This window comes from Peptoniphilus sp. SGI.035 (genome assembly GCF_050315115.1).
In the GTDB taxonomy this organism is placed as follows: domain Bacteria; phylum Bacillota; class Clostridia; order Tissierellales; family Peptoniphilaceae; genus Peptoniphilus_A.
In genome coordinates this window covers 1-57,671 of the sequence record NZ_JBNPOJ010000009.1, presented here as the reverse complement: position 1 = coordinate 57,671, position 57,671 = coordinate 1, and the positions used below count along the sequence as shown (strand labels likewise).

Here is a 57,671-nt window from a genome sequence, read left to right as displayed (position 1 = left end):
GGAAACTATAAATACAACTGAAGGTCTTGTTGCAATTTCTCCAAGTGAAATTAATGTTGCATCGTTATTTACAATCATTCCCGAAGATATTAGTCCAACTAAAGTTATAAAAAGTCCTATACCAACTGACACTGCATTTTTTAATGACATGGGTATTGATGTAAATATTGCTTCACGAATATTAAATAAACTCATAATTATGAAAATAACACCTTCCAAAAATACCGCAGTAAGTGCGTAGGACCAATCGTGACCCATGCTTAAAACTACTGTATAAGTGAAGAAAGCATTAAGCCCCATTCCTGCTGAAAGTGCAAAGGGCAAGTTTGCAAATAATCCCATAAAGAGCATTGCAATAATTGACGATAAAATAGTCGCAGTGAAAACTCCACCCTTGTCCATTCCAGTTTCTGATAACATATTTGGATTTACAACTAATATATATGACATTGTCATAAAAGTTGTAAGTCCTGCCAAAAACTCTGTCTTGGCATTTGTCTTTCTCTCAGTAAGAGAAAAAGTCTTTTCTAAAAAACTTGAATTTGTTTCCATTTTTCTTTTTCCTCCTTAATAAATTCAGTTTTTATTCTATCACAAATTAGATTAAATGGCACAAAGATGGTAAACTTTTTATTTTATAAATTTTGAAATTAAAAAGGACTCTTGAAATCAAAAGTCCTTTGAGTCTATTAATATTTAAAAATCTTTTTTCTCCGCTATTATTCTAGCTGCGGCATAAATTATTATAATGAAAATAATTAAAGATAAGGATAAGACTAAGTTGCTGCTTCCTTTAATTATTCCAATAAAAAATCCTGTTGGATTTTTTCCAAACTTATCTAATATAGGAAGAAGCGCAGGCGATGATGTAAACATTGTTCCCACACCACTTGTTTGCCCAAAGTAAAGATAGATTGGAATACTTATAAGGTAATAGGCCATTAAAAATAGCACAATAAAAAATCCTAGGTTAAAGTCCATGCCATTTATTTCAACCTCTTGCATGATGTAAAAAACTAATATTGAATCTATTATAAAAATAATAAGAACCTTTAGAAATTTTACATTTATTAGGTCTCTCCTTGATGCACCAAGTGTCAAAAGGTAAGGCTTGCTCTTGTCCAATATCATTCCTTCGCTGGATATTATATATAGGACATAGTGAATTAGGAGGGCTGACATAAATAATACTGCAAAGGCTTTGTCTGCAAAGAAAGAAAATTCCTCTGAGAAAAGTCCAAGACTTTTTAAAGCAAAAATTATTCCTATAAATATGAAATAAACAATAATAAACTTTTTTCTAATTTTAAAATCATTTAATAAAAGTATTTTCATATTATTTGCCCCTCTCTAATGTTTTTTGTTGAGTATTTATAATCTGCCCATAGGGATAAGACGAAAATTATTACAGAAGCAATTATAAATATTGATTTGTAATCTATTAAATAATCATAATAAGCTCCGTATCCCATTGCGGTAGCTATGCCAAATCCTATTACTAATAGGCCGTAAAATAAAATCACAATTCCTTTTTGGAGTTTTGCGTATAAAATATGACTTAAACTTAGACTCAAAAAGTCTAAAGCAATAAATATATTTAGGTATATATTTAAAATTGATACTTTGACTTCTTGATTGCTAATAATTAATCCAACCCAAAAAATAATAGAGGTAATAGAAAATATTACAAAATTTTTTATTATTTTAGCGATAGAATAGTCTTCTATGGAAACTGGCATAGTAATAAATTTTTCAAAATCATTAAATTTATCCCCAAAGATAATTTGAGTTCTCATGATAAATATCATAGTAAATGCCCACTGAACGAAAATTCTATTAGAAATTTCTCCAGTAGTAAATAAACTTATGGCAAGTATGACTCCAATAAATATTGTAAATGGGATTGCAATTTTCTTTACCAGTTTAAAATCATTATATAAAACTGCTTTCATTTTGCACCTCTTGACAAAAATATCATTATGTCCTCTACATTTACTTTGTCAACAACCTCATTAGGATAAAATTCTTTAAAGACTTCTACATTTTTAATCAAAGCTTCTGTGGAATATTTATTTTTTCTCAATTTCAAAATAAAATCGCCATATTTCTCTAAATTTTCTTCAGAAGTTTTTAAAATTCCATATTTTTCTATAAGAGCATCCTTCTCATCGTATAGAATAATTTTTCCATCGTGAATATAAATTATATAGTCTGCAATTTTTTCAATGTCAGATAAAATGTGTGAAGAAAATAATATTGTCTTATTGCCATCACGCATATAGTTAAATAAAAACTCAATTATCTCGTCACGAATAACTGGGTCAAGACCAGATGTTGGTTCATCAAGAATCAAAAGTTCTGGATTGTGGCAAATTGCAGAAATTATTTTTAATTTCATTAAATTTCCTGTGGAAAGTTCCTTTAATTTTTTGTCCCTTGGCATCTTAAATTTATCTGCAAGCTCATAAAAAAGTTTTTCGTCAAAATTTTTGTAGGCAACTTTTAATATGTCAACTACATCTTTAACTTTAAAACTTTCGTTAAAAAAGGAATTTGACAAAACTACTCCAATTCTTTCAAAAGATTCTTTATGAATTTTTTCGCCAAAAACTTTTATATCGCCACCATATTTATATAAATCTAAAATACATTTTAAAAGAGTTGTCTTACCTGCACCATTTTCGCCAATAAGTCCAATAACTGCACCCTCTGGTATGTCTAAACTGTCAATATCTAGTTCAAAATCCTTAAAATCTTTTTTTAAATTCTTTATTTCTATACTTTTCATAATCAGTCCACCTCGTCTAAGGTCTTTAAAATTTCTTGTAACTCATCTAAACTTATTCCTGCAGCTTTCGCAACAGTCATAGCATCAGTAAAATGTTTTTCAATTTCAGCCATAGCATTTTCTCTAACAACTTCTTCATTTAATTTTTTAACAAAGGAGCCCTTACCTGGCATAGAATAAATATAGCCTTCTTGCTCCAAGTCGTTATAAGCACGTTTTGTAGTTATAACAGAAACCTTTAAATCGCTGGCAAGAGTTCTCATACCAGGAAGCGGTTCATCAGCGTATAAATCTCCTGATACAATTTGAGCCTTGATTTGATTTTTTATTTGTTCATAAATTGGAAGACCACTGTCATTTGAAATAATTATTTTCATATCATCACCAAAATTCTTAATATATACTGTATATATTTTATATTTACAGTATATATCCTATAAATGCCTTTGTCAATAAAAATTGCAAAAAAATAACTGCCCATAAGGACAGTTTTAAAACTAAATTAAATATAAAAATCCCATATACAATGCCGTTCCTAGTGCAATGGACAAAAAAAAGTTTTTAATAAATTTGAAACTTAAAATTATCACTGCAAAGGATGTTGCAACAGGTATTACTTCTGTAGGGTTTAAAAAATTAACTTTTCTAATACAAAATACGAGGAGAAGCCCCATTAATGAGTAGGGAAGTTTTTCTCCAAGATATTCAATAAAAGTTGTTAGTTTTCTCTTTCTAAAAATTATTCCAGGAAGAAATCTCGCCATCGCAGTTATTAAACCTGCGATAAAAATATATTTAAGCATTTATATTTCCTCCCCTTTTTTCTTAAAGTCGATGTATAAAAAGATTAAGATTATAATCATCGCTGGAAGAATAAAATTTTCTCCAAAGATAATTAATGAAAACCCCGAAGCCACAACTCCAATAATAGCAGGAAAGTGGTCAGTCGTTTGATTCCACTGGCTTAAATAGATTACTAAAAATAAAGCCGTAAGTATAAAATCTATTCCTAAAATTTCTGTCTTTACAAAATTTCCAAGAATTCCGCCAAGTGTCGTAGCCAAAAACCAGTATGCTTGAAGTAAAATTATTATGGAAAAATAAAAATCTTCTTCTTTCATATCATCGGGCACAGGAACGCCCATTATCATTGAATAAGCTTCATCACAAAGGGCATAATTTGAATAAATTCTCTTGCCTTCACTCATGTCTCTAAACTTTGTAAGACAAGTAAGTGCATAAAAGAAATGTCTAATATTCATCATTGCAACAATTAAAACAAAAGAAAGTAAATTCATGCCAGCATACATTGCCTCAACTACAACAAATTGAATTGATCCTGAGAAAATCACAACTGAAGTAAGTGGAGCAACCCATGGTGCATATCCCTTTGATGAAGTGAATATCCCAAAAGAAATTCCTATAAATAAAAAAGAAATAAATATTGGAATAGTATAGGGAAAGGTCTTTTTTAAATTTTTAATCATCTTTTCACCCCTTAAAGTTTTTTAGAATTATAACATAAATAAAGGAATTTATGCATAAAAACCCTCGAAATTAATCGTGGCTTTCTAAATTTATTTATTTTCTTCAAAGGTTCCAAATACTATTGGCAATTTATCTCTTAACATAATCCTACCCTTTGCAATTACTGTATCAATATCTAATGTTTCTTCGTCAAGCAAATTAATGTCAGCATCAAATCCTTTGTTTATCTTTCCCTTATTAGTTAATGATAAAATTCTTGCAGGATTTGATGTTACTCCTCGAAGTGCAATTTCAAGTGGTATATCTTCTTTAAATACACATTCTTTTATTGCTTCTAAAAGACAGCTTGATTTTCCCATGCCAAGTCCAATATATTCATTTTTCTCGTTAAACATTGGAAAGCTTCCCTGTCCATCAGATGTAAATGTGAAATTATCTAGGGATATATTTTCTTCTATTATTCTTTTAATTGCCTTTGATATTCTAACTTCTCCATACTCTCTTTCCCACAAATCGGGGTCATCCGCTCCAGTAAAGTCACAATATCCACCGCGTTTCATGTACTTTATACTTTCTTCAAAAAGCTCCTTATTTCTACCACAATGTGTTGGCAAAAATTGTGTAATTGGAAGTTCAGTTTCATCTACTGCTCTGTTTAAATAATCTAAGTTTTTCTTTCCATCACCCATGTGGATATTTATTATTCCAGCTTTTCCTGAAAGCATGCCAGCCACTCTCACATTTGCAGCAAGTCTAATAAATTCTTCGAAGGTTGGTTGTGATGATCTATGATCTGAAAGTGCAATTTCTCCTGCTCCTATTATCTTATCAATTGACATTATATCCTTCATAATATCTCCTGTTAAAGTTGGAGTAGGCACTTGATAGGAACCAGTATAAATATATGATGTTATTCCTTCTTCTTCAAGTCCACGTGCTTTTGCAAGTAGTGACTCTATATCTCTACATACTCCATCTGTTCCAAGTGTTCCAACAACTGTTGTAACACCTGCTGTAGTTAAAGTTGTAAGATTTATTTCAGGAGTTCTTGTCTTAAAACCTCCTTCGCCTCCACCACCTAAAATGTGAACGTGACAGTCAATAAATCCTGGAGTTAAAATTTTGCCCTCTCCCTTTATTTCTTCAACCTCCATTGAGGAAATGTTTATATCAATTTTATCTTCTACTGAAGCAATCTTATCTCCAAGTATTAACACATCTTTTTTGCCAATGTTTTTTGGAGTATAAACTTTTACATTTCTAATTATTTTTATCATATTCCACTTCCTATTGAAAATTAATTGCTACGGCAATAATAAGTATTACTGAGCCTATAATAAAGAAGAAGGTTTGCATTTTTATTTGAAATTTTGCCCATTTAGACCAATCAATTCCTGCAACACCTAGTACTCCAATTAAACTTGCAGATACTGGGGTAAAGGCGTCCATAAATCCTGCACCCATTTGATAAGCAAGTACTGCAATTTGTCTAGAAAGTCCAACAAGGTCTGCAAGTGGAGCCATTATTGGCATTGTAAGAGCAGCTTGTCCAGAATTTGATGTTACTACTAAGTTAAATAGTGATTGGAATAAATACATTCCTATGGCAGCTAAAGTCTTAGGTACACCTGAAAAGGCATTGCCCACAGAATAAAGTATTGTATTTAATGCTGAAAAACTATTTGCATCACTGCCGCCTAGTACAATTAATATTCCTTTTGCCATACCAACTACAACTGCTGTGCCTGCAAGGTCAGCTGCTCCTGATTGAAAACTTGAAGCCATATCATTAATTGTCATGTTGTTTAGCTTAAATATAACTGCTGTTATACCTCCAACAAGACCCATTACGAAGAATTGAGATGCTATTTCTGGAATATAGTAACTCTTTTTCATAACTCCCCAAACAATCCAAATTAAAACTGCAAGCATTTCTAATAATATAATCTTGTGACCAAGTTTAAATTCTTTTGCAGATGTATCTTCTTGTAATTTTAGTCTAAATTTATTGTCATTTTCATAAGTTACAGATTTTCTAGGATCTTTGTAAATTTTTTGTGCATATAACATTGTATAAGCTGCACCAAGTCCTGTAACTACTACCCAACATATAAGTCTAAATCCAGCCCCTGAAAGTACAGGAATACCTGCAATACCTTGTGCAATTGCAACTGAGAATGGACTCATCCATGAAACTGCATTTCCAAGTTGAGATGCAACAAAGGTAACTGTTACAGCGACAATTGAATCGTAACCAAGGGCTATTACAAAGGGAACCATGACCATAGAAAATGGTATAACTTCTTCACTCATTCCAAATGTAGCTCCACCAAGTGAGAATAAATAAAATAAAATGGGAATTGCAAATTTTTCAAGTCCCTTTGTCTTGTCTATTACTGCATAAATACCAGCATCAATTGCTCCAGTATTCATTATAATTCCAAAGGCTCCCCCAACAACAAGTAGTAAAGCAATTATACCAACTGCTGATCCATACTTGTCACCTGATACTAAACCTTCAAATAAAAAGTTTAGAAAACCAAAACCATTGAAGTCCTCTGTACCCCATACAGTTGCAGTTTTATTTAATTTAACTGAAGTGTCATAGAAATCTTCTCCATAAATTTCATATAAAGTATCATCTGTTAATCCAACTTCAGCTAAGCTTTCTACCGTCCAAGAATCTGCTGGCTCTTTTAAAAGTAGAGCAAAACCATCTTCGTCAATTTCATGTTCTTCTAGCGCTTCTTTATCTTCAAATAACTTACTTAAATTTTCAGATAAAAATTTTTTGTCTAGTGGATGCATGTACCTAAATGTTTCAGTTTGCAATACAGTTCTTGAACTAATTTCTCCATTTGCATTTTCATATTCAACTTCATGAGTTGAAAACTTACCAGCAGGAATTAAAAAGGTAAGAATCCAAGATAAAACTACCACGAAAAATATAATCGCATATGTATGTGGAGTTTTAAACTTTGTCAAATCTCTCTTTTTCATAATTATATCTCCTTTCATAATTCAATAATTAACCCCTAAATTTATTATACATTTTTTCTATGCTAAAACTATTTTAATTTATTTTAATTATTATTTAGGTAAAAAAACTAAAAATTAGTCTTCTTTTATGTTTTCAAATACCGATTTCTCCCAAAGGCTTTCATCTTTAACGTGATTAAAAAATATAAAGATTCCAAAAAATATAATTGAACTTATACTTGTAAATAAAAATCCTTTTAAATCATAATGTTGACCAGAAAAAATATCCTTGGAAATATCTGTAATAAATAATAATGCCAAATTGTTGTTTAAGTAGTGTATCATAACAGGAGCCCAAATAGATTTTGTTTTATTATAAGCATAAGTTAAAAATATTCCAAAAAATGTACAAAATACAATTTGCCCAAGTATTGAATAAATCTGTGATGCTAACTGACCATCGGAATAGTAGAAAAGATTAAGTGGTAAATGCCATATCCCCCAAATAAAGCCCGTAATCAGAATAGATTTTTTATATCCATAAATTTCCTTTAGCCTTGGTGCTAAATATGCTCTCCAACCATATTCTTCGCCTATAAAAGGCACGATATTTAAAAAAGAAAAAATAAAAATTGAAACAAGAATTTTTACACTATTAATATTTAAGATTTTTATTATCTCTCTTGTTTCTCCCTGTAATATACCTCCCAAAAATAATCTTAGAAAATAAATAATTATAAAAACTAGACAAATTAACAATGTTGTTTTCTTATTTGGATTGTCTAAACATAATTTTCTTTTAAGATTTTTATCCATAGTTGAAATACATATAATCATTGGAATCGCAGATATCAAGATTATAAAATCTGAAAAGCTTGTATTAAAATTAGAAGAAAAAATATTTATTATTGAAAATGCAAATAAAATAAGACTTGTAATTATATAAATTTTAATTACACTATTCTTCAAAATACTCTTATCCTCACTGTACAATAAGGCTACTACACCAAGAAATGGCATAAACATTTGAAATAGAGGATAAATATTTGTATTTATATTGTTTAATTTGCAGTAATAAATTGCAAATCCCATTATGTATGGAAGAATAAATGAAACTCCAATATAAATTTTTAAATCTTTTTTCATAAATTTCTCAAACTCCTTTTATCTAAAGTGTATATATTTTATATCTACACTTTAACCTCGTGTATTTATTTTGTCAAGATATTTAAAATTTTCAATAAAAAAGGCTAAAAATTTTTAAACATTATAAAAATTCTATTTACAGATTTTAAAATAAAAATGCCGACAAAATTTTAAGTTGACCTCTTAAATTTCAATGTCGGCTTTTCATTATATATTTTATTTAATAATAAATTATTTATTTTTCCTAAATCTTACTTTCTTTTGGATTTCTCCTGCTAAAAGTGGTATTACTGCTGAGCCAAGCACTACTGCAATTTCTCTTGGTCCTAAATCCATTAGTCCAAAGGCATCGTTTAACACTGGCACATAGATTACTACTAGCATCAATAAGAAAGAAAATGCTGTTGCCATTACTAATTTTTTATTTGTGAATACTCCAATTTCAAAAACAGTCTTGTCTATTGATCTTGCCGTATAGGATCTAAGAAGTTCACAAATTATTAGTGATGAAAATGCCATTGTCCTTGCGTGGTGAAGTCCTTCACCTAATCCATACCATTTTAAGCCAATAAAATATGCAAGAAGTGTTGCAACTGTTATTGCAATAGATTGAATTGCAACTGTTATTTTTATTTCTGTGTCTAGGATTGGTTCGTCAGGGTCGCGCGGTTTTTCCTTCATTATGTCAGCTTCTCCTCTTTCAACTCCAAGAGCTAAGGCTGGAAAAGAATCTGTTACAAGATTAAGCCAAAGAAGTTGAATTGGAATAAGCGGCACTGGCAAGTTCATCAATATAGAAATTAAAACTATTAACACTTCTCCCATGTTGCATGAAAGTAAATATGCCACAAATTTTTTTATATTAGAATAAATAATTCGTCCTTCTTCAACTGCATTTACAATAGTTGCAAAGTTGTCATCTGTCAAAATTACTTCCGCTGTGTTTTTAGCGACATCTGTCCCTGTAATTCCCATTGCAATGCCAATGTCTGCCTTTTTAATTGCTGGTGCGTCATTTACACCATCGCCTGTCATAGCTGCTATATGTCCATTTTGTTTCAAGGCGGTTACTATTTGAACTTTGTTTTCTGGAGAAACTCTCGTAAAGACAGATTTTTTCTTTACTATTTCTCGAAGTTCTGCTTCAGACATTTCATTTAATTCTCTACCCATTATTGCTTCATCATCTGATTTTACAATACCAAGGTCCTTTGCAATTGCAAGACCTGTTTCAAGATAATCGCCTGTGATCATAATTGGTCTTATACCTGCGCTTCTACATTCTTTTATTGCATCCTTAACTTCTGGTCTTGATGGGTCAATCATTCCAGTAAGTCCAACGAAGACCATATCCTTTTCAACAACTTCAGATGTAAGTTCACTTGGAAGAGTTTTGTGTTTTCTATAAGCATAACCTAAACATCTAAGAGCGGATCTTGCAAATTCTGAATTTTTATCTAAAACTTCTTTTTTAAGTTTATCGTCTAGTTCAACTTCTTCTCCGCCAATTAAAATTTTACTACATCTATCTAATACTACATCAGGTGCACCCTTTGTAAAAGATGTGATTTCGTCAAAAATTTTGTCATGAAAAGTTGTCATCATCTTTCTATCTGAATCAAAGGGAATTTCTTCCAGCCTATCAAATTTTTTATAAAGATTTTCTAATCCATTTCCTGCTTTTTCTGCAAAAGTAAGGAGCGCCCCTTCAGTTGGATCTCCTGTAATGGATGCTTCGCTGCCCTTCACCTTTAATTTTGCATCATTAGTAAGAGCTGCAATTGATGATAAAATTTTTAAGTTTTCATCATCTTCTATTGTAACTACCTCTTCTTTTTTAGTTACATCTCCTTCTGGTACATAGCCAGTTCCTGAAACATCATAAACATTTCCGTCGGTAAAAACTTTTACAACTGTCATTTCATTTTGCGTTAGAGTACCAGTTTTGTCGGAACAAATTACTGTAGTTGTTCCAAGAGTTTCAACTGCCAAAAGTTTTTTGACAATGGCATTTTTTTCTGCCATCTTGCCCATGCCAATTGAAAGTACAATTGTTACTATGGCAGGTAAGCCTTCAGGCACGGCTGCAACTGCAAGTGAAATTGCTGTCATAAACATATCTAGTGGATCATGTTTATATAAAAGTCCAACAGCCATTACAACTGCACAGATTACTATTACCAAAATGCCAAGAGTTTTTGAAAGTTTTGCAAGTTTTCTTTGCAAGGGTGTTTGTTCTTCTCCTACCGTTGCAATTGAAGTTGCAATCTTGCCAATCTCTGTATTGTGTCCAGTTTCAATAACTACTCCCATTCCTCTACCGTAAGTTACAATTGTTGAAGAATAAGCTAAGTTTTCTCTATCTCCAATTTCCATTTTTCCACTATATATTGCGTCATAGTGTTTCTCCACAGCAACAGATTCTCCAGTAAGTGATGATTCGTCGACTTTTAAATTTGATGATTCTATAAGCCTTAAATCTGCTGGAACAATATCTCCTGTTTCAAGGACAATAATATCTCCTGGAACTAATTTATTTGAATCAACTTCTTCATGTTCGCCATCTCTTATTACCTTTGCCTTTGGCGAAGACATCTTTTGTAGTGCTTCAATGGCTTCTTCTGCTTTTCCCTCTTGATAAATTGAAAGAAAGGCATTTACAATTACAATTGCAATGATAATTCCAGCATCAAGGGCTTCTCCTACAAAAACAGATACAATTGCTGCTGCAATTAAAATAATTATCATTGGGTCTAGGATTTGCTCCTTTAGCTTTTCTCCAAAGGATTTTTTCTTTTCTGCCTCAAGTGCATTTTCTCCATACTCTTGCAATCTGTTTTCAGCTTCTTCATGAGATAGTCCCTTCTCTTTTGTTGTCGAGAGATTTTTCAAGGTCTCATCTGGCGACTTATTATACCAATTTTTTTCCATAATTCCTCCTTATAATTTCATATAAAATAAAAAAAGAGACCGATTGTTACATCGGTCTCACATACTTAATACTAAGCTTTCCAGCCGGGCAATGCCGTAATGACGACTGAAAATTTAAAAGTTACTCCCCTAAGTGAATAAATTATATCAAATTATTTTGCCTAAAACAATCTAAGTTAATATTACCCAAAAATATTCTCTTAAATTATTTTTTTGGAACAATCTTTTCCTTTCCGCCCATATACATTTGAAGTGGTTTTGGAATTTTTACACTGCCATCTTCTTGTAGAAGATTTTCTAAGAAGGCAATTAACATTCTTGGCGGTGCAACAACTGTGTTGTTCAAAGTATGTGCAAGATATGTTCCATTTTTACCACGAAGTTTAATATTAAGTCTTCTTGCTTGTGCATCTCCAAGATTTGAACAAGATCCAACTTCAAAGTATTTATTTTGTCTTGGAGAGAAGGCTTCAACGTCAAGAGATTTTACCTTTAAATCTGCCAAGTCGCCAGAACAACATTCAAGAGTTCTTACAGGAATTTCTAATGAGCGGAAGAAGTCCACTGTATTTTGCCATAATTTTACAAACCAATCCTTTGAATCTTCGGGCTTGCAAATTACAACCATCTCTTGCTTTTCAAATTGGTGAATTCTATAAACTCCTCTTTCTTCTATTCCATGAGCTCCAACTTCTTTTCTAAAACATGGAGAATAAGAAGTTAATGCAAGTGGCATATCTTCTTCTGGAGTAATTGTATTAATAAATTTACCAATCATTGAGTGTTCTGATGTACCAATTAGATAAAGGTCTTCTCCTTCAATCTTATACATCATATTTTCCATTTCAGCAAAACTCATTACACCAGTAACAACATCTGAACGAATCATAAATGGTGGAATGTGATATTCAAATCCACGATCAATCATAAAATCTCTTGCATAGGATAAAATTGCAGAGTGAAGTCTTGCAATATCGCCCTTTAAATAATAAAATCCTGCTCCTGATGTATTTCTAGCTGACTCTAAATCAATTCCATCAAAGGTTTCCATGATATCAACATGATAGGGTACTTCGTAATCCGGTATAACTGGTTCACCAAATCTTTCGATTTCCACATTTTCACTGTCGTCTTTTCCTATTGGCACTGAATCATCAATCATTTGTGGAATAATTTGCATCCTTTTTTTAAGTTCTTCGCCAAGATCTCTTTCGACTGCTTCTAATTCTGTGATTTCCTCATTTATTTCAGCAACTCTTTTTTTAGCTTCTTCGGCTTTATCCTTTTCACCCTTTTGTATAAAGCTTCCTATTTCTTTTGAAGTTTGATTTTTTTCTGCACGAAGATTATCTCCCTTAGTTTTTGCTTCTCTAAGTTCTTCGTCGATTTTTATAACTTCATCAACTAGTGGAAGTTTCTCATCTTGGAATTTCTTTTTGATGTTTTCCTTAACTGCTTCTGGGTTTTCTCTTACAAATTTAATGTCTAACATAAATCCTCCCTTAAAATAAAAAAAGCCCCTCAATCCCTAAAGGGACGAGAGACCCGCGTTGCCACCCTAATTAACCAAATGGTTCACTTAAAAATTCATAGACTATGAGGTGGATTCATTTTAAATGTTTACAGATTTGCACCAACCACCTGCTCTCTAAAAAACTTTTTAAAATTACTATTCTCAATTATCGCCTTTTTTAGTTTTTAATATTATACCACAAGAAAAAATAAGTTCAAGTCTTTAGCGTGTAAAGTAAAGTCAACTAATTAAATAATACTATGTTAAAAGATTATAAATCAAAATATTTCTTTGTTAATAAAAATAATCGTTGATATTTTGAACCTAGTTATAAATCCTAACATTTACAATATCTTACAACCTTGTAAAATTAAATATTTAAAACAACTAATTATCATAAAAAGTTATAGTAAGATTAAAACATTTCCATTGTCATATATGTAATTTTTAGTTCATCTATTGTTTTTTATATATTTTATTAAGGCAATTATTGCCAATATTATAAGAGCAAAAATTGCAACAAAAAATCCAAAACCTATTATTAAACTTATTATAGATTTAGACACACAAGCCATAATAATCCTCCTTTATTGCATTATATCATAGAATAATCTTTCAATTTCTTACAAATTATTATTTAAGATAAAATTTTTTCTTTTTGTTATAATATGCTAGAGGTGATGAAATGAGAAAGTTTTTACTTTCACAAGGCGTTTCAGAAGATCTACTCAATGGAGTAGATGAATTTATAGAAAAACATGAATTAAATGAAGAATATAGATATAGAATTCCAAAAATTAAATATAAATACTATGGCAAAAAAACTTGGGAGAAGGCAATCGCAGCAATTTTATCTGGCGATAACATCCTTTTATCTGGACCAAAGGCAACGGGCAAAAATGTTTTAGCAGAAAATCTTGCCTATCTTTTTAAGAGACCTCTTTGGACGATTTCTCTAAACATTGCATCAGACCCTTCAAGTCTTATTGGTTCTGATACTTTTAAAAATAATGAAGTTATCCTAAAAAAAGGACCAGTCTACGAAGCTGCAGAACAAGGTGGCTTTGCAGTATTTGACGAAATAAATATGGCAAAAAACGAAGCACTCTCTGTTGTGCATTCAACTCTTGATTACAGAAGAGTTATCGATGTTTCTGGTTATGGCAGACTAAATTTAAATGATGCAACGAGATTTATAGCAACAATGAATTACGGTTACATTGGCACTCGTGATTTAAACGAAGCCTTGGTATCAAGATTTTTGGTAATTGATATGCCAACAATATCAGAAAGCGATTTGGAAAAATTGTTTAAAGAAAATACAAATTTAAATAAAAATGCAATAAAAATTTTCACAAAATTATTTTTGGACTTGCAAGAGAAATCTCTTAACTCAGAAATTTCTTCAAAGGCAATTGATCTTCGCGGACTCCTTTCTAGCATTGAACTTATGAATAAAGGATTAGACATTAGAGATTCCCTTGAACTTGGAATTGTAGATAAAACCTTTGACTCCTACGAGAGAGAAATTGTTACAGATGTAATAGACACTCTCTTTGTAAAAAATATTGAAAGAGCTGATTTATTTGAAGGATGAAAATAGACTAAAAAATATATTTTGGACTGTTTCAGATCTTTATAACTTCGATATTTTTAAATTCTCGCTAAAACCAGAGGACTCCTACGAAGCTGCAATCCTTGGCTATGCGTCGAAATATTTTTATTTTTATACAATTGATGACTTTTTCAAAAGATATATAAATAATTTAAACAATAAAAAAGATTTATGGGAAATTTCAAAACTAATTATTGAAAATATTTTTTCACATGAAATGATTTTAGAAAGACCTGGCACTTTGGATTTCAAAAAATCTCACGATGAAGAAATTTTAAAATACTTGAATAGACAAAAAATAATTTTAACAACAGAGTTAAAAATTGGATACATTAGAAAAGAAAGAGGAAAATTCCCAAAGATTCAAAAAGTTTTAGAAGAAATGTTAGATGAAATTTATGCTTTTAAAAGCTTAGACACATTTAAGTACCTAGAATTTTTAAAATATTTATTCAAAAAGTATTTTCACATTAACAAAAATCTTCCCAATGACATTGACGAAAGTTATGAGAAATTTAAAAAGGAAGCAAAGTCCAACTCTTCTTCAGATAACAATCGCCCTTACAAAAGAAAAAAATTTGTGGACAACACTTTTCTCGAAAGGTACAATATTGAATCTGCTGAGTTTACTTTCTTTAACGACGATTATAGAGATATAAATGTAAAAGAAGACAATTTTAAAAATAATTTTGGCGACCAAAATATTTACGACGCACTAGAAAAACACTATGGTATAGAAAAAATCAAAAGGCATACTGCCGATAAAATTGCGTCAAAAATCGCAACAGACATTCATAATGATATTAAAATTTATTTTCCCAGTGGCGAATTTAAAAATAAAAATTCCTACTTTGCCAAAGAAGAAAATAATAATTACCTAGAAAATTTAAAATTTTACGAAGACAACAAAATCCAAAATCAACGTGCAATTCGTGAACTTTCAAGCATAATAAAAAATTCTCTGCTAAAAGAATCTGAAGATGAAATTGCAAAATCAAATGAGGGAAAAATTATTGCCTCTGAAATTTGGAAATCAAAGGAACTTAGCGATTATAAAATTTTTAATAAAATAAATCACAAGGATTCCAACGAAATTTTTGTTGACATTCTGCTAGACTCCTCTGCATCCCAAAACAAAAGAAAAGAAATTGTAGCAACAGAAAGCTACATTATTGCAGAGGCTCTAACAAGCTTAAATATAAAAACTAGGATTTTTTCTTACAATAATTTTTACAATTATCTCGTTATAAAAAAATATAGAGATTACAATGACCCTCAAATTAAAAACATGAACATCTTTAAATATTCACCAAGTGGATCTAATAGAGATGGCCTTGCAATAAAATTTATGCGATATTTAATTTCAAAAAATTACGATGCAAGGCGATTTTTAATAATTTTAACTGACGGACTTCCCTTTGATGAAATCGACATAGGAATTGTAGGCACATCAAAAATTCCCGGTGAAAATTATAAAGATGACGAAGCAGTCATGGACACATCAAAGGAAGTGCTATTGACAAGGTTAATGGGTATAAACACCTTTGGCGTGTTTACTGGCGAAGAATCGGAAAGCTTAAATATCAAAAAAATCTATGGCAATGACTACGCCTATATTACCGATATCGCAAGATTTCACAAAGTTGTCGGCATATTTTTAAAAACTTACGCAAATAAAATAGAGTAGGCTTCATAATGGAACCTACTCCTTTTTTATTCCCTTTGCTACATTAAATCCTGCCATGACTAAAATTATTGAATAAATCAATTTTAATAATAAGCTTTCCTTCGGAATCCTAGAAAGTAAAATTGACATTAATCCAAAGATAATTACATTTAAAATAATAGCAAAAATTCTCTTCACTTTTTTATTTAAAACCTTTCTATTTATTCATAAAATGCTTACAAGCTTTTTCTATTCTGTTTAGGCCTTCAACAATGTCTTCGTAGCTACTTGCATAGGAAAATCTTATAAAGCCTTCTCCTGCAGTTCCAAATACATCGCCTGGAACTACTGCAACACATAATTCATCAAGTAAATAATTGCAAAATTCTTCTGCACTAACTCCAACTCCCTTTATGTTAATAAAGGCATAAAAAGCTCCATCAGGATTATTTAGGCTAAGTCCATCTATGGAATTAACTTTTTCAACAATGTAATCGCGTCTTCTCTTGTATTCATTCAACATTTCTTGTGAGCCTTCTCGTCCTTCTTTTAGAGCAGCAATGCCTGCGTGTTGCACAAAGGATGTTGCACAAGAAGTATTGTGTTGATGAATAATATTTAAAACTCTAATATATTCTTCTGGCGCTGCAATATACGCAAGTCGAAAACCAGTCATAGAATAAGTTTTTGAAAAACCATTAATAGTAATAGTTCTTTCTTTCATTCCATCAAAGGATGCAATAGAATAGTGTTTCTTAGTTCCGTAGACAATTTGTTCATAAATTTCATCAGAAATTACTAAAATATCTTTCTTTTTTGCAAAATCGGCAAGATTTTCTAAAGTTTCCTTTGAAAGCATAGATCCAATTGGGTTTGATGGCGTGATAATTACAATTGCCTTAGTTTTTTCTGTAACAAGTTTTTCTAATTCATCAAAATTAATTTGAAAATCATTTTCTTCTGACAAACTATATCTAACTGGCACTGCTTTCATAATATGAGCAGCATTCACATAATTTGGCCAACATGGATTTGGAATTAGGATTTCATCGCCTTCTTCTAAAATTAATGAATAAGTATCAAAAATCGCTTCAGATGCACCTGCTGTTATTAGAATTTCCTTTGCAGAATAATCTAAGTTATTATCCTCTCTTAATTTTTCAGCAACAGCTTCTCTTAATGGCATAATTCCATAATTTGAAGTATAAAAAACATCTCCATTCTCAATACTTTTTATAGTTGCATCCTTTATGACCTTTGGCGTATCAAAATCAGGTCTTCCAACTTCAAAATGGTAGATTTTTTTCCCTTCTCTTTCCATTTCAAGAGTTTTTTCGTTAATTTTTCTAATTCCAGATGGCTCTACATTATTAAATTTACTACAAATAAAATCCCTCATAACTTCCTCCTTATGAATTAATTATTTTTTCAATTATGCTACCATCCACATTGCCACCTGTGATAATTAAAACTAATTTATCTCTCTCGTCATATTTTATTTTTCCTTCTAAAATAGCTCCAAGTCCAATAGCAGAAGATGGCTCAACAATTAATTTTTCTTTATTATACAACAAATCCAAAGCTTTTTTAATACTTTTATCTTCACAAGTTACAACATCATCAACCAAATCTCTTACAATAGGAAAAACACTTTCTCCAGGTTTAACTGATAACAAGCCATCGGCAAGAGTCTCACCTCTATTAACTTCAGTTGGCTTTCCTTCCTTTAAAGAATTTGTATATCTCGCTACATTTTCTGGTTCAACACCAATTACCTTTGCCCATCTAGTTACTCCCTTAGTATACATAGCTATTCCGGAAATAAGTCCGCCGCCGCCAATAGGCACAATCATCTTCAAGTGATCCATTTTATTTAAAATTTCAACAGCAATGGTACCTTGACCTTCAGCAACATCTAAATCATCAAAGGGATGAATAAAAGTCATTCCTTCCTTTTCAGAAATTTCCTTTGCAACAACAAATCTTTTTTCCACAGTTGAAATAACAATTTCAGCTCCAAGATCTCTTATCATCTGCCTCTTTATATCAGTAGAAGTATCTGGAAGAACAATCTTCGCAGGAATCCCTAGCATCTTTGCACAAGTCGCTATTGCCTTGCCATGATTGCCACTAGAAGCAGTAACAACTCCTCTTTGTAATTCTTCATGCGAAAGTTTTCTAATTTTATTTAGCGCCCCTCTTATTTTAAAAGAATTTGTTCTTTGCATATTTTCTAACTTTGCATAAACACTTGTGCCTAAAATTTCCGAAATATAATCAAGCCTTACAAGAGGTGTGTCGTACACATAATCTCTTATTCGCTCTCTTGCCTTAATAGTTTGTTTATATCCATTTCTGTAGTCCATTTTTTTCTCCTTTATAAAACACCTTAAATTCAATCCTCTTTATTAAATTATAATATTCTATAGTAAATTTGTAAAATATAAGTGATTTAATAAATTACATTAACAAAAAAGGCCTCCTTAGAGACCTAAAGCTTTTTGAAAAAATAAAATATTAATTCTCATTCAAGAAGTTTAATGCAATTACACACATAAGAGCAGCGCCCCTATATAATATATCTTCATTTAGATAGAATTTTTTGCTATGAAGAGGATAATTCTTTTCTCCTTCTTTTCCAATTCCTACCCAATAGAATGCTCCTTTAATTTTTTGAAGATAAAAAGCAAAATCTTCGGCTGTCATTGCCGGCTTATCAATTTCTAAAAGCGAATCTTCTCCAAATAAATCGACTACACTTTTCTTTACTAATTTCGCGGAATTTTTTTCGTTCATAACAGCTGGATATCCAAATCCATAATTGTATTCACAATGTCCATGATTAACTTCAGCGATTGCTCTAGCAAGATTCCCCATATCTTTAAAGATTCTCATTCTATCTTCTTCTGAAAAAGTTCTACAAGTACCATCTATCAAAGCTTCTTCAGCCATTACATTGTATCTAGTTCCAGCAATAAATTTTCCAACGGTTAAAACAGCAGAATTCATTGGATCTGTATTTCTTGAAATTAAAGTTTGCATAGCATTTACAAATTGAGAACCCATTACTATGGCATCAACACCTTCGTGAGGTTTTGCTGCGTGAGATGATGCTCCAATAAATTTTATTGTAAAGTGATCAGAATTTGCCATCATGGCTCCTTCTTTTATTGCAATTTTTCCAAAAGGTAGATCTGGCCAAACGTGAGAGCCAAAAATAGCATCAACATCATTTAATAATCCTGATTCCAAAATTTTAGGTGCTCCTCCAATTGGTGATAACTCTTCTGCTGGTTGAAATACAAGTTTTATTTTTCCCTTTATTTTATCTTTATTGTCATTTAATAATTTTGAAGCTCCTAGAAGAAAAGTCATATGTGAGTCGTGGCCACAAGAATGCATTACATTTTTATTTTTTGACTTAAAACTTATATCCGTTTCTTCTTCCATTTCAAGTGCATCCATATCTGCCCTTAGCGCAACAACTTTTCCAGGCTCAGAACCTGTAATTTCTGCAATAATACCATGTCCACCCACTTCACTAGTGTAAGGAATTTTAAATTCATCAAGATATTTCATGATTATCTTTGAAGTTTCTAATTCATTTTGTGACGTTTCTGCGTTCATGTGAAGTTCTCTTCGAATATCTACTAATAGTTTTTGATTTTCTTCTGACTTTTTTAAAATATCTTTCATGTTAAGCCATCCTTGGTTTTAATCCATCGGGTATTGGTGAAATAAATTTTTCTCCACGAACTTTTATAAGCTCTTCTTTTGCTTTTTTAACAAGTTCAGGATTTTCAATAAAACTAATAGCGGCTCTTGCCATTACATCAGCAGCCTTTAGCATACCTTTCATTGCTATGGAAGATTTTCCTTGAGCTACTTCTTGCCATGAATGACCAGCTGTCCCAATAGCAAAACAAGCTGTAATTATCTGTGCAGTTGGTATTACATTGGAACAATCGCCAACATCTGAAGAACCCATTACTATTTCATTAGAATGCTTGTAATCTAAAATTTTGTCATATAATATATTTTCCTTTAGATAATTTAATTCAGCATTTTTGTCTTCAGCAAAGCCAATTGTATTTTCACTTTCAATATTCTCTTGAGGATAAGTTTCTCTAAATTTTCTTGCATAATTTATTTCTTCTTCTGTAAATTCAACTGGTCCTTCTTCTAAAAAAGCTTTATAAAGCTCTTCTTCAATTATAGAATTTGGAATTACATTGGAACAAGCTTTGTCAAAAATTATTTCTGGTTCAGTTTCAGTCATAAGACCTGCACCTTCAACTATTTTTTTAAATCTTTCGTAAAGTCTATTTACATATTCAGTATTTTTTGACCTAATTAGGTATAATCCTTCTGCATAGGGCTGAACTACATTTGGAGAAGCTGAACCTGGATCAATTATTGAGTAGTGAATTCTTTCAAAATCTTGCATATGTTCTCTTAAAAATTGAACTCCAATATTTACAAGTTCAAGTCCGTCAAGAGCAGATCTTCCAAGATGAGGTGATGCTGCAGCATGAGCTCCCTTCCCTCTAAATCTTACATAGACTTGTTTGTTAGCTTGTAGCGAACCAGTAAATATTGCATTTCCAGTAAAAGGATGCCACGTGATTGCGATATCAGCAACATCAAAACAGCCAGCCTTTGCCATAAATGCCTTTCCACTTCCACCTTCTTCAGCTGGACAACCAAAGTAAATTACTTTAGCTTTTAGATTATTTTTTTCTATATAATCTTTAATCTTTAAGGAAGCACCAATAGATGCAGTTCCCAAAAGATGATGACCACATCCATGACCACATTCTCCCTTTACTTTTTCTTTTCTCTCAGCCAAGTCTTCAACTTGAGAAAGACCAGATAGTGCGTCAAACTCACCCAAAATTCCAATATTTATTCCGCCTTCATCGCCAAACTCTGCGCTAAATGCAGTTGGCAAATCAGCTAGATTTTCTTTTATCTTAAATCCATATTTTTTTAAAATTTCTTTTTGAGCTTCAACAGATTTATATTCTTTCCACTTAATTTCCGCAAATTCCCAAATGTTTTTAGCAAGTTTAATAAGTTCGTCATTATATTTATCCATATCATTCTCCTTAAAGTTTTACTAGTTCAATTCATCAATCCTTTAAAAGTAATTTAGATGAAATCATTGTTGCTATTATTCCAACAACTGTTAAAACAGAAGTTAATATAAATGCAGTTCCTGGTCCTTTAGTTAATATTATGTTTAATACTAATGGCATTAAAGCAAATGTAACCGCTGAAATAATTGAGAAGGAAATTGAATAATTTCCAAGTGCAGTACTTTCGGAATCAGGGTCACAAATCTTTAATAATAATAGTCCTGTCAAAAATACACCAGTGCTCATTCCAAGAGTTGCTATCATATGTTCAAACCAATCAACTTTTAAATATCTCTTACATAAGATCATAAGGATACCTACAGTACCAATATATCCTAAGATTACCATTACCATTATTGGAACAAAATATGTGAAAACCGTCTTAAGAGGAAGTGAAGCTACAGCCCCAATAACTGCAAATTCAGTAAGTGAACCTGTTATTTTTCCCTTAACATTAGAATCAATTAAAAAATCTAAATTTAATTTTTTGATAATTGCCCAAATAACAAACATAACTAAAATTCCATATGCCCAAACTGAAATAGATTTTAGACCTGGAATATTATATTTTTTAGATAATGCTAAAATTCCATAAGCAATTAGACAACCTAAGAAAATCACTGCAGCGTGAAAAGTTACTGTATCCATAGATGCAGATTTTGTCGTTTCTCTACCAATAGAACCTTGTTTTGTTACATCTCTTTCATAACCTATTTTTACATCCTTTGGAATATCTCCTGGCTCCCTTAATATTGCAGTTTCTCCTTTTCTAGCTGCCCAGTTAATTAAAACCATACCTATTAAAATACCGCCAACAAGACCAAAAGTTGCCATTGTAACTCCTACTCCTTGAGCAGTTTCCCAATAAGGAATATTAAGTTCATTAAGCATATTTCCAAGAATGCCTGCAGTTCCGTGACCACCAGTATAACCTATACATAATTCCCAACCAAATGTGTCGTATAAATCTTGACCCATTGATCTAAATAATTCATTTGTACCAAATCCGATTGCATTTTGAAGATAATAAGTAGCAAACATTATAAAGAATAATGGTATTGCCGGCTTAAATTTTTTCACTGCATTCTTTCCACCAAGATCTAAACCAAGTGGTGTCGCCGTAACAACTGGCACAATTAAAATACCAGGAATAAGTGACCAAATTTTAATCCAATCTTCTGGTATTGGAAGTATTCCAAAACCAATAGGTCCAAGTAATAAAAGTATGAAACCACCAATTACACTTGCTGGTATAAATGTTTCTTGAAATGCTTTAACCTTTGCTCTCAGAAAAAATCCTATTAATAAAAATAGTGATAGAAAGCATACACTTTGAAATAATGTTGTAAACATAGCGCCTGTCATAATAAATCTTCCTCCTTTGAAATTTTTTCATAATTTTAACTGCTGCAACAAAAGTTCTTGAACTGTTCATCTCTAGACAAAATGTATAATCCTATGTATTATTAGTAATTGTCATTATTCTTTCACCAATTACACTCCTTGCTGGTAATACAATATCTGTGGCAAAACAAACTAATTTGTCATATGTTTTACAAAATGCCATAAAAGTTCTTGAAATCTTTGCATTTTCTTTCTTAATAGTTTGTTAAAAATGAATTTACAAAATCTAAATAGTTTTGCAATAATACAATATTTATAAGTATTTCTAATATAATTTGATATCTGACTAATTAATATTAAATTTTCATATTTGTAAATATAACCCACTACTGATAGTTTATAGAATTGCAAAAGATAAAAAATCTTTAACTATATGATATTTAGCTTTTAAAGCTAATTTAAAACAAAAAACAGTTATAAGTATACATTTACTAATTGTCAACAAAAAGTTTTCATTCTTCTTGCTTTTAGTATACCTGTATGTACTCTTTTTAATAAAAATCTGTTAAAAACCATTTCCATAATAATATTTATGTCAGACATTAATGCTCAAATAATTCTTAATGTTAAATTTATAAAAAGTTATCAAATTTAATAAATCAAGATATTTATAATTAAAGTCAACTGTCTTAAACTTATAATGAAATTAACTTTCTACTTAAAATATAAATCATGATCTTTGTACTCAAATTATTTGTACAATATTATAATAAAACCAATTATAACAAAACTAATAAACTATATAAAAATAACATAGTATTTCATTACTAAATTAATCTTATTTTGGGAAATATTTAGCTCCTTTGTTTTTTTGTTTTGAAAAGATAGACATACCAAAAAAATAATAACGAAATACTTATCAATAGATAAAATGCTTTAATTTGAAATTCATAATAAATCTATAAAATCATCTCCTTATTAATATTTATTATCTCAATAAATTTTTCCCAAAATTTTTACTAGATAATATGCTAATATTATATAGGAATTTCACTAAAATTAAAACAATATTTTACCAAAATAAATTATTAATCCATTTTAAATAATAGTTTTGCTCTTTTATCGAAATTACACTAAAGTAAAAATCTCGACTTGCGTCGAGATTGATTTATACCAAATATTTGCTTTTTAATAAGTATATTATCTTTTTAAATTTTATTTGCTTTTTAGTCTATCTATTTCCTTGTTTAAACTGTCAATTTTATTGGACATTTTTGTTATTTGTTCTTTTAAGTCCTTTACATCTTCTTTGCTTGATGGTTCTACAAAATTCATATAATCCATATTTATTTTAAATAATTCTTCTCGAAGTGTTTTTGTCTCTTCTTCTGCTTTTCTGTAAATTTCTTTAAATTTGTCTACATCAAATAATTTTTTGTATTGTTCCTTTGTTTTTTCTTCAAAGAAGTCATAAACTTCTTGCGGATCTTTCTTTTGTGCTAGTTCTTCCAAATCACTTTTATATTTTTCAAAAGTAAATTCAGAAATTTTTGCGATTTCAACATAAATATCTTTGTAATAGCTAAGGTAAACTTCAAAATACTTCATAGATTTTTCTATGAAAGCTTTTTGAAATTTCAAAACTTCTGAAGTGCTTGCAAAATAATTATTGTCGCCAAATAACTTTTCATATTCTTCCAAATTTTTTAACATTTGATTGGAAAATTTTTCCATATTTTTGAAATAATCAATTTTACCAAAAAATCCTTCAGTCATAAAAGGCATATTTCCAAATTTTGGAATCATAAAGTTAAAGTTGCCAAAAACTTTTTGGTTAAAGTTCATAATTTCTTTTGCTCTTTCTCTCATAGATTCTGGCATAAAAATATTCATATAATTTTCTTGGTATTTATTGTAACTATTAAATAGTTCTTTGGCTGCACTACTATAATCTTCCATAAATTTTCCATTTGCACTTAGCATTGGAAAATAATTTTTAAAATTATTCATAAAATCGCTGTAAACTTTACTTGGTTCTCTTAAATTATCGGCGAAAAATTTTTGAAAATTCATAAAATTTTCGAAATATGGATTAACTTCAAAAAGTCCCTTCATACTCTCGCTAAAATTACCTTGAAAAGGGTTGAGTTTTGCCACTTCGTCCATGTATTTTTTGGGGATATCATAAATATTATCCACCATTTTTTCATTTATTCTTGCCATTTCTCTAAAATAATCTTCAAGACTTAATTTTTCCTTATCATTTCTTTCATTTCCCTGATTAAAAGATTTTAATAAATTAATTTGAGCATCATATATATCTTTATATAAATTAAACATATTGGCACCTCCTTTATTGTACTATATAGTTACCACAAAAAAGACTTTCTAAACCCTAGAAAGCCTTTATCTTTAAACTAATTTTTTAATGTAATCCTTTATATTTTTATTTTTCTCTTCTAAATATTTTTCGAGATCATTTATTATCTCTGCACCTGCATTTGGATTCATAAAATTATAAGTTCCAACTTCAACTGCTGTTGCTCCTGCCATTAAAAATTCAAGTACATCTTTATAATTTGTGATTCCACCCATGCCAATTATTGGAATGTCTACTGCTCTTGCTATTTGATGAACCATTCTCAGTGCAATTGGTTTTACTGCTGCACCTGAAAGCCCTGCATAAGTATTTTTGAATACAATTTCTTCTCTATCAAAGTCGATTGCCATTCCAAGAATTGTATTTATCAGAGATAGTCCCGTTGCCCCTTCTGCTTCCACAGACTTTGCAATTCCCACAATATCGCCTGCGTTTGGAGAAAGTTTTACAAAAACTTTTTTATTTGTTACTTTCATGACTTCTCTTACAACTTTTGCTGCCGATTCTTTATCCATTCCAAAAGCCATTCCGCCTTCTTTTACATTTGGACAAGAAATATTAAGTTCAATTGCTGCAAATTCATAGTCATTTAAGATTTTTGCCGATTCAATGTATTCTTCAATGGTGTTTCCACCTAAATTTACAAAAATTTCTGTACCTAGCTTTTGCATTGAATAAATTTTTTCTTTGACAAATTCTTCAACTCCAGGATTTTCAAGTCCAATGGAATTTAAAATTCCTGAAGGCGTCTCCCAAATTCTTATACCTTCATTTCCCTTTTTTGGATGTCTCGTGATGCCCTTTGATGAAACTGCCCCAAGAATTTTTGGTTCGTAAAAAGTCTTAAATTCTTCACCGTAGCCATAGGTTCCACTTGCCATGATTATTGGATTTTTTAATTTTATGCCCGCTAAATTTATTTCCGTTCTAGAACTCAATTAAATCACTCCCGTCAAAAATAGGTCCTTCTTTACAAGATCTCTTTCTTCCCTCTTTTGTTTCGCAGCTGCAAGAAAGACATGCACCAACGCCACATCCCATTCTCTTTTCGAGAGAAACGTAAGTTTTTATATTGTGAGCTTTGGCAAGTTCCACAACTTTTTTCATCATAATTTCTGGTCCACAAGCGTAGATTAATTTATGGCTTTCAAAATTAATAATATCGGTTATAAACCCGCCCTTTTTCACTTTTATGTCGCAATTTACATCTTCAAAACACTTTTCAAGTTCAAGTTCTTCTCTCTCTCCAATGTATAGTGTAATTTTTGATTTGGGCTTTAATTTTTGAATTTCTTTAATTAAATAATGAAAAGGAGCAACTCCAACGCCACCGCCAACTAGAGCAACTTCATCGACATTTGTGTAAAAAGTGTTTCCAAAAGGACCGTATAGTTTTATGTCGTCCCCTACTTTTAATTTTTCAAGAATTTCTGTTCCAATTCCTTTTTTTTCTATTAAAAAATCTACTCCATCTGTAAAATCGTAGACAGAAATTGGCCTAGAAAGTGTTGGGTAATTTTCCCAAGCTCTTAGCATAAAAAATTGTCCTGGATAAACTTTAATATCTAAATCTGTTCTAAGTATAAAATAATTTTTACATATACTTCTATTTTCTAAAATCTTTGCCATTTTACTCTCCATAAATGGTTACTGTATCGCAATATTCGCACCTGTATTCCTTTTTATCTCTGTTGTATAAATAAAATTTGTGTCCTGCAATTTCTCTTTCGCTATTTGAAATACATCTTGGGTTTTTGCATTTTAAAACACCTTCCACAACTTCAGGCATTTCCATGCGAATTTTTTTCACTCTTTCGCCATCTTCTATGAAATTCACAGTAGTGTGAGGTGCAATAAGCCCCAAGACTGTGAAATCTAAATTGTAATCTGTTTCTATTTTTATTAAATCTTTTTTGCCCATGGAAGTAGAAAAAATATTTTGCATTAGAACAACTGCATCTGTAACTTTTTCTAACTCTAAAGCCTTGTAAAGTACATGAGCACGGCCTGCTTCAATGTGATCTAGGACAATACCTTTTTTTATTTTTGAAACATTTATCATTTTGCAGCCTCCAAAAGTTTTATAATAAGTGCCATTCTGCCATACATTCCAAATTTCGTTTGTTCAAAATAAACTGCTCTAGGATCTTTGTCCACTTCAGGTGCAATTTCATTTACTCTTGGAAGTGGGTGAAGAATTATCATGTCATCTCTTGCTGATTTTAATTTTTCTTCTGTTAGTATATAGTAGTCCTTTAATCTTTCGTATTCATCTGATGAAACAAATCTTTCCTTTTGTACCCTTGACATATAAAGAATGTCTAAATTAGGAATTACGCTCATAAGATCTCTTGTTTCATAATAATTTTCTTTGTCTATAAAATTTTTAAAGGGCTCTGGCATCTTCAATTCTTCTGGAGAAATAAATACAAATTTAACATTTTCGTAGCGATTTAAGGCTCTTACAAGGGAGTGAATTGTCCTTCCAAATTTTAAATCACCGCAAAGTCCCACAGTTAAATTGTCAAAGGACTTTTTATAATGTCTAATTGTTATTAAATCTGCCAAGGTCTGTGTCGGATGAAAATGACCTCCGTCTCCTGCATTTATTATTGGCATTTTTGTAACTACCTTTGATGCCAAAAGGGAAGCACCTTCTTTGGGATGTCTCATAGCACATATATCGGCGTAATTTTCTATTACTCTTATTGTATCAAGGAGAGTTTCGCCCTTTGTTGATGAGCTAACTCCTGCGTCAGAAAATCCAATTACTCCTCCTCCAAGTCTTAACATTGCAGTCTCAAAGGAAAGTCTAGTTCTAGTCGATGGCTCAAAAAAAAGACTGGCTAATAACTTATTTTCGCAAAAATGGGAATAGTGAATAGGATTTGCGATAATGTCATCAACCAGACTAAAAATTTCTTCGTATTCTTCAGTTGTAAAATCTAGTGGCTCTATTAAATGTTTCATCTTGACCTCCATCTAATATTTTATCCTTTTTATATTACTTCAAAAATTATAATTTGTAAAGTGTCTTGACATATATGTTATACTTGTAATAATAAAATTTAAAGGAGAAGCTATGATTTATTTAATATTTGGAAATTCAGGCTCTGGCAAGAGCACTCTTAGAGAGGAACTTACAAAAAAGGGCTTAAATAAAATAATAACTTATACCACGAGAGCTCCTCGACCAGGGGAAATTAATGGAGTAGATTACAATTTCATTGATAAATCTCAATTTAAAAAAATGGAAGAAAAAAATTTATTTATCGGTTCAACTTGCTATGCTGGAAATTTTTATTCTACATTAAAAGAAGACCTAGAAAAAAATAATAATGATTTAAGTGATTGTGTAATTGTTGTAGACAAAGAGGGAATCATTGCTATAAAAAAAGAATTTAAAAATGTTATTGCAATTTATTTAAAATGTTCCAAGGAAATTTTGAAAAAAAGAATGATTAAGAGATGTGAAGATGAAAGTGTTATAGAAAAAAGGCTCTCTGTTTTAGAAAATTTAGATGAGTATGCGGATTATATAATCGACAGCGACAAAGATATGGATATAGTTTTAGATGCTGTTTTAAAAATTATTAAAAAACATAGTGTATTAAAGTGATTTTCTTTTCCTTGACAAATGCATTCATAGTGATATTATAAATTCATAAGTTAATAAAACTCTTCAGGGCGAGGCGAAATTCCTCACCGGCGGTAAAGTCCGCGAGCGAAAGCTGAATTGGTGCAATTCCAATACCGACAGTATAGTCTGGATGAAAGAAGATTAATTTTAAAATTTTTGAGCCCTCCGTGGGCTCTTTTTTTGTAGGAGATAATATGTATATAGAAAATTTTAACGACAGCTTTTATATGCAACGTGCAATAGAGCTTGCAAAGTTGGGCATTGGTCATACAAAAACTAATCCCCTAGTCGGCTGTGTAATTGTAAAAGATGAAAAAATAATTGGAGAAGGTGCACATTTAAAGTTTGGTGAAAATCATGCAGAAATAAATGCAATAGAAGATGCAAAAAATCGTGGTGAAGACATAAAAGGTGCAACTCTATATGTAAATTTAGAACCTTGCTCTCACTTTGGAAAAACTCCACCCTGTGCAATGAGAATTGTGAAAGAAGGCATCAAGCGAGTTGTAATTGGAACCACAGACCCCTTTGAAAAAGTTTCTGGCAAGGGAATAAAAATTTTGGAAGATGCTGGAATTTTCATAACAGAAGGCGTATGTCTTGAAGAATGTCTAAGTTTAAATGAGAGATTTTTTACTTATATAAAAAAGAAAAGACCCTTTGTTGTTTTTAAATCTGGAATGTCCCTAGATGGAAAAATTGCAACTGAAAAAGGTGAATCAAAATGGATTACATCAGAATTTTCTAGGTCCTACTCCCACGAACTTCGTGGAAAACTTGACGCCATAATGGTTGGCATTGAAACAGTTATTGTAGACGACCCAATGTTAAATGTTCGTCATGGAAAATACAGAGTAAATCCAATAAGAATTATCACAGATTCAAAACTTAGGATTCCCTTAGATGCAAAGGTGCTATCAAGTGATTTAGATTCCATTGCAATAATTGCAACTACAAAAAATTTTAATAAAGAAAAATTTGAAAAACTAAAGAAAATGAAAAATGTAGAAGTTTTAATTTGCAAAGAAAAAAATAATAAAGTTGATTTAATCGACTTAATGGAAAAATTAAAGGACTACGACATCTCTTCAATCTTGCTTGAAGGTGGAAGGACTTTAGCAGCAGAAATGCTAAAAAGTAATTTAGTGGATAAATTCTATATTTTTATGGCTCCAATTTTGCTTGGCTCAAAGGGCATTCCTGCAATTGGCGATTTAAAAATTGAAAACTTAAGGGATGCAATAAAGATAAAGGACATGAAATGCGAAAAATTATTTGACGACATACTTATTACTGGAAGGTGTGATTAAAATTTTCACGGGAATAATTGAAGAAGTTGGAAAACTTAGTGATGTAAAAAAGGGAAATGACCTATACACACTAAAAATATCTTGCCAAAAAGTTTTGGAAGGCACAAAAATAGGCGACTCCATTGCAACAAATGGTGTATGTCTAACTGTTACAGAGCTTGGAAGTGATTTTTACAAGGCAGAAGTCATGGTTGAAACAATAAATTCCACAACTTTTAAAGATTTAAAAAGTGGCAAAAGTTTAAACCTAGAACGTGCACTTAGTCCATCAAAAAGGCTTGACGGTCACATAGTCCAAGGTCATGTGGATGGAGTTGGCGAAATCATAAATATTTTAAAAAGAGGTAATGAAATTGTATATAGAATAAAATTTCTTTCAGATAATTTTAAATACATTGCCGAAAAGGGTTCCATTGCCCTTGATGGCATTAGCCTAACGGTTTCAAAGATTGGCGAAAATTATTTTGAAGTTTCTATTATTCCAACGACAATAAAAGACACAAACCTTGTAAACAAAAAAATTAGCGAAAAAATAAATATTGAGACAGACATAATTGGTCGCTATGTCTACAATTTTGTAAATACAAAAAGTGAAAGCAAATTAACCAAAAATTTTTTAATAGAAAATGGATTTTAATTTAAAAGGAGAAAAAATGAAAGTTAACACAATCGAAGAAGTTGTTGAAGCTTTAAAAAATGGCGAAATAATTATCGTAACAGATGAACCCAGTAGAGAAAATGAGGGCGATATGATTCAAGCTGCAGAATTTGCTACTGGAGAAAGTTTAAACACAATGGCATCTCTTGCAAAGGGACTAATTTGTATGCCAATGTCAAAAACTTATGCTGAAAAACTTAAATTAAATCAAATGGTTGCCAATAATACTGACAATCACGAAACTGCTTTTACAGTTTCTGTGGATCATATTGACACAACAACTGGAATTTCAGCTTGGGAAAGAGCCCTTACTGCAAATAAACTAACTGAAGAAGATGCAAAACCAGAAGATTTTAGAAGACCTGGTCATATGTTTCCTTTAGTTGCAAAAAAAGATGGCATTTTCGTAAGACGAGGACACACTGAGGCAACTGTTGACCTTTTAAAAATTGCAGGTCTAAAAGAAGTTGGGCTTTGTTGCGAAATTATGCAAGATGATGGACATATGATGCGAGGCGAAGATTTATTTATGCTCGCTAAAAAATTAGACATGAAAATTACAACAACAGAAGAACTTTTACTTTATAGAAAAAGACATGAAAAAATCGTGAAAAAGGTTGCCGAAGCAAAACTTCCAACAAAGTTTGGCGACTTTATTGCACATGCTTACGTTGATAAAGTTACTGGCGAACACCACATTGCTCTAGTTAAGGGTGAAATTGGCGACGGCATGGATGTACTTACGAGAGTTCACTCAGAATGTCTAACTGGAGATTGCTTTGGCTCATCAAGATGTGATTGTGGCAATCAACTTCATCTTGCCATGAAAAAAATTGATGAAGAAGGAAGAGGAATTCTTCTTTATATGCGTCAAGAAGGTCGTGGCATTGGACTTGTAAACAAAATTAGAGCCTATGCCTTACAAGATAAAGGCATGGATACAGTAGAGGCAAACTTGGCACTTGGCTTCCCTGAAGACGCAAGAGATTATTCCACTGGTGCACAAATTTTACAAGATCTTGGTGTTAAAGAACTTAGACTTTTAACAAATAACCCTGACAAAGTTTATTCACTACAAGAATTTGGAATGATCATAAAAGAAAGAGTTCCAATTGAAATTCATTCAACTAAACATGATGAATTTTATTTGAGAACAAAAGCTGAAAAGATGAATCACATCTTATCTGAATTTAGTAAATAATATCTATTTAAAATAAAAAATTTGGAGGAAATATGAAAATTTATAGTGCAAATTTAAAATCTGAAGGAAAAAAATACGCAATAGTTTTAGCAAGATTCAACGAATTTATAGTTTCAAAATTATTAGATGGATGTATTGACGGACTAAAAAGACATGGTGTAAAGGACGAAGAAATAGATGTGATTTGGGTTCCAGGAAGTTTTGAAATTCCACTTGCAGCGAAATCTCTTGCTCTTACAAAAAAATACGATGCAGTAATTGCTCTAGGAGCAGTTATAAGAGGTGCAACAACTCACTACGAACTTGTTTCAACAGAAGTTGCAAAGGGAATTGCATCATCATCACTTGAAACTGGCGTGCCAATTATTTTTGGAGTAATCACAACAGAAAATATTGAACAAGCAATTGAAAGAGCCGGCTCAAAATCTGGCAACAAGGGCTTTGATGCAGCAACAGCAGCAATTGAAATGGCAAACTTGCTAGGTGAAATCCGTGGATAATTTAAATAAGCAAAAAGACTGTAATTTTAATGAAAGAGATGAACTGAAAAATATTAAAAGCATAATTTTTGATTTTGACGGCACCCTTCACAACACAATAAAAATTTATTATCCTGCCTTTGCATCTGGAGTTGAAATTTTAAGAGAACATGGCTTTGCAAAAGATTTTGACTTAAATGAAAAAAATGTGTCAAAATTTTTAGGAGAAAAACCAAATTTTGCCTACGAGCTTATTGCAAAGGGATCAGGCAAAAGTTTAAAAGAAGAAGTAATGAAACACGTTGGCAAAAAAATGGATGAAAATATAAAAAATGGAATTGGCGAACTTTATGATGATTCTATAAAAGTCCTTGACATACTTTCAAAAAATTATGATCTATACATTTTATCCAACTGTCGTGAATCTTATCTTGATTTAGCATTAAAAGTCTATGGTATAAAAAAATATTTCAATAAATGTTTTGCCGCAGAAACTTTTGGCTTCATATCAAAAGATGAAATAATAAAAAAGGAAAGGCATAATATAAAAGAAGAAATAATTTTTGTAGGCGATAGATATCACGACATGGAAGCTGCCAGAAAAAACAAACTTATAAGTATCTTTTGTACTTACGGGTTTGGCAGTATGGATGAAGGAAAAAAGGCAAACTACAAAATAAATTCCATTGGCGAGATTTTAAATATCTTGTAAAAAACAATCATTAAAATTAAAGTTAAAAATAATAAAAAATCTAAACCAATAGTTTACTTAAAACTAAATTCCATAAAAAAAAGAGGACTTTTGCGTCCTCCTTTTTAATTACAAACTTTTTGTTCTTGCTTTTCTTTTTGTTTTTCTTTTTCTTTTTTCTGTTCTCTACTTTCTTTCCAAAGCTCATTTGCCTTTTTATTCCAAGCTTTTGCATAAGGTGTGGTCTTAACTTGTAATTCTTCTACACTTTCAGGTGCAATCATATCTGTATTTTTCGCACCAGATTCATTTACAATTTTTGTAAGTCTTCCAGGATTTTCTAACATTGGACATGGCTTTAACAAATTTTTATTAAAAGGTTGATTGTCGTGGAATCCCATAAAAAGCGGACTCATTAGACATTCCTTGATAGTCTTTTCTCTTATATTTGAATCAGAATAGTGAATAAACACACAAGGTTCCATATCTCCTAAAGAATTTATGTGGAAATAATTTTTGCCGCCAGCGATGCAACCATTTATAAATTCGCCGTCATTTTGAAAATCAATTGTAAAAATATTTTGTGGATATTCACTTGATCTAATTTTTCTAACCTTATAGTAAACATGCTCCCTTTCTTCTGGAGTAAGTAACAAGCTCAAATCAGCATCCTTCCCAACAGGCATATAGTGGAAGTACCAAGCAAGTCTGCATCCATGATCCACAAGCATTTTTATAAATTCATCATCAGTAACATATTTATAATTTTGACTTGTATAACAAATTGAAGCACCATATAAAAGTTTATGCTTCTTCATTAAACTCATTGCCTTCATAACTTTTTGAAATACTCCATTACCTCTTCTAAGGTCAGTGGATTCTTCAGTACCCTCAACACTAAGTGCAAAAGAAAGATTTCCTGCTTTCCTTACTTCTTCACAAAATTTTTCGTCAATTAAAGTTCCATTTGTAAAAATGTGAAAGGCACTGTCATTAAATTCATTAGCAAGTTTAATGATATCATCTTTTCTAACAAGAGGTTCCCCTCCAGTTAAAATAAAAAAGTATGTACCAAGTTCATTTCCCTGTTTTACAATGCTTGCCATTTCATCATAAGTTAAATTATTTTTGTGTCCATATTCAGCAGCCCAGCAGCCAGTGCATTTTAGATTACAAGCAGAAGTTGGATCAAATAAAATTGTCCAAGGAATATTACAGTTATATTCTTTTTGCAATTTATTTCGAAGAGCATTGCCCCTGTAAGCAGCGTTATATCCCAAAGTTCTCACAGAAGTCTTTACAATATTTTCGTCGATTCCATTTACAATATCTGTCCCAAAAGAAACCCATTTTGAATTTGGATCCTTAAGTTCATCCCTCACTCTTTCCAAAGCTTTTTTTGCACTATTTTTTTCACTTGATTCAGGCATTAAATATTTGTCGAATACATTTACTATCTCCATCATTCCCTTTTGTGGATCTTTTTTTAATCTTTTATAGGCAAAATTCACAGCCATTGAAAATAATTTTTCATTTCGTCTTTCCTTAACTGCAATAGTCATCTTAATACCTCCCATAATTACAAAAATCAAAATGCTTGATAGTGAGCTGTAGTATTAAATATCTTAAGATGTTATTTTTAAATTTTCTGAACGTTGTTCATTTGATATCTATATTCTACTACAAATTTAGTGAAATTAAAAGATGTTTATAATATTTATTTAAAATATTATAAAAGTAAAGTATAGGCTTAAATTTAGCACAAAAAAGAGAAGGCTCTTGCCTTCCCTTAATCTCTTTAAATTAATATTTGTAAAATCCTTCGCCTGTTTTTCTTCCAAGAAGTCCTGCTCTAACCATTTTCTTAAGAAGTGGATGTGGTCTGTATTTAGGATCGGCAAATTCAGTGTTAAGAACTTCCATAATTGCAAGTACTACATCAAGTCCTACTAAATCTCCAAGAGCTAAAGGTCCCATTGGATGATTTGCGCCAAGTTTCATTGCTGTGTCAATATCTTCTACTGATGCAATTCCTTCAGCGTAAATTCCAATTGCTTCGTTAATCATAGGAATTAAAATTCTATTTACAACAAATCCTGGAGCTTCCTCAACTTCTACTGGAGTTTTGCCAATTTCTTTTGAAAGTTCGATAATCATATCTTTAACTTTTGGATCAGTTTTCTTTCCAGAAATAACTTCTACTAGTTTCATTGCTGGAACTGGGTTAAAGAAGTGCATACCAATAACTTTTTCAGGTCTTTTAGTAGCTGCCCCAATGTCAGTTATTGAAAGAGATGATGTATTGGATGCAAGAACTGTCTTTTCTTCACAAATTTCACAAAGTTCTGTGAAAATTGCTTTTTTAATCTTAGGATTTTCAGTTGCTGCTTCTATTATAAGATCACAATCTGCTACATCTTTAATATCAGATGATGTAGTTAGATTAGAAAGAGCAGTTTCCATCTCTTCCTTAGTCATTCTTTCTTTAGAAACATTTTTTTCGTAACCCTTTTTGATTTTTTCCATAGCCTTTTCAAGAGCTTCTGGTGCAATATCTCGAACAATTACTTCGTGATATGGTGCAAGTACTTGAGCAATTCCTGCTCCCATAGTCCCTGATCCTACTACTGCTATTTTCATTTTATTCACCTTATTTTCCTTTAAATTCAGTTTTTCCCTTATTTAAAAATGCCTTCATGCCTTCTTTTTGGTCATTAGTTGCAAAACATAGTCCAAAGTGAGTTTTTTCAATTTGCATTGCTGTGTCGATATCTGTTTGAGATCCATTTACTATTGACTGTTTAGAATATTCTACCGCCTTTGGTGCATTCTTTGCAATTTTTTCTGCCATTTCAATAGCTTTGTCGATTAATTCATCTGGTTCGTAAACGCCATTTACAAGTCCAATTTCTAAAGCTTTTTTAGCATCAATAGTTTCTGCTGTATAGATCAATTCCTTTGCATAACCAGGTCCAATTGTCCTAGAAAGTCTTTGTGTTCCACCAAATCCTGGTGTGATTCCAAGACCAACTTCAGGTTGACCAAACTTTGCTTTTGTAGATGCAAGTCTAATATCACAAGCAATAGAAATTTCACATCCGCCACCTAGTGCAAATCCATTTACAGCTGCTATTACTGGAACTCTACATTTTTCTATTTCCATAAATGTATCCATTCCGAGTTTTGCAAAATCATAAGCTTCACTTGCGGTAAAATTAGCCATTTCACCTATATCGGCGCCAGCTACAAATGATTTTCCTGCACCTGTTACAATGATACATCTCACGTCGTCTTCTATGCGTGCAAAAAATTTATGGAGTTCCCTTAACATTTCAGAGTTTAAAGCATTAAGGCTTTTTTCTCTATTAAGTGTTAAGAGAAGGATACCATGATCTTTTTTTTCTACAATTAAAAATTTATAGTCCATATTAGTCCCTTCCGACAATAAGAGCTGTTCCCATTCCTCCGCCGATGCAAAGTGTTGCTAAACCTTTTTTAGCATCTCTCTTTTGCATTTCAAATAAAAGTGTAGTTAAAATTCTAGCTCCACTTGCTCCAATAGGGTGACCAAGTGCAATTGCTCCGCCATTTACATTTACTTTATTAATATCAAATTTCATAACTTGGTTAACTGCACAAGCTTGAGCTGCAAAAGCTTCATTAGCTTCAATTAGGTCAAGGTCATCAGCTTTAAGTCCTGCAATTTTAAGAGCTTTAGTTGATGATGGAATAGGTCCAGTACCCATAATCTTAGGGTCAACACCTGCTGATGCGTAAGAAATAACATATGCAAGAGGTTCTACACCAAGTTCCTTTGCCTTTGATTCTTTCATTATTACAAGCATTGCTGCTCCATCGTTAATTCCAGATGCATTACCTGCTGTAACTGTACCACCATCCTTTTTGAAAGCTGGTTTTAATTTTGCAAGACTCTCTAAAGTTACTCCTTCTCTAATGTGTTCATCAGTATCAACAATTGTTACATTGCCTTTTCTGTCTTTAACTTCTACAGGAACAATTTCGTCTTTAAATCTTCCTTCTCTTCTTGCTCTTTCTGCATTATTTTGAGATCTTACAGCAAGCTCATCTTGCATTTCTCTAGTAATGCCATATTTTTCAGCTACATTTTCAGCTGTAATACCCATGTGATAATCGTTGAAAACATCCCAAAGACCGTCTTTAATCATTGTGTCAACAACTTTTTTGTCTCCCATTCTTGCTCCCCATCTTTCATTAGTAAGAGCGTATGGTGCCATTGACATTGATTCAGTACCACCTGCAAGTACAATTTCAGCATCTCCAGCTTTAATAACTTGAGCAGCTAAACTTACTGCACGAAGCCCAGATCCACATACCATATTAATAGTAACTGCTGGAGTTTTAATGTCAATTCCTGTTCCTAGAACAACTTGTCTTGCAACATTTTGTCCTTGAGCTGCTTGAAGAACATTACCAATGTAAGCTTCATCAACCATGTCAGCTTTTACATTTGCTCTTTTAAGCGCTTCCTTTGCTGCTACTATTCCAAGTTCTACTGCTGAAACAGTCTTAAATTGACCGCCAAAACTTCCTACAGCTGTTCTTGCAGCTGATGCTATAACAATTCTATCTTCCATTTTTTCCTCCTCATTAGTCGCGTGGTGGCAATACAGTAGCCACACCGTCTAAAACAATTTCTCCCTTTTGATTTGTGCAAGTTGTCTTGAGCTTTAATATTTTTTCTTTAATTATCTCAATTACTTCAACTTTAGCTGTAATTGTATCCCCGAAATAAACAGGTTTAGTAAATTTCATTTCTTGACCCATGTAAATAGTACCTGGACCAGGAAGTTTCATTCCAAGAACTGCAGAAACAAGTCCTGCTGTTAGCATTCCATGTGCAATTCTAGTTTTAAAATTCCCCTTTCCAGCTTCAACTTCGTTTATATGGGCAGGATTCAAATCGCCAGTTATGCCAGCGTAAAGATATACATCCGACTCGGAAATTGTCTTAGAAAATTCAGCAGTATCTCCGATTTTAATTTCTTTAATAGTTTTTCCCATGTGATTTACCTCCTCAAACTTTATTGAATTATACCCATAATTTAAAAAGAATAATTAATATTATAAAATTAATTCATATTTTCTAAAATATCAACGATTTTTTTTGCCGCATGACCATCTCCATAAGGATTTATAGCTTTCGCCATTTCTTCGTATAATTTTTTATTATCTAATAAATCAATTATACTGTTGTAAACATCTTGTGAATTTGTCCCCACAAGTTTAGCTGTCTTTGCTTCTACTCCTTCCATTCTTTCAGTCTCATTTCTAAGAACTAAAACAGGTTTGCCGAGAGCTGGGGCTTCTTCTTGCACTCCACCAGAATCTGTAACTACAAATTTTACCCTTGCCATTAGGTTTGAAAAAGGCATATAGGAAAGTGGTGCAATAAGATGAACTCTGTCTAAATCAGAAAAATATTTTTTTGCAGTACTCCTCACAATTGGATTTAAGTGAATTGGAAATACAATTTCAATATTTTCTCTTTCAATAACTACTCTCCTAATTGCAGAAAAAATATTTTCCATTGGCTCTCCCCAATTTTCTCTCCTATGCGCAGTAAGTAGTACTACTTCTTTATTATAATCTAAATTATTCAAAATTTCATCGTCAAATACAAAATCTTCTTTAACAGAATACTTCAATGCATCAATTACAGTATTTCCAGTAATAAAAATATTTTTGTCATCATAGCCTTCTCTCAAAAGATTTTCTCGATTTGATTCTGTTGGCGCAAAATGATAATTAGCGAGTACCCCAGTGAGTTTTCTATTTGCTTCTTCAGGATAAGGTGAGTACAAGTTTCCTGACCTTAGTCCAGCTTCTACATGTCCTATTTTTATTTTCTTATAGAAGGCGGCAAGTGCTGCAGCAAATACTGTCGTAGTATCTCCCTGCACCAAAAGGATATCTGGCTTTAATTCTTCTAAAATGTCTTCAATTCCCAAAAGTGTTTTTGTAGTAACATCTGTAAGAGACTGACCTTTTTTAAAAATATTTAAATCGTAATCCGGCTTTATATCAAAAATTTCTAGCACTTGGTCTAGCATTTCTCTATGTTGACCTGTTACACAAGTGTAGCTTTCGATATTATGTCTTTTTTCAATCTCTTTTATTATTGGAGCCATCTTAATGCCTTCAGGTCTTGTACCAAATACAAATAATACCTTCATTTATTCCTCCTTATTTTTTAACATTCCAGCAGCTATTCCTGTTAAAAGTATTATTAAAATAACTGCTATTGAAATAATAAGTGCAATTGATGAATGGAACTTTGAAATTACATTTGCTAGTATTCCAAATATTGCTGATATTGAATATAAAATCACAACTGTTTGTCTTTGATTTAATCCTAACTTCAAAAGCCTGTGATGAAGATGTCCCTTGTCAGCTTGAACTATTGACTTCCCAGAAAGTTTACGTCTTAACATAGCAAAGGCTGTGTCAAATACTGGCACGCCTAAAATTAATACTGGAACAAAAATCATAAGTATTGCCGCTTGTTTCAAAAATCCTGAAATACTTATATATGAAAGCATAAATCCAAGATACAAAGCTCCCGTATCTCCCATAAATATTTTTGCAGGATTAAAGTTAAAGGGCAAGAATCCAAGACAAGCACCTGCTACAAGGGCACATACTAAGCTAACATCAAATCTTTTCATTTGATATGTTATAAAAAACATTGAAATGGCACATATCATTGATACTCCTGATGCAAGTCCATCTAATCCATCTATTAAATTTATTGTATTTGTAATTCCACACACCCAAAAAATTGTAACCGGTATGGAAAGCATATTTAAAATAAGTAGTGCATCCTCATAATTAAAGGGATTTGTGAAAAACTCTATTTTCATGCCACCTGCTATAAGAATTATGGCTGCAATAATCTGAAAACCAAATTTTAATTTTGGACTGAGGTCATATTTGTCGTCATATAGTCCAGAAAATGCAATTACAAGAGAACTTATTATTGTACAGATAAGTGTCTTATTGATAGGTAAAAAAACAAGCATTAAAATAGTTACACTTATTACCATTGCAATACCGCCACCTACTGGAATTGGTTTTTTATGAACTCTTCTTGTATCCTTTGGCACATCTAAAAATCCCTTCTTTTTTGCAAGCTTTATGACAAAGGGCATTTGTACAAAAGTCAAAATAAAAGCTGCAAAAAAAGGAACTAAATAATTATACATATTTACCTCTTACTTCGTTCCAAATAACCTATCTCCTGCATCTCCAAGTCCAGGTACGATATATTTATCCTCATTTAATTTTTCATCTAGTGCAGCAATATAAATATCTACATCTGGATGAGCTTCTTGCACTGCCTTTAATCCTTCTGGTGCAGCTAATAAATTTATTGATTTAATATTTTTTGCACCATTTCTTTTTAATTCGTCAATGGCTTCAATAAGTGATCCACCTGTTGCAAGCATTGGGTCCACAATAATCATTTGTCTTGATGCTACATCTTTAGGTAATTTTGAATAATAAGTAACTGGCTTTAAAGTTTCTGGATCTCTGTACATTCCAATGTGACCAACTCTTGCTGCTGGTATTATTGTAAGAAGTCCTTCCACCATACCAAGGCCTGCTCTTAAAATAGGCACTATTCCAATTTTTTTACCGGAAATTCTTTTTCCAATAGCTTTTCCAATAGGAGTTTCAATTTCAATATCTTCTGTTTCCAAATCTCTTGTAACTTCATAGCCCATTAATGTTGCTATTTCATTTACAATTTGTCTAAATTCCATGGAACTTGTTTCTTTTCTTCTAATTATTGTCATCTTGTGATCAATAAGTGGATGTTTTATTATTGTGTATCCCATATTATTCCTCCTCAATTTTATTTACTCTTTTAATATGTCTTCCGCCTTCAAATTTTTCATTTAAAAAAGCTTCTACTATTTCTATTGCCATATCGTGGCCAATTAATCTTGCACCCATTGCAAGTACATTTGCATTATTGTGTCGTCTTGCAAGTTTAGCAGAATAGGGTTCAGAGCAAAGTGCAGCTCTTATTCCCTTAACTTTATTAGCAGCAATTGAAATTCCAATTCCTGAACCGCAAATAACAATTCCAAAATCCATTTTATTATCTATAACTGCGTGTCCAACTGCGTGTCCATAATCTGGATAATCCACACGACTATCGTCGAAGGGTCCTATATCTTTTACTTCAATGTTTTTTTCTTCTAAGTATTTTATTACATCTTTTTTTAAATAAAATCCTGCGTGATCAGAACCAATTGCTATTTTCATTTTATCTCCTAAATTCTCATGACGACTTTTCCACTGCAAGCTTTTAAAAGTCTATTCATAATACTAAGACCAATTCCCCTTAGTTCAAAGCCCTCTGCAAAAATTATGTCTACATTTTCTTCATCACATCTTCTCAATGCGTCAAATAGATTTGATGCAACTTCTTCAAGATGTTCTCTTGAGCCAAGGTTTATTAAAAGTTTTATATCTAAATTTTTGTACTGGTCATAAGTTTCATCAGTTGCAAGAACTGCAATCTTTTTGCCCTTATTTTCGCTAATATTTTTTTTAATTTCATTTACAACTTTATCTAGTCTTCCACCAAAACAAATTGCCTCTGCCCTTGGTGCATAATGTCTATATTTTTGTCCCGGAGATTTTGGAATTTCCCCACTTTTTGAATCAATTGTGGCACTATCTATTGCAATGTTTTTATCGATTTCTCTTAAATCTTCTAGAGTAATTTTCCCTGGTCTTAAAATCATTGGCGGATCAACTGTTACATCAAGCACAGTAGATTCAATTCCAACCACAGAATGACCACCATCTACTATTATATCTACTCGACCTTCTAAATCTTCTATAACGTGCTCCACTTTAGTTGGAGATGGTCTACCAGATAAATTTGCAGAAGGAGCTGCCACTGGAAAGCTTACTGATTTTAAAATATCGTGGGCTATCTTATTATTTGGCTCTCTTATTGCAACAGTTTCAAGTCCACCAGTTGCTTCATTTGGTATAATCTCAGATCTCTTAAAAATAATAGTAAGAGGTCCTGGCCAAAATTTTTCAATGCATTTTTTTGCAACATCGGGAATTTCTGAAACTAATTCCTCAAGTTGTGAATTTTCTGCAATGTGAAGTATTAGTGGATTGTCGCTAGGTCTGCCCTTTGCTTCGTATATTTTTTTACAAGATCTCTTGTTAAGTCCATTTCCTCCAAGTCCATAAACTGTTTCTGTTGGAAAGACAACAAGACCTCCATCACTTAAAGTTTCACTGATTTTCTTAAGATAAATTTTATCTTTTGCATTTCCTTTAAATTTAATAATATCTGTTTTCAAAAAAAAACACCTCTATTGTTAACATTATACCAAGAATAGAAGTGTTTTTTAATACTTAATCCTTATTTAATTTTCTGTGTGGGATAATTTTTCCATTTTTAACATTTTCTTCGAACTCTTTAATTATTTTTTCAAAAACTTCATCATCAGTTAAAATTGTAATTCCAACTTCAACTATTGCAGCAATTACTTTCTTCATTTGGCTAAAGGCATAATCTGTCATAGTTGCCTCTCTAAGTTCCACTGTATGTCCATTTACACTTTCATCTGCAATTTTAAAATATCCGTGAATAGTTGGCACTTCGTGAGAAAAATTTCCTGCGTCAGTAGAACCCTTGTTGAGTTCAATATCCTTTATCTCTTCGTCGAGATATTTTTCTAGTTTTTCTTTTAAAACTGCGTTAAAGGCATTATTCCTAACTGTATTGTCATTTCCCTTTTCATATTCAGAAATTTTAACTTCACAACCTGTAGCAAGAGCTGCTGCCTTTGCACAATTTTCTAATTTTTCTAAAATTTCTAATAAATCTTTTTTCTCTGGACTTCTTGCGTAAAATCTTGAGTCCGTGTAATCTGGAATAATATTTGCAGCTTTGCCACCATCTTTTATTATCCCGTGGATTCTCGTGCCATCTTTAGTCTCTTGTCTTAGAGCATTTATTGCAGAAAATAAGACTATTTGTGCGTCTAGTGCGTTGATTCCCTTTTCAGGTGCATCTGATGCGTGAGAAGTTTTGCCAAAAAATTCAAATCTTCTTGTTGAAAGTGCAAGTGAATTTGGCGTAAGTGAATTATAGGAGGCTGGATGCATTTCAATTGCAACATCTACATCCTTTAATTCATCTGAATTTGCAATTTCAATTTTTGTTCCTCCAACTTCTTCTGCTGCAGTTCCAAAAACTATTACCCTTCCGCCAATTTCGTCGATTAGTTTAGAAAGGACAATGCCTGCTCCAGTTGCAGTTGCACCTAAAATATTATGACCACATCCATGACCAATCCCTGGAAGTGCATCGTATTCTGATAAATAGGAAACTGTCCTGCCCTCTTTTTTTGAGTCATAAACAGCCTTAAAAGAAGTTTCACATCCCATGTAGGGACATTCTATTTCAAAGCCATGTTTTTTTAATAAATCAATGTGTGCCTTTGAAGATTTATATTCTTCAAATCCAAGTTCTGGATTTTCATAAATAAATTTTCTAAGTTCATCTAGTTCTCCTGAAATTTCTTCAACTTTTTTTAATATATCCATAATTCACCTACTCATTTATTCTATAATATTCGTACTTTTTATAATTTTCGTATAGCTCTTTTGCTTCACCTTTTACATCTTTTCTAGGATAAGTATTAATTCCGTCAAATATAAAATTTCTAGAAATAATTGGAAGTTTTTTCCTAAGTTCCGAATTGTATATAAAGAAATTATCCACTTTATTGTAGTTTAACATATCAAGAACAATTGAAGAAAGATAATTGGCAGAAATTGCGTTTCCATCTTTTACTTCAACATTTTCTCTATTTAAAAATGCTTTTCCACTTTCATTTGCAACTATTACATAGGGTGTTGAATAAAATTCAATTTCCTTTTCCAAATCATCGTTGGACAATTTTATCCCAATTTCATCAAAAGCGCTTGGGTCATTTCCAAGTCCAGGCAAGTGGTCGCCGTAAAATACCATAATAGTTGGTTCTTCTAAACTCATCATCATGTCATAAACTTCGCCAAGCATTATGTCCATATCCTTTATTCCAAGAAAATAAGATCCAAAATTATTTGCAGCATCATCTGATAAAGTAGCATCACATTCGTAAGGCAAGTTTTTTCCATATTTATCGTAAAAATATGGTCCATGGTTTTGAATATCTAATCCATAGCTAAAAATTGGCTCATCAGAATTATTTACAGCTTCTAAAAATCTATTTCTATATATTTCTGAAAATTGTCTTTCTGAAACATATCCACCTTTTATTTCAGGATTTTCTATATTTTCTAAAAAATAATTATCCTTAAAACATAATTTTGGATATACATTTTGCCTTCCATAAAACCATGCATATCCTGGATGGAATGCCATAGTCTTATATCCTATTGTATCTAAAAGACTTGGAAGTGATGAAACGTCTCTTTTTATTGCGTTAAAGGCAAAACTTTCATCAGGTGCACAGTCAATAGTAAGTGCACCTGTTAGCACATCAAATTCAGTATCTCCCGTTCCTCCGCCGAAGGAAGGAGTTACAATTCTACCATGCATCACAGAGTTCTTCTTTAATTTTTTAAAATTATAGTTTGGATCATTCTCCTTAGAGAAATGAAATTTTGGATTTTCCGAAAGATCAGTAAAGGCTTCCCCCATTATCCAAATAATATTTGGACGCGGATTATTTTTTATTACAGAAATTTCTTCTCCATGGTCAACTCTGTCTATTTTTTCTGTTTCTTTTTTATTATAGCCCTCTGGCGCTCTTACAAAAGATTTTTTTAGATTAAATATAAAGGCAAAATTAAAACCCTTGGAGTTAAAGTGATCTATTAAATTATATTCATTTCCAATAAGTGGTAAACTATTGTATATTGCATCCTTTGAGTAAATAAAATTAAATAATAAAGCGGATACAATTAACATAGAAAGAATTGATAATAATCTGTCCTTTACATTTAACTTTTCACTCTTAAAAAAACGTGAAATAAAAATTGCAAAAACAAGAAATATTACAAAAATTACTATGGAAGTAACATCAGGATGAAAGGAATTTTGTGACATTTTAAAAGCTTCCAAAGATAATCCAATATCAGATATTCTAAAGGGTGCACTTCTATAAAATACCTTTGTCCTATGTACTGTAAATAATATTAAATAAAAGATCGTATTAAAAATTAGTGCAAATCTTCGCCTCCCAAAAATTCCTTGAAATAAAATTCCTGTTAGAAAAATGGGAATAAAATTTAAAATTAATACAATGGGACTTCTTAATATTTTTTCAATAATTCCTGTATCACTTGGGGCAAGAAGTAGCATTGCAAGAGTTATTACCAAAGAAAATAAAATTTGGCTTACTATATCTATAATATTAAAGCTTCTAGCCTCACTATTTTTTTCTTTATTAAACAAAAAATCACCTTCCAGTGCATTATTATATAATATATTGTAAAGTTTTTGTAAATTTTTGTAAACTCTTTATAATCTTATATACTTTTATTAAAATTTTTTACACCAAGTTATTTTTATCAATTTTAATTTACTAACCACTTTTTTAATAAATTTTATTTAAAATTAAAAAGGCTGCCGAAGCAGCCTTAGTTTCTCTTTACAGAGTGAAGATTGGTATAACTTATTATTAATCTTAGGAGTTATGGGGTGTCCCAAAATCAAAGTATTTTGTTAAATGACATTAACTATCATTAACTGTCTTTATTATATTATGTTTTTGTTAATTTGTAAAGTCTTTTTGATAGTTTTTATCATTTTTTATTTTACGAGAATTTATTTAAAAATTTTAATGCTTTAAAATCCATAAAAGTCATAAAATTATTGTTTTTATTTTTAAAATTATCCCAACTCTTAATTATAAAAATTTTGCACTAAAAAATGCACCCAAGGAGGTGGGTGCAAGGGGATTCCGGTAATTGTGATATTAAGGAAAAAGCTGGTAAACTATAAGGGATTCTTAATAAAATATTTCACAATTATCTTGTACATAGTATATAATAAAACTATTATAAAATAAATTAATAAAAATTTGTATTAATAACAAAAATTATTTGATTGGAGAAAACATGAATTTCGAAAGTATTTACTATTTTACAGAGCTCGCTAAAACTCTAAACATGAATGAAACTGGCGACAAACTTTATATATCACAACAAACTTTGTCTAATCACATAAAAAGGCTTGAAGATTATTATGGAACAAAATTATTTTTTAGGAAGCCAAAGCTTATGCTCACTCCCATTGGCGAAGAATATTTAAGGTATGCAGAAAAACTTCTTACAGCTGAAGCTGACATGATAAATAAAATTAGAGATATGGAAAGTGAAGATATTGGCAAATTAATAATAGGTGCATCTTCTCCTAGAGCTGATATTTTTATTCCATCAATTATAGAAAAATTTACTGAAGAATTTCCAAAAGTTGGTCTAGTGCTTCACGAAAAGCAATCTCACGAACTTGAAGAAATGTGCGTGGAAAATAAAATAGATATTGCTATAAGCATTGACGAAAATTATAAAAATGAAAATTTAAAATCTCGCCTTCTCTTAGATGAAAAATTGTACTTGTGCGTTAGTGACAGGCTTTTAAAAAAATATGTCCAAGACTTAGAATCTTTAAAGGAAAAATCCTTTGAAAGAATTAATTTAAAAGATTTTGAAAAAGTTCCCTTCCTACTTTACACTCAAGACAATAGAATAAGATCTTTGATCAATAAAAGTTTTAAAGATGCAGGTGTTAGACCAATTGACTACATAGAGACTGCCTATTCACGAATAGCCCTTGCCATTTGCAATAAAGCTCTTGCTGCAGTATTTATTTCTCAAATGAATATAAAAAGATGGATGCACGAATTTGATGACGATATTAATATTTTTCCACTTTACTCAAAAAATAAACCTGTAACTCTTGGCATCTATGCAATAAAAAATAAAAATAGATATATTACAAAATATGCAAAAAGATTTGTAGAACTTTTGGAAGAATACTTTGATTCAATTAATTCAGAAAAATTAGAAAAAATCTCAAAAAAGTAGGTGAAGTATAAAACTTCACCCACCTTTTTTATTTAAAATCCATTTTCAAATTCTTGTCTAAATCTATTAAATAAATCTTGTTGTTCTTGTTGCCTTTGTTGATATTCTTTAGCTCTTGCTTCTTCTTGAGCTTTAATATCCTTTTGTGCTTCCTTATCATTTTCTATTGAATAATTAGAAAATTTAACTTCCGTAGTTTGTGCCTTTCCCTTTCTTACATAGCTAACTTCAGCACTATCTCCTTCTTGATATTTGTACAAAATTGACTTTAAGGCATTGTTGTCATTTACTTCGTCCTTTCCAATTTTAGTAATAATATCTCCAGCTTCAAGTCCAGCTTTAGCTGCAGGTGATCCTTCATAAACTTTGTATACAAAAATTCCTTTTTCTACATCAGTTTTTCCATTAAATACTTGTGCTGCAACATTTAAGTTCATTGTAAGCATTCCCATTGACATTTCTTTGTAGCTTCCAGTTTCTATGACTTGTTTTACAATTGGTTTTATAAAATTAATTGGAATTGAAAATCCAAGTCCCTCTGCTGATTGAACTTTTACAGTGTTTATTCCTATGACTTCACCCTCTGCATTTAAAAGTGGACCACCAGAATTTCCGCCGTTAATTGAGGCATCGGTTTGGATAAGTCCTGTCATATATCCTCCACCACTTACTGCACCAACATATCTGTCAAGTCCAGAGATTATTCCTTGAGTTACAGTTTGTGAAAATTGCAATGAAATTGGATTTCCAATTGCAATTGCTACATCTCCAATGGAAAGCTTATCAGAATCCCCAAGGGTTGCTACATTTAATTTTTCCTTAGTATTAACTTTTACAATGGCAAGATCCACATTCTCATCTGCCCAAATAGTTTTTCCTTGAATGTCTTTTTCATTGTTAAGTCTAACTGTTACATCGTCTACTACTTTGTTGTTTAATTTTACAACATGGGCATTTGTAAGGATGTATCCCTTTGGATGTACTATTACACCTGAGCCCACACCTTGAATTTCAACTTGACCAAAGAATGATTGTTGTACTCCCTTTGTTGTAATTCCTACAACTGATGACATTGATTTTTTTGCAACAGCAGATGCAACGCTAACATTATCCTTCGCAGAAATTGTTATATTAGAATTTCCTTCATTTGATGTAGATGAATTCACATTAGGCAATATTTTATAAGTTGTAATTGCCGAACCAATTATTCCACCAATTAGTGAAAAAACTAAAGCTATTATAACAATTATTTTTCCCATACCTTTATTTTTTTCGTTTCTATTGTTATCCATATTTTCCCCCTTACTTTTTTATATATATTAGAATGATTATGTGAAAAATAAATGATTTTATTATCAAAGGTTTTTGAAAAATTAAACAACCTTAAAAATTTTGTACAATTTTCATACTAATAATTAAAAAGAGACCTTTCGAGGTCTCTAAAATATTTTTTAAATTATTTTCCAAAAGCAGGGATAACTGCTCCTTTGAATTTTTCTTCAATTAATTTCTTTGCTGCATCAGAATTTAAAACTTCAATTAATTTTTTGAATTTTTCTTTTTCAGCATCTTCTTTTCTAATTGCCACTAAATTTGCATAAGGTGAATCCTTTGATTCTAAGAAAATTGAATCTTTAGTTGGGTCAAGACCCTTTCCAATTGCAAAGTTTGAATTTATAACTGCCGCTCCAGCATCCTTATAAACTTGTACAATTGAAGGTGCATCCATTGCTGTAAATTTTAAATTCTTTGGATTTTCTGCAATATCTTTTTCTGTTGAATTAAGATTTGTCTTGTCTTTTAATTTAATAAGACCAGCATCTTCAAGAAGTATTAATGCTCTTGCTCCATTGCTTGGGTCATTAGGTATAATAATTTCTGATCCATCCTTGATTTCGTCCACTGATTTATATTTTTCTGAATATAAAGCCATTGGTTCGATATGAACATATCCAAGTACAGCAAGATTTTTGATTCCTCTTTCTTCTACAAAACTATCAAGGTATGGTTTGTGTTGGAAGAAGTTTGCATCAAGATCTCCCGCTTCAAGTTGTAGGTTTGGTTGAACATAATCGTCAAAATTTACAACTTCAACATCAAGTCCTTGTTTCTTAAATTCATCCTTTAATCCCTCGATAATTTCGCCATGAGGTGTTGGTGAAACACCGATTACGATTTTGTTATCTCCATCCTTTGTTTCTTCTGCAACAGCCTTGTTGCCTTCTGCCTTTGTGTTTTCCTTTTTTGCTCCACCACAAGCTGTAAGTGTTAGAGCAAGCACTAGTGAAAGTGCTACAATAATTTTTTTCATTTTTTTCTCTCCTTTTATTTTTATTTATATTAATTCTAAAAAATTAGAATAAACACCTATCTTTTATCAATTTTATCCGCTATTTTATTTCCAATAAATTGTACAATTTGTACGAGAATTATTATTACGATTACTGCTGACCAAAGTATTAACGGCTCATTTCTTTGGTAGCCATATCTGTTGGCAATATCTCCTAGTCCGCCACCACCCATGACACCAGCCATTGCTGAATAACCTATTACATTAATAACTGTCATAGTTATTCCAGCAACAATCATTGGCATTGCTTCTGGTATTAAAACTTTAAAAATAATTTCTCTCTTAGTTGAGCCCATAGATTTGGCTGCTTCAATTACACCTTGATCCACTTGTATAAAATATCCTTCCATTAACCTTGCCACAAAGGGTGCAGCTGAAAGTGAAAGTGGAATTATCATTGCTGCTGTTCCATAGGATTTTCCAACTATAAGCCTAGATAGAGGAAATACAACTATCATTAAGATTACGAAAGGAAAGGACCTAAGAACATTTATTATCCCATCTAATGCCGAATAAATTTTTGTTGATTCAGTTAGACCACCTGGTCTTGTAGTAGTCAAAATTATTCCCAGTGGAATTCCTATTGCAAGAGCAATAATTGTAGATGCTATTACCATTACAAAAGTCTGTGGAATTGCCGGCAAAACTATATCGATTATTCTATCCATCTAAAGCACCTCCACATTTACATTATTTTCCTTTAAATATTCAATGGCTTTAATTCTCTCTTCTTCTTTTCCAAGAATTTGAACTGTAAGATAACCAACACTTGAAATATTCAACTTATTTATATTTCCCGAAAGAATTGAAACATCCACATCAAATTTCTTTACGCATTTTGAAAGAATTGGTTTGTCATAATTATCATCTGCATAGGAAAGTCTCAAAACATCTCCCTTATAGTCAGCGCTATTTACATAACCTTCTTCAACTTCATCTTCCAAGTTTTTTATAAAGGACCTTGTAACAGAAGATTTTGGATTTCTAAAAAGTTCCTTAGTTTCATTTTCTTCTATTATTTTTCCATTTTGCATTACTGCTATTCTGTCGCAAATTTCCTTTGCCACTTCCATTTGGTGAGTGATCATAACTATTGTCATGTTGAATTCTTTTACAATTTTTTTCAAAAGATTTAAAACAGATTCTGTGTTTGCTGGGTCAAGCGCTGATGTTCCTTCATCTGAAAGTAAAATAGAAGGATTTGTAGCAATGGCTCTTGCTATTGCAACTCTTTGTTTTTGTCCTCCTGATAATTCTGATGGATAGGAGTTTTTCTTTTCCTTTAAGTCAATAAAATTCAAAAGTTCATCTACTCTCTTTTCAATTTCACTTTTATTCATACTAGAAATCTCTAAAGGATAAGCAATATTCTCAGCAACAGTCTTTTGCATAAAAAGATTAAAATATTGGAAAATCATTCCCATATCTTTTCTTGCAATCCTAAGTTCTTTCTCGTCTAAATTAATAATAGACTTACCATCCACTAAAATTTCTCCACTTGTAGGTTCCTCCAACCTATTGATGCATCTAACGAGAGTGGATTTTCCTGCACCAGAAAGACCAATCACTCCAAAGATTTCTCCTCTATTTACTTTGAAAGAAACATCATCTAAAGCTCTAAAAGTTCCATCCTCAGTTTTAAATTCTTTAACCAAGTTTTTTACTTCTATCATTTTTCCTCCATTACAAATAAAAAAAGCTTCCGCCCCATAAGGACGAAAGCTCGTGTTACCACCTTAATTTATCACTTTCTCGCGAAAGCAACCTCTTCAAGTACAATCATACTCTACTTCTATAACGGGAAGTCCCGTAAATACCTAATATCAGTATTTCCTAGAAAAGGCCATGTTCCCTAAAAACTCATCCACTTCTTTCACCACAACGAAGCTCTCTTTACTCAAAATTTTAAGGTACTCTTCTTCTCAAAAAGTTTATTTATGAATTGTTTATTATTATATTAACAATTAAATTAAAAGTCAACTATTTTTTTAATTTGTTACAAGAGTTTTTAAATCATCTTCTACGTTTGTAATTCCAGAAATTCCAAAATTATCAACTAAAACTTTCACAACATTTGCTGAAAGGAAGGCTGGAAGAGTTGGTCCAAGGTGAATGTTTTTTACTCCTAGAGATAAAAGTGCAAGCAAAACTATTACAGCTTTTTGTTCGTACCAAGCAATATTATATACAATAGGAAGGTCGTTTACACTTTCTACTCCAAAGGCATCAACAAGAGCAAGAGCTATTTGAATAAGTGAATAAGAGTCATTACATTGACCTGCATCTAAAACTCTTGGAATTCCATTAATATCACCTAAATTTAACTTGTTATATCTATATTTTGCACATCCCGCAGTTAAAATAATAGTTGAATCAGGAAGATTTTTTGCAAACTCTGTATAATAATTTCTATTGGACATTCGCCCGTCACAGCCTGCCATGACAATAAATTTTTTGATATTGCCATTTTTTACATTTTCAATAACTTTATCAGCAAGTTCTATAACTTGACTATGTGCAAAACCTCCAACAATACTTCCTTTTTCAATTTCTTCTGGTGAATCACATTTTTTTGCCATTTCAATAATTTTTGAAAAATCTTTGTGTCCCTCTTTATCTTCTTCAATATATTCACATCCAGGATAACCTGCTGCCCCAGTAGTAAATAATTTATCTTTGTAAGAATCCTTTGGCGGAACTATACAATTTGTAGTCATGAGGATTGGTCCATTAAAGGATTCAAACTCTTCTCTTTGTTTCCACCACGCATTTCCATAATTACCAACGAAGTTTTCATATTTTTTAAACTTTGGATAATAATTTGCAGGCAACATTTCAGAGTGAGTATAAATGTCAACTCCAGAATCCTTTGCTTGCTCTAAAAGCATTTCAAAATCCTTTAAGTCATGACCTGAAACTAAAATTCCAGGATTTTTTCTCGTTCCAATATTAACTTTAGAAATTTCAGGATTTCCATAAGTTTTAGTATTGGCAGAATCAAGTGTTGCCATAGCCTCATATCCCATAGATCCAGTTTCAAGTGTTAGTGAAATTAATTCATCAATGGTTTTTTCTTTTAATAGTTCTGCCATTGCCTTTAAAATAAAATTATTTACCTTTTCATTTTCATATCCAAGGACCTTTGCGTGTCTTGTGTAGGCAGCCATCCCCTTTAATCCATAAGTTATAAGTTCCTTTAAACTTCTTATGTCTTCATTTTTTTCGCTTAAAACCGAAACTTCGTGAGAATTTATTTTTTTACTGATTTCTGAAAAATCTACTGAAGACCACATTGCTGCTTCGCTATAATCTTTATCTTCTCTTAAAGAATTCATGAGCTCAACTGTTTTGACTATTCTTTCTTTTATTGCAGCATTGTCAAAATTTGCATTAGTAATAGTTGTAAATAAATTTATAATAATCCTATCAACAACTTCACTTTCTTTATTTTCCCTTTTAACTGCAATTTCAGATAGACCCTTTGAAATCCAAATCAAAAAATCTTGCAAATTTGCAACTTCAGATGTCTTTCCACATACTCCAATATTTACACAACCGCTATTTTTAAATGTCTCTTGACATTGAAAACAAAACATATTCATATTCTTCCTCCTATTCATTAGCAAAATCAAATATCAAATAACTTTCTATAAACATTTTAGTATTATAACAATAGGATTACTGTTGCATATGCAACAATTATTTATAATATTTTAAAAATTACTGGAAAATTTTTAAGTGCATACTTGATATTTTAAATCCTCAACTTTTTTCTAAAAAAATTAGACCCATGCGTGCATGAGTCTCTCTATATTTGTATTAATGATGCTTATGAATTGATAAAGTGTATTGTTTTCAATATTTAAAAATCGCTTTATCAATTTTTTGTATATCCAATAATAGATAATCTTTTGTTTCCAACATTATTTTGTCTATAAATTTTCGCCTCTTCAATCAATAAATAAATTATTAACAAGATTTTTCTCAAAATCAACAAAATAAAAATGCAAATTTACAACCTTTTAATTTTATTCATATCTTGCTTCTTCTAAATTATTATTTGTAAAGGATGTAGAAATCGCAGATGTTGGGCACGCCTTTATACACTCTCCGCATCTTATACATTCTAAAGCCCTTTGATTCTTTGACATATCTACATCCATTTTACAAATTCTTTTACATTTTCCGCAAGAAATACAATTGTCATTAACATGATATTGATAAAAAGAAAATTTATTAGTTAATGCGTAAAATGCACCCAGTGGACATAAATATTTACAAAAAGGTCTGTAAAAAAATATCGAAACTATTATTATTGTTCCAAGAATAACTGACTTTAACAAAAATAAATTGCCAAGTGCAGCCCTAATACTTTTGTTTGCCAGTGAAAGAGGAATTCCTCCTTCAAGTATTCCCTGAGGACAAATGTATTTGCAAAAATATGGAGAGGCTGTACCTAATTTATCAGTCAAAAATACTCCAAATAGCCAAACTACAAATACCAAAATAAAATACTTAATATACTTTAAAAAACTAAATCTTCTAGTGCTAAATTTTTTCGATGGAATCTTATGAATAAGATCTTGAAAAAACCCAAAGGGACACAAAAATCCACAAATTAATCTACCAAATATAGTTCCAAATAATAACATTAATCCTGTTACATAGTAGGCAAAATTAAATTTGGAAGACCCAACTACTGCTTGAAAAGAACCAATTGGACAAGCTAAAGTAGCTCCTGGACAAGAGTAACAATTAAGTCCTGGCACACAAGCACTCTTTAACTTTCCTGTATATATATTTCCCTTAAAAAAATTAGGAATATGTATGTTTGTAATGAGAGCAAAAGAACCCTGCACGAAATTTCTTTTATTTCTTAATTTCCCAAAAAAATTACTCAGCTTATCCAATTCCAACACACTCCAAACATATCCTAATAGCCTTTGAAAGCACAGTATCAACTTCTGACCTGTAAGCTCCCAAAAAAATAAAAGCAATGGACAAAATCAACATTAAGTATGAAAATTTTCTATTCATAATACCTTTCATATATTCACCTCGTTTTATAGTATACATTAATAATGTTAAAAATGTTAGTAAAAATTTATTTTTATAAAAATTTTTTAATAATAAATCAATAACATTTTTATTCTTTGAAATGACCAAAGAAGATTTTAAAAATATATAATAATCAATTTATTCAATAAATTAAAATTAGTATATCTTATTAGTATGAAATCGTTATTGTTTTTCTTGATTTAATTTTATAATTAATTAATAATTTAGTATTAAAAATCTTCACAAAGCTTATAAAAAGAAGTATAATTGAGCTGAAGAAAATCAAAATTTTCTTTTACCATATTTGCGCCATTTTTTTGAAAACGCTATTATTAGTCATTTACAAATTTTTATTAGGGAGGTTGATAATCAATTAAATTTTTAGGAAAAATCTCTTTGTTTTATTTTTGTTTGTTTTAAGGAGGCTTTTATGGAAAACAAAAATTTAAAACCTAAGGCGAATGGTGCAGCACTTCTTCCTTTTATAGTTTTTGTGCTTGTATATCTTGCTACTGGAATAATTTTAAACTCAATGGGAATAGAAATGGCGTTTTACCAAGTAGCAGCACCGGTATGTATTTTGCCAGCTATTATTTTGGCTTTTATTATGTTTAAAGGCACAATTGATGACAAATTTAACGATTTTGTTCACGGTTGTGGAGACGAAAACATAATAATAATGTGTCTTATCTACATATTAGCTGGAGCATTTGCAACAGTTTCAAAATCATCTGGTGGAGTTGATTCTGTTGTAAACTTTGCACTTTCTTTAATCCCTGTTCAATATATTACAGCTGGAATATTTTTAATCAGCTGTTTTATTTCCATCTCTACAGGAACTTCCGTAGGAACTATTTCAGCAGTTGGACCTATTGCTGTTGGCGTTGCTACAAAAGGAAATCTTCCTCTTACACTTGTTCTTGGATCACTTGTAGGAGGAGCAATGTTTGGCGATAATCTATCAGTTATTTCTGATACAACAATTGCAGCAACAAGGACTCAAAACGTAGGAATGAGAGACAAATTTAGAGCAAATATTAAAATTGCCATACCTGCAGCTATAATTACTTTTGTAATTTTATTAATTGTAGGGAAGCCTGAAGGCGAAGTAGTTCTTGATGATTTGAGTTATAAATTTATTTTAATAGTACCTTATCTTTTCGTGTTAATCTCAGCTCTTGCTGGAATGAATGTATTTTTAGTATTAACTAGCGGTATTGTTCTATCAGGAATTATTGGAATATTCACTGGTGGACTAACTATGATGACCTTCGCTCAAAAAATTTTCGAAGGATTTAGTGGAATGTTTGAAATTTTTCTATTATCACTTTTAACTGGAGGTCTTTCCTATATGGTTTCTAGTAATGGTGGTATTGAATGGCTAGTTGAAAAAATTAGGAGCTTCGCAAAAGATGTTAAATCCGCTGAAATTTCAATTGCTCTTTTAACTCTATTAACAGATGCTGCAACTGCAAACAACACTGTTGCAATTATTATTGACGGCCCTGTTGCAAAAGAAATTTCAAAGGACTTTAAAGTTGACCCAAGAAGATCTGCTTCATTCCTAGATACATTCTCTTGCGTAATGCAAGGTATAATTCCTTATGGTGCACAAATTTTAATCGCAGCTGGACTTACTAAAGAACTTGGTGCACTAGCTGTATCCCCTATTCAAATAGTTCCATTCCTATGGTATCAAGCACTACTTGCTATTTTTGCAATTCTTTCAATCTTTATTAGATTTGCAGATCCTAAAGATAAATGGGATTTTGAAAATGACGTACCATTAACTAAAAATAATGTAAACACAAAATAATTGTAAGAAAGTAATTTTATTAAAAAAATTTAATTTTGATTTATTTAAAAAGGAGAAAATTATGAATAGTAAAGATGAACTTAAAAAAATGCATTTTGAAACTAAAGCAATTCATGGCGGATATGAAAAAAATAAATATGGTGCACTAGCAACTCCAATCTATCAAACATCTACATTTATCTTTGACAATGCAGAGCAAGGTGGAAGAAGATTTGCACTAGAAGAAGATGGCTACATTTATTCAAGACTTGGAAATCCAACTAATGCACAGGTAGAAGAAAAAGTTGCTCTTTTAGAAGAAGGTGAAGCTTGTGTTTCAGCTGCATCAGGAATGGGAGCAATTACTTCATCAATTTGGCCATTCATTAAATGTGGCGATCACATGATAGCTGCAAAAACACTTTATGGATGTACTTTCGCATTTTTAGAACACTCAGTATCAAAAATGGGCGTTGAAGTAGATTTTGTAGACATTACAGATGTCGACAATATCTTAAACGCAATGAAAGAGAACACAAAAATTATTTACTTAGAAACTCCAGCAAATCCTAATATGGATATATGTGATATAGAAGAAGTTTCTAAAAGAGTTCATGAAAAGAATAAAGACTGTCTAGTAATCGTAGACAACACTTATTGTACACCTTATATTCAAAGACCACTTACACTGGGAGCCGATATTGTAGTTCACTCTGCAACTAAATATTTAAACGGTCACGGCGACGTTATTGCTGGCTTTGCAATTGGTAGAAAAAAACTCATAGACCAAGTTAGACTAGTTGGTATTAAAGACTGTACAGGGGCTGTACTTGCACCATTTAATGCATATCTAATTCTAAGAGGAATGAAAACACTACAAGTTAGAATGGATAAACACTGTTCAAACGCAATGAAGGTTGCAGAATTCTTGGAAAAAAATCCAAAAGTTAAAAGCATTCAATATCCAGGACTTAAATCCTTCAAATATTATGATATAGCTAAAAAACAAATGGCACTTCCTGGCGCAATGATCGCTTTTGAAATCGAAGGTGGAAAAGAAGCTGGCGCAAAGCTTATGAATAGTGTTAAACTTTGTACATTGGCAGTATCACTTGGCGATGCAGAAACGCTTATCCAACACCCTGCTTCAATGACTCACTCTCCTTACACAGCAGAAGAAAGAGCTGCTGCTGGAATCTCTGAAGGCCTAATTAGACTTTCTGTTGGTCTTGAAAATGCAGACGACATAATAGAAGACTTAAAACAAGCACTAGACCAAATCTAAAATTTTATTATAAAAATCTATTGAGAAATTAAAAATAAGGTGGTGTTGCAGAATAGATAATTCTATTCTGCTCATCACTTTTTTATTAAATATTT

At 31.3% G+C, this 57,671-nt stretch carries 54 protein-coding genes, 1 riboswitch and 1 other annotated feature (1 of these 56 running past the window's edge); of the genes, 11 read left to right on the top strand and 43 right to left on the bottom strand.

The window, feature by feature from the left end; all coding sequences use genetic code 11:
• The 13 genes from ACQRC6_RS05895 to ACQRC6_RS05835 all read right to left on the bottom strand — a co-directional run.
• Positions 1-552, bottom strand: partial view of an NCS2 family permease gene (locus ACQRC6_RS05895; protein ID WP_427848136.1) — the 5' portion only. 774 nt of this gene lie to the left of the window's left edge; only the first 552 of its 1,326 coding nucleotides appear in the window; it begins with the start codon at positions 550-552; its stop codon lies off the left edge, out of view.
• A 144-nt stretch (positions 553-696) separates the two neighbouring features.
• On the bottom strand, positions 697-1,335 hold the full coding sequence (locus ACQRC6_RS05890; RefSeq protein ID WP_293557684.1) for an ABC-2 transporter permease: 639 nt from the start codon (positions 1,333-1,335) through the stop codon (positions 697-699).
• Positions 1,332-1,952, bottom strand: coding sequence for a hypothetical protein (locus ACQRC6_RS05885; protein WP_293557685.1), 621 nt, complete (start codon positions 1,950-1,952; stop codon positions 1,332-1,334). The genes ACQRC6_RS05890 and ACQRC6_RS05885 overlap by 4 nt, the downstream gene beginning before the upstream one ends.
• Entirely contained in the window at positions 1,949-2,788 is an 840-nt protein-coding gene (locus tag ACQRC6_RS05880; protein ID WP_293557687.1) for an ABC transporter ATP-binding protein, read from the bottom strand. Before ACQRC6_RS05880 ends, ACQRC6_RS05885 begins: the two co-directional genes overlap by 4 nt.
• 2 nt (positions 2,789-2,790) lie before the next feature.
• On the bottom strand, positions 2,791-3,165 hold the full coding sequence (locus ACQRC6_RS05875) for a GntR family transcriptional regulator (protein ID WP_293557689.1): 375 nt from the start codon (positions 3,163-3,165) through the stop codon (positions 2,791-2,793).
• Positions 3,166-3,285: 120 nt separating this feature from the next.
• Entirely contained in the window at positions 3,286-3,591 is a 306-nt protein-coding gene (locus ACQRC6_RS05870) for a branched-chain amino acid transporter permease (RefSeq protein ID WP_427848135.1), read from the bottom strand.
• Positions 3,592-4,275, bottom strand: a complete 684-nt coding sequence (locus ACQRC6_RS05865) for an AzlC family ABC transporter permease (RefSeq protein ID WP_427848134.1) — start codon at positions 4,273-4,275, stop codon at positions 3,592-3,594.
• A gap of 90 nt (positions 4,276-4,365) precedes the next feature.
• Entirely contained in the window at positions 4,366-5,553 is a 1,188-nt protein-coding gene (gene iadA / locus ACQRC6_RS05860) for a beta-aspartyl-peptidase (protein WP_427848133.1), read from the bottom strand.
• Between the two features lie 10 nt (positions 5,554-5,563).
• Positions 5,564-7,276, bottom strand: coding sequence for a putative basic amino acid antiporter YfcC (yfcC, locus tag ACQRC6_RS05855; RefSeq protein WP_144015216.1), 1,713 nt, complete (start codon positions 7,274-7,276; stop codon positions 5,564-5,566).
• Between the two features lie 114 nt (positions 7,277-7,390).
• Entirely contained in the window at positions 7,391-8,401 is a 1,011-nt protein-coding gene (locus ACQRC6_RS05850) for a CPBP family intramembrane glutamic endopeptidase (RefSeq protein WP_427848132.1), read from the bottom strand.
• A gap of 231 nt (positions 8,402-8,632) precedes the next feature.
• Positions 8,633-11,332: a calcium-translocating P-type ATPase, SERCA-type gene (locus ACQRC6_RS05845; protein WP_427848131.1), complete on the bottom strand. Its 2,700-nt coding sequence runs from the start codon at positions 11,330-11,332 to the stop codon at positions 8,633-8,635.
• 205 nt (positions 11,333-11,537) lie between these two features.
• Positions 11,538-12,824: a serine--tRNA ligase gene (gene serS, locus ACQRC6_RS05840; RefSeq protein ID WP_427848130.1), complete on the bottom strand. Its 1,287-nt coding sequence runs from the start codon at positions 12,822-12,824 to the stop codon at positions 11,538-11,540.
• Positions 12,825-12,861: 37 nt separating this feature from the next.
• Positions 12,862-13,024 (bottom strand) — a binding site (T-box leader).
• Positions 13,025-13,297: 273 nt separating this feature from the next.
• Positions 13,298-13,420 carry a hypothetical protein gene (locus ACQRC6_RS05835; RefSeq protein ID WP_427848129.1) on the bottom strand — a complete coding sequence of 41 codons (123 nt, stop codon included), beginning with the start codon at positions 13,418-13,420 and terminating at the stop codon, positions 13,298-13,300.
• A 110-nt stretch (positions 13,421-13,530) separates the two neighbouring features.
• Between ACQRC6_RS05835 and ACQRC6_RS05830 the strand changes: the two genes are divergently transcribed.
• Both ACQRC6_RS05830 and ACQRC6_RS05825 read left to right on the top strand, forming a co-directional pair.
• Positions 13,531-14,442, top strand: a complete 912-nt coding sequence (locus ACQRC6_RS05830; protein WP_427848128.1) for an AAA family ATPase — start codon at positions 13,531-13,533, stop codon at positions 14,440-14,442.
• Positions 14,432-16,147, top strand: coding sequence for a hypothetical protein (locus ACQRC6_RS05825; protein WP_427848127.1), 1,716 nt, complete (start codon positions 14,432-14,434; stop codon positions 16,145-16,147). Before ACQRC6_RS05830 ends, ACQRC6_RS05825 begins: the two co-directional genes overlap by 11 nt.
• A gap of 15 nt (positions 16,148-16,162) precedes the next feature.
• On the opposite strand, the gene ACQRC6_RS05820 is transcribed toward ACQRC6_RS05825, so the two are convergent.
• From ACQRC6_RS05820 to pyrB, 11 genes are all read right to left on the bottom strand, one after another.
• Positions 16,163-16,324, bottom strand: a complete 162-nt coding sequence (locus tag ACQRC6_RS05820) for a hypothetical protein (RefSeq protein ID WP_427848126.1) — start codon at positions 16,322-16,324, stop codon at positions 16,163-16,165.
• A 19-nt stretch (positions 16,325-16,343) separates the two neighbouring features.
• Positions 16,344-17,525 (bottom strand): pyridoxal phosphate-dependent aminotransferase, encoded by a 1,182-nt coding sequence (locus ACQRC6_RS05815; RefSeq protein WP_427848125.1) that lies wholly within the window; start codon positions 17,523-17,525, stop codon positions 16,344-16,346.
• 10 nt (positions 17,526-17,535) lie between these two features.
• Positions 17,536-18,492 (bottom strand): threonine ammonia-lyase, encoded by a 957-nt coding sequence (locus ACQRC6_RS05810; protein WP_427848124.1) that lies wholly within the window; start codon positions 18,490-18,492, stop codon positions 17,536-17,538.
• A gap of 151 nt (positions 18,493-18,643) precedes the next feature.
• Positions 18,644-19,822 (bottom strand): M20 metallopeptidase family protein, encoded by a 1,179-nt coding sequence (locus ACQRC6_RS05805; RefSeq protein ID WP_427848123.1) that lies wholly within the window; start codon positions 19,820-19,822, stop codon positions 18,644-18,646.
• A gap of 1 nt (position 19,823) precedes the next feature.
• Positions 19,824-21,224 carry an amidohydrolase gene (locus tag ACQRC6_RS05800; RefSeq protein ID WP_427848122.1) on the bottom strand — a complete coding sequence of 467 codons (1,401 nt, stop codon included), beginning with the start codon at positions 21,222-21,224 and terminating at the stop codon, positions 19,824-19,826.
• 34 nt (positions 21,225-21,258) lie between these two features.
• Positions 21,259-22,629 carry a sodium/glutamate symporter gene (locus ACQRC6_RS05795; RefSeq protein WP_427848121.1) on the bottom strand — a complete coding sequence of 457 codons (1,371 nt, stop codon included), beginning with the start codon at positions 22,627-22,629 and terminating at the stop codon, positions 21,259-21,261.
• A gap of 1,194 nt (positions 22,630-23,823) precedes the next feature.
• Positions 23,824-24,948 carry a hypothetical protein gene (locus ACQRC6_RS05790; protein ID WP_427848120.1) on the bottom strand — a complete coding sequence of 375 codons (1,125 nt, stop codon included), beginning with the start codon at positions 24,946-24,948 and terminating at the stop codon, positions 23,824-23,826.
• A gap of 72 nt (positions 24,949-25,020) precedes the next feature.
• Entirely contained in the window at positions 25,021-25,926 is a 906-nt protein-coding gene (locus ACQRC6_RS05785) for a dihydroorotate dehydrogenase (RefSeq protein WP_293557720.1), read from the bottom strand.
• A complete protein-coding gene (locus ACQRC6_RS05780; protein ID WP_427848119.1) occupies positions 25,916-26,617 on the bottom strand; it encodes a dihydroorotate dehydrogenase electron transfer subunit in 702 nt (233 codons plus the stop codon). Before ACQRC6_RS05780 ends, ACQRC6_RS05785 begins: the two co-directional genes overlap by 11 nt.
• 1 nt (position 26,618) lies before the next feature.
• Positions 26,619-27,050: an aspartate carbamoyltransferase regulatory subunit gene (locus tag ACQRC6_RS05775; protein WP_427848118.1), complete on the bottom strand. Its 432-nt coding sequence runs from the start codon at positions 27,048-27,050 to the stop codon at positions 26,619-26,621.
• Complete coding sequence (gene pyrB / locus ACQRC6_RS05770) at positions 27,047-27,958, bottom strand: aspartate carbamoyltransferase (RefSeq protein ID WP_293557725.1); 912 nt, start codon at positions 27,956-27,958, stop codon at positions 27,047-27,049. Before pyrB ends, ACQRC6_RS05775 begins: the two co-directional genes overlap by 4 nt.
• Positions 27,959-28,070: 112 nt before the next feature.
• On the opposite strand from pyrB, the gene ACQRC6_RS05765 reads away from it, so the two are divergent.
• The 6 genes from ACQRC6_RS05765 to ACQRC6_RS05740 all read left to right on the top strand — a co-directional run bounded on the left by ACQRC6_RS05765 (position 28,071) and on the right by ACQRC6_RS05740 (position 32,988).
• A complete protein-coding gene (locus ACQRC6_RS05765; protein ID WP_427848117.1) occupies positions 28,071-28,607 on the top strand; it encodes a guanylate kinase in 537 nt (178 codons plus the stop codon).
• 55 nt (positions 28,608-28,662) lie between these two features.
• A riboswitch (FMN riboswitch) is annotated at positions 28,663-28,774 on the top strand.
• A gap of 48 nt (positions 28,775-28,822) precedes the next feature.
• Positions 28,823-29,938: a bifunctional diaminohydroxyphosphoribosylaminopyrimidine deaminase/5-amino-6-(5-phosphoribosylamino)uracil reductase RibD gene (ribD, locus tag ACQRC6_RS05760; protein WP_427848116.1), complete on the top strand. Its 1,116-nt coding sequence runs from the start codon at positions 28,823-28,825 to the stop codon at positions 29,936-29,938.
• On the top strand, positions 29,931-30,575 hold the full coding sequence (locus tag ACQRC6_RS05755) for a riboflavin synthase (protein ID WP_427848115.1): 645 nt from the start codon (positions 29,931-29,933) through the stop codon (positions 30,573-30,575). Before ribD ends, ACQRC6_RS05755 begins: the two co-directional genes overlap by 8 nt.
• Positions 30,576-30,591: 16 nt before the next feature.
• Positions 30,592-31,797, top strand: coding sequence for a bifunctional 3,4-dihydroxy-2-butanone-4-phosphate synthase/GTP cyclohydrolase II (locus tag ACQRC6_RS05750; protein ID WP_427848114.1), 1,206 nt, complete (start codon positions 30,592-30,594; stop codon positions 31,795-31,797).
• 32 nt (positions 31,798-31,829) lie between these two features.
• Positions 31,830-32,297, top strand: coding sequence for a 6,7-dimethyl-8-ribityllumazine synthase (gene ribH, locus ACQRC6_RS05745; protein ID WP_293557733.1), 468 nt, complete (start codon positions 31,830-31,832; stop codon positions 32,295-32,297).
• Entirely contained in the window at positions 32,290-32,988 is a 699-nt protein-coding gene (locus ACQRC6_RS05740) for an HAD family hydrolase (protein WP_427848113.1), read from the top strand. The genes ribH and ACQRC6_RS05740 overlap by 8 nt, the downstream gene beginning before the upstream one ends.
• Before the next feature lie 104 nt (positions 32,989-33,092).
• Here ACQRC6_RS05740 and ACQRC6_RS05735 read toward each other — a convergent pair whose 3' ends face one another.
• The 12 genes from ACQRC6_RS05735 to ACQRC6_RS05680 all read right to left on the bottom strand — a co-directional run bounded on the left by ACQRC6_RS05735 (position 33,093) and on the right by ACQRC6_RS05680 (position 45,454).
• Positions 33,093-34,529 carry a radical SAM protein gene (locus ACQRC6_RS05735; protein ID WP_427848112.1) on the bottom strand — a complete coding sequence of 479 codons (1,437 nt, stop codon included), beginning with the start codon at positions 34,527-34,529 and terminating at the stop codon, positions 33,093-33,095.
• 241 nt (positions 34,530-34,770) lie between these two features.
• Positions 34,771-35,607: a 3-hydroxybutyryl-CoA dehydrogenase gene (locus tag ACQRC6_RS05730; protein ID WP_427848111.1), complete on the bottom strand. Its 837-nt coding sequence runs from the start codon at positions 35,605-35,607 to the stop codon at positions 34,771-34,773.
• 10 nt (positions 35,608-35,617) lie between these two features.
• Positions 35,618-36,394 carry an enoyl-CoA hydratase-related protein gene (locus ACQRC6_RS05725; protein ID WP_427848110.1) on the bottom strand — a complete coding sequence of 259 codons (777 nt, stop codon included), beginning with the start codon at positions 36,392-36,394 and terminating at the stop codon, positions 35,618-35,620.
• Position 36,395: 1 nt separating this feature from the next.
• A complete protein-coding gene (locus tag ACQRC6_RS05720) occupies positions 36,396-37,583 on the bottom strand; it encodes an acetyl-CoA C-acetyltransferase (protein ID WP_427848109.1) in 1,188 nt (395 codons plus the stop codon).
• A gap of 13 nt (positions 37,584-37,596) precedes the next feature.
• A complete protein-coding gene (locus tag ACQRC6_RS05715) occupies positions 37,597-38,010 on the bottom strand; it encodes a MaoC family dehydratase (protein ID WP_427848108.1) in 414 nt (137 codons plus the stop codon).
• Between the two features lie 68 nt (positions 38,011-38,078).
• Positions 38,079-39,182 (bottom strand): non-hydrolyzing UDP-N-acetylglucosamine 2-epimerase, encoded by a 1,104-nt coding sequence (gene wecB / locus ACQRC6_RS05710; protein ID WP_427848107.1) that lies wholly within the window; start codon positions 39,180-39,182, stop codon positions 38,079-38,081.
• Positions 39,183-40,211, bottom strand: coding sequence for a glycosyltransferase family 4 protein (locus ACQRC6_RS05705; RefSeq protein WP_427848106.1), 1,029 nt, complete (start codon positions 40,209-40,211; stop codon positions 39,183-39,185).
• A 9-nt stretch (positions 40,212-40,220) separates the two neighbouring features.
• A complete protein-coding gene (gene upp, locus ACQRC6_RS05700) occupies positions 40,221-40,847 on the bottom strand; it encodes a uracil phosphoribosyltransferase (protein WP_427848105.1) in 627 nt (208 codons plus the stop codon).
• 1 nt (position 40,848) lies between these two features.
• The gene (gene rpiB / locus ACQRC6_RS05695) at positions 40,849-41,280 is read right to left on the bottom strand and encodes a ribose 5-phosphate isomerase B (protein WP_427848104.1); all 432 of its coding nucleotides are present in this window, start codon (positions 41,278-41,280) and stop codon (positions 40,849-40,851) included.
• Between the two features lie 8 nt (positions 41,281-41,288).
• Positions 41,289-42,344 carry an L-threonylcarbamoyladenylate synthase gene (locus ACQRC6_RS05690; RefSeq protein WP_427848103.1) on the bottom strand — a complete coding sequence of 352 codons (1,056 nt, stop codon included), beginning with the start codon at positions 42,342-42,344 and terminating at the stop codon, positions 41,289-41,291.
• 55 nt (positions 42,345-42,399) lie between these two features.
• Positions 42,400-43,596 carry a M20 family metallopeptidase gene (locus tag ACQRC6_RS05685; RefSeq protein ID WP_427848102.1) on the bottom strand — a complete coding sequence of 399 codons (1,197 nt, stop codon included), beginning with the start codon at positions 43,594-43,596 and terminating at the stop codon, positions 42,400-42,402.
• A 7-nt stretch (positions 43,597-43,603) separates the two neighbouring features.
• Entirely contained in the window at positions 43,604-45,454 is a 1,851-nt protein-coding gene (locus ACQRC6_RS05680; RefSeq protein WP_427848101.1) for an LTA synthase family protein, read from the bottom strand.
• Between the two features lie 665 nt (positions 45,455-46,119).
• On the opposite strand from ACQRC6_RS05680, the gene ACQRC6_RS05675 reads away from it, so the two are divergent.
• Complete coding sequence (locus ACQRC6_RS05675; RefSeq protein ID WP_427848100.1) at positions 46,120-47,088, top strand: LysR family transcriptional regulator; 969 nt, start codon at positions 46,120-46,122, stop codon at positions 47,086-47,088.
• A gap of 32 nt (positions 47,089-47,120) precedes the next feature.
• Here the strand turns inward: ACQRC6_RS05675 and ACQRC6_RS05670 are convergent, their stop codons facing one another.
• The 7 genes from ACQRC6_RS05670 to ACQRC6_RS05640 all read right to left on the bottom strand — a co-directional run bounded on the left by ACQRC6_RS05670 (position 47,121) and on the right by ACQRC6_RS05640 (position 54,487).
• Positions 47,121-48,380, bottom strand: a complete 1,260-nt coding sequence (locus ACQRC6_RS05670) for a S1C family serine protease (protein WP_427848099.1) — start codon at positions 48,378-48,380, stop codon at positions 47,121-47,123.
• 164 nt (positions 48,381-48,544) lie between these two features.
• Entirely contained in the window at positions 48,545-49,399 is an 855-nt protein-coding gene (locus tag ACQRC6_RS05665) for a MetQ/NlpA family ABC transporter substrate-binding protein (protein ID WP_427848098.1), read from the bottom strand.
• Between the two features lie 56 nt (positions 49,400-49,455).
• The gene (locus tag ACQRC6_RS05660) at positions 49,456-50,106 is read right to left on the bottom strand and encodes a methionine ABC transporter permease (RefSeq protein ID WP_427848097.1); all 651 of its coding nucleotides are present in this window, start codon (positions 50,104-50,106) and stop codon (positions 49,456-49,458) included.
• The gene (locus ACQRC6_RS05655; RefSeq protein ID WP_427848096.1) at positions 50,107-51,111 is read right to left on the bottom strand and encodes a methionine ABC transporter ATP-binding protein; all 1,005 of its coding nucleotides are present in this window, start codon (positions 51,109-51,111) and stop codon (positions 50,107-50,109) included.
• A gap of 315 nt (positions 51,112-51,426) precedes the next feature.
• The gene (gene hcp / locus ACQRC6_RS05650) at positions 51,427-53,034 is read right to left on the bottom strand and encodes a hydroxylamine reductase (RefSeq protein WP_427848139.1); all 1,608 of its coding nucleotides are present in this window, start codon (positions 53,032-53,034) and stop codon (positions 51,427-51,429) included.
• Positions 53,035-53,466: 432 nt separating this feature from the next.
• Positions 53,467-54,348, bottom strand: coding sequence for a 4Fe-4S binding protein (locus ACQRC6_RS05645; protein ID WP_427848095.1), 882 nt, complete (start codon positions 54,346-54,348; stop codon positions 53,467-53,469).
• Positions 54,341-54,487: a CD1871A family CXXC motif-containing protein gene (locus tag ACQRC6_RS05640; RefSeq protein WP_427848094.1), complete on the bottom strand. Its 147-nt coding sequence runs from the start codon at positions 54,485-54,487 to the stop codon at positions 54,341-54,343. Before ACQRC6_RS05640 ends, ACQRC6_RS05645 begins: the two co-directional genes overlap by 8 nt.
• Before the next feature lie 439 nt (positions 54,488-54,926).
• Between ACQRC6_RS05640 and ACQRC6_RS05635 the strand changes: the two genes are divergently transcribed.
• Positions 54,927-56,312 carry a Na+/H+ antiporter NhaC family protein gene (locus tag ACQRC6_RS05635; protein WP_427848093.1) on the top strand — a complete coding sequence of 462 codons (1,386 nt, stop codon included), beginning with the start codon at positions 54,927-54,929 and terminating at the stop codon, positions 56,310-56,312.
• 61 nt (positions 56,313-56,373) lie between these two features.
• Positions 56,374-57,576 (top strand): methionine gamma-lyase, encoded by a 1,203-nt coding sequence (gene megL, locus ACQRC6_RS05630; RefSeq protein ID WP_427848092.1) that lies wholly within the window; start codon positions 56,374-56,376, stop codon positions 57,574-57,576.
• Positions 57,577-57,671 lie beyond the last annotated feature (95 nt).

Coding starts and splice junctions, on each gene's coding strand:
- ACQRC6_RS05890 (WP_293557684.1), bottom strand. CDS start 1,335: ATGAAAATACTTTTATTAAATGATTTTAAAATTAGAAAAAAGTTTATT.
- ACQRC6_RS05885 (WP_293557685.1), bottom strand. CDS start 1,952: ATGAAAGCAGTTTTATATAATGATTTTAAACTGGTAAAGAAAATTGCA.
- ACQRC6_RS05880 (WP_293557687.1), bottom strand. CDS start 2,788: ATGAAAAGTATAGAAATAAAGAATTTAAAAAAAGATTTTAAGGATTTT.
- ACQRC6_RS05875 (WP_293557689.1), bottom strand. CDS start 3,165: ATGAAAATAATTATTTCAAATGACAGTGGTCTTCCAATTTATGAACAA.
- ACQRC6_RS05870 (WP_427848135.1), bottom strand. CDS start 3,591: ATGCTTAAATATATTTTTATCGCAGGTTTAATAACTGCGATGGCGAGA.
- ACQRC6_RS05865 (WP_427848134.1), bottom strand. CDS start 4,275: ATGATTAAAAATTTAAAAAAGACCTTTCCCTATACTATTCCAATATTT.
- iadA (WP_427848133.1), bottom strand. CDS start 5,553: ATGATAAAAATAATTAGAAATGTAAAAGTTTATACTCCAAAAAACATT.
- yfcC (WP_144015216.1), bottom strand. CDS start 7,276: ATGAAAAAGAGAGATTTGACAAAGTTTAAAACTCCACATACATATGCG.
- ACQRC6_RS05850 (WP_427848132.1), bottom strand. CDS start 8,401: ATGAAAAAAGATTTAAAAATTTATATTGGAGTTTCATTTATTCTTCCA.
- ACQRC6_RS05845 (WP_427848131.1), bottom strand. CDS start 11,332: ATGGAAAAAAATTGGTATAATAAGTCGCCAGATGAGACCTTGAAAAAT.
- serS (WP_427848130.1), bottom strand. CDS start 12,824: ATGTTAGACATTAAATTTGTAAGAGAAAACCCAGAAGCAGTTAAGGAA.
- ACQRC6_RS05835 (WP_427848129.1), bottom strand. CDS start 13,420: ATGGCTTGTGTGTCTAAATCTATAATAAGTTTAATAATAGGTTTTGGA.
- ACQRC6_RS05830 (WP_427848128.1), top strand. CDS start 13,531: ATGAGAAAGTTTTTACTTTCACAAGGCGTTTCAGAAGATCTACTCAAT.
- ACQRC6_RS05815 (WP_427848125.1), bottom strand. CDS start 17,525: ATGAGGGATTTTATTTGTAGTAAATTTAATAATGTAGAGCCATCTGGA.
- ACQRC6_RS05810 (WP_427848124.1), bottom strand. CDS start 18,492: ATGGACTACAGAAATGGATATAAACAAACTATTAAGGCAAGAGAGCGA.
- ACQRC6_RS05805 (WP_427848123.1), bottom strand. CDS start 19,822: ATGAAAGATATTTTAAAAAAGTCAGAAGAAAATCAAAAACTATTAGTA.
- ACQRC6_RS05800 (WP_427848122.1), bottom strand. CDS start 21,224: ATGGATAAATATAATGACGAACTTATTAAACTTGCTAAAAACATTTGG.
- ACQRC6_RS05795 (WP_427848121.1), bottom strand. CDS start 22,629: ATGACAGGCGCTATGTTTACAACATTATTTCAAAGTGTATGCTTTCTA.
- ACQRC6_RS05790 (WP_427848120.1), bottom strand. CDS start 24,948: ATGTTTAATTTATATAAAGATATATATGATGCTCAAATTAATTTATTA.
- ACQRC6_RS05780 (WP_427848119.1), bottom strand. CDS start 26,617: ATGGCAAAGATTTTAGAAAATAGAAGTATATGTAAAAATTATTTTATA.
- ACQRC6_RS05775 (WP_427848118.1), bottom strand. CDS start 27,050: ATGATAAATGTTTCAAAAATAAAAAAAGGTATTGTCCTAGATCACATT.
- pyrB (WP_293557725.1), bottom strand. CDS start 27,958: ATGAAACATTTAATAGAGCCACTAGATTTTACAACTGAAGAATACGAA.
- ACQRC6_RS05765 (WP_427848117.1), top strand. CDS start 28,071: ATGATTTATTTAATATTTGGAAATTCAGGCTCTGGCAAGAGCACTCTT.
- ribD (WP_427848116.1), top strand. CDS start 28,823: ATGTATATAGAAAATTTTAACGACAGCTTTTATATGCAACGTGCAATA.
- ACQRC6_RS05750 (WP_427848114.1), top strand. CDS start 30,592: ATGAAAGTTAACACAATCGAAGAAGTTGTTGAAGCTTTAAAAAATGGC.
- ribH (WP_293557733.1), top strand. CDS start 31,830: ATGAAAATTTATAGTGCAAATTTAAAATCTGAAGGAAAAAAATACGCA.
- ACQRC6_RS05735 (WP_427848112.1), bottom strand. CDS start 34,529: ATGACTATTGCAGTTAAGGAAAGACGAAATGAAAAATTATTTTCAATG.
- ACQRC6_RS05730 (WP_427848111.1), bottom strand. CDS start 35,607: ATGAAAATAGCAGTAGTAGGATCAGGGACTATGGGAGCAGGAATTGCT.
- ACQRC6_RS05725 (WP_427848110.1), bottom strand. CDS start 36,394: ATGGACTATAAATTTTTAATTGTAGAAAAAAAAGATCATGGTATCCTT.
- ACQRC6_RS05720 (WP_427848109.1), bottom strand. CDS start 37,583: ATGGAAGATAGAATTGTTATAGCATCAGCTGCAAGAACAGCTGTAGGA.
- ACQRC6_RS05715 (WP_427848108.1), bottom strand. CDS start 38,010: ATGGGAAAAACTATTAAAGAAATTAAAATCGGAGATACTGCTGAATTT.
- wecB (WP_427848107.1), bottom strand. CDS start 39,182: ATGAAGGTATTATTTGTATTTGGTACAAGACCTGAAGGCATTAAGATG.
- ACQRC6_RS05705 (WP_427848106.1), bottom strand. CDS start 40,211: ATGTATAATTATTTAGTTCCTTTTTTTGCAGCTTTTATTTTGACTTTT.
- upp (WP_427848105.1), bottom strand. CDS start 40,847: ATGGGATACACAATAATAAAACATCCACTTATTGATCACAAGATGACA.
- rpiB (WP_427848104.1), bottom strand. CDS start 41,280: ATGAAAATAGCAATTGGTTCTGATCACGCAGGATTTTATTTAAAAAAA.
- ACQRC6_RS05685 (WP_427848102.1), bottom strand. CDS start 43,596: ATGGATATATTAAAAAAAGTTGAAGAAATTTCAGGAGAACTAGATGAA.
- ACQRC6_RS05675 (WP_427848100.1), top strand. CDS start 46,120: ATGAATTTCGAAAGTATTTACTATTTTACAGAGCTCGCTAAAACTCTA.
- ACQRC6_RS05670 (WP_427848099.1), bottom strand. CDS start 48,380: ATGGATAACAATAGAAACGAAAAAAATAAAGGTATGGGAAAAATAATT.
- ACQRC6_RS05665 (WP_427848098.1), bottom strand. CDS start 49,399: ATGAAAAAAATTATTGTAGCACTTTCACTAGTGCTTGCTCTAACACTT.
- ACQRC6_RS05660 (WP_427848097.1), bottom strand. CDS start 50,106: ATGGATAGAATAATCGATATAGTTTTGCCGGCAATTCCACAGACTTTT.
- ACQRC6_RS05655 (WP_427848096.1), bottom strand. CDS start 51,111: ATGATAGAAGTAAAAAACTTGGTTAAAGAATTTAAAACTGAGGATGGA.
- hcp (WP_427848139.1), bottom strand. CDS start 53,034: ATGTTTTGTTTTCAATGTCAAGAGACATTTAAAAATAGCGGTTGTGTA.
- ACQRC6_RS05640 (WP_427848094.1), bottom strand. CDS start 54,487: ATGAAAGGTATTATGAATAGAAAATTTTCATACTTAATGTTGATTTTG.
- ACQRC6_RS05635 (WP_427848093.1), top strand. CDS start 54,927: ATGGAAAACAAAAATTTAAAACCTAAGGCGAATGGTGCAGCACTTCTT.
- megL (WP_427848092.1), top strand. CDS start 56,374: ATGAATAGTAAAGATGAACTTAAAAAAATGCATTTTGAAACTAAAGCA.